Source organism: Chroococcus sp. FPU101 (assembly GCF_017312365.1).
GTDB lineage: Bacteria > Cyanobacteriota > Cyanobacteriia > Cyanobacteriales > Microcystaceae > Chroococcus.
On record NZ_BLJI01000003.1, the window covers coordinates 57,672 to 114,675 of the forward strand.

General features: G+C 39.7%; 58 protein-coding genes and 1 pseudogene (2 of these 59 only partly in view). 28 read left to right on the plus strand and 31 right to left on the minus strand.

The window, feature by feature from the left end; translation table 11 throughout:
- The 5 genes from CFPU101_RS04775 to CFPU101_RS04795 form a co-directional block, all read left to right on the plus strand.
- Positions 1–172: the 3' portion of an ACP S-malonyltransferase gene (locus CFPU101_RS04775; RefSeq protein ID WP_206814192.1), read on the plus strand. It extends 212 nt beyond the left edge of the window; only the last 172 of its 384 coding nucleotides appear in the window; its start codon lies off the left edge, out of view; its stop codon occupies positions 170–172.
- A 145-nt stretch (positions 173–317) separates the two neighbouring features.
- Positions 318–800 (plus strand): MSMEG_0572/Sll0783 family nitrogen starvation response protein, encoded by a 483-nt coding sequence (locus CFPU101_RS04780; protein WP_206814193.1) that lies wholly within the window; start codon positions 318–320, stop codon positions 798–800.
- Between the two features lies 1 nt (position 801).
- The gene (locus tag CFPU101_RS04785) at positions 802–1,785 is read left to right on the plus strand and encodes a Nit6803 family nitrilase (RefSeq protein WP_206814194.1); all 984 of its coding nucleotides are present in this window, start codon (positions 802–804) and stop codon (positions 1,783–1,785) included.
- Between the two features lie 2 nt (positions 1,786–1,787).
- On the plus strand, positions 1,788–2,864 hold the full coding sequence (locus tag CFPU101_RS04790) for an MSMEG_0568 family radical SAM protein (RefSeq protein WP_206814195.1): 1,077 nt from the start codon (positions 1,788–1,790) through the stop codon (positions 2,862–2,864).
- Positions 2,865–2,872: 8 nt separating this feature from the next.
- The gene (locus CFPU101_RS04795) at positions 2,873–3,391 is read left to right on the plus strand and encodes an MSMEG_0567/Sll0786 family nitrogen starvation N-acetyltransferase (RefSeq protein WP_206814196.1); all 519 of its coding nucleotides are present in this window, start codon (positions 2,873–2,875) and stop codon (positions 3,389–3,391) included.
- On the opposite strand, the gene CFPU101_RS04800 is transcribed toward CFPU101_RS04795, so the two are convergent.
- Both CFPU101_RS04800 and CFPU101_RS04805 read right to left on the minus strand, forming a co-directional pair.
- Positions 3,364–4,095, minus strand: coding sequence for a CHAT domain-containing protein (locus CFPU101_RS04800; protein ID WP_242577771.1), 732 nt, complete (start codon positions 4,093–4,095; stop codon positions 3,364–3,366). The genes CFPU101_RS04795 and CFPU101_RS04800 overlap by 28 nt on opposite strands.
- Positions 4,049–4,288, minus strand: coding sequence for a hypothetical protein (locus CFPU101_RS04805; RefSeq protein ID WP_206814198.1), 240 nt, complete (start codon positions 4,286–4,288; stop codon positions 4,049–4,051). Before CFPU101_RS04805 ends, CFPU101_RS04800 begins: the two co-directional genes overlap by 47 nt.
- A gap of 113 nt (positions 4,289–4,401) precedes the next feature.
- On the opposite strand from CFPU101_RS04805, the gene CFPU101_RS04810 reads away from it, so the two are divergent.
- From CFPU101_RS04810 to CFPU101_RS04835, 6 genes are all read left to right on the plus strand, one after another.
- Positions 4,402–5,340, plus strand: a complete 939-nt coding sequence (locus tag CFPU101_RS04810) for a sll0787 family AIR synthase-like protein (protein ID WP_206814199.1) — start codon at positions 4,402–4,404, stop codon at positions 5,338–5,340.
- 58 nt (positions 5,341–5,398) lie between these two features.
- The gene (locus CFPU101_RS04815; RefSeq protein WP_206814200.1) at positions 5,399–5,593 is read left to right on the plus strand and encodes a DUF2283 domain-containing protein; all 195 of its coding nucleotides are present in this window, start codon (positions 5,399–5,401) and stop codon (positions 5,591–5,593) included.
- 24 nt (positions 5,594–5,617) lie between these two features.
- Positions 5,618–6,769, plus strand: coding sequence for an MSMEG_0565 family glycosyltransferase (locus tag CFPU101_RS04820; RefSeq protein WP_206814201.1), 1,152 nt, complete (start codon positions 5,618–5,620; stop codon positions 6,767–6,769).
- Complete coding sequence (locus CFPU101_RS04825; RefSeq protein WP_206814202.1) at positions 6,762–7,049, plus strand: MSMEG_0570 family nitrogen starvation response protein; 288 nt, start codon at positions 6,762–6,764, stop codon at positions 7,047–7,049. The genes CFPU101_RS04820 and CFPU101_RS04825 overlap by 8 nt, the downstream gene beginning before the upstream one ends.
- Positions 7,050–7,167: 118 nt before the next feature.
- Entirely contained in the window at positions 7,168–7,761 is a 594-nt protein-coding gene (locus CFPU101_RS04830) for an all3515 family Zur-repressed PEP-CTERM protein (RefSeq protein WP_206814203.1), read from the plus strand.
- Between the two features lie 20 nt (positions 7,762–7,781).
- Entirely contained in the window at positions 7,782–8,051 is a 270-nt protein-coding gene (locus CFPU101_RS04835) for a PEP-CTERM sorting domain-containing protein (RefSeq protein ID WP_206814204.1), read from the plus strand.
- A gap of 91 nt (positions 8,052–8,142) precedes the next feature.
- Here the strand turns inward: CFPU101_RS04835 and CFPU101_RS04840 are convergent, their stop codons facing one another.
- The 6 genes from CFPU101_RS04840 to CFPU101_RS04865 form a co-directional block, all read right to left on the minus strand.
- Positions 8,143–10,761 (minus strand): S-layer family protein, encoded by a 2,619-nt coding sequence (locus tag CFPU101_RS04840; protein ID WP_206814205.1) that lies wholly within the window; start codon positions 10,759–10,761, stop codon positions 8,143–8,145.
- Between the two features lie 18 nt (positions 10,762–10,779).
- Positions 10,780–11,859, minus strand: a complete 1,080-nt coding sequence (locus tag CFPU101_RS04845) for a TIGR03032 family protein (protein ID WP_206814206.1) — start codon at positions 11,857–11,859, stop codon at positions 10,780–10,782.
- 560 nt (positions 11,860–12,419) lie between these two features.
- On the minus strand, positions 12,420–12,617 hold the full coding sequence (locus CFPU101_RS04850; protein ID WP_206814207.1) for a DNA-binding protein: 198 nt from the start codon (positions 12,615–12,617) through the stop codon (positions 12,420–12,422).
- Positions 12,618–12,738: 121 nt separating this feature from the next.
- Positions 12,739–13,470, minus strand: a complete 732-nt coding sequence (locus CFPU101_RS04855; protein ID WP_206814208.1) for a TIGR04283 family arsenosugar biosynthesis glycosyltransferase — start codon at positions 13,468–13,470, stop codon at positions 12,739–12,741.
- A 10-nt stretch (positions 13,471–13,480) separates the two neighbouring features.
- Positions 13,481–14,017, minus strand: coding sequence for a vitamin K epoxide reductase family protein (locus CFPU101_RS04860; RefSeq protein WP_206814209.1), 537 nt, complete (start codon positions 14,015–14,017; stop codon positions 13,481–13,483).
- A gap of 527 nt (positions 14,018–14,544) precedes the next feature.
- Positions 14,545–16,596 carry a DICT sensory domain-containing protein gene (locus tag CFPU101_RS04865; protein WP_206814210.1) on the minus strand — a complete coding sequence of 684 codons (2,052 nt, stop codon included), beginning with the start codon at positions 16,594–16,596 and terminating at the stop codon, positions 14,545–14,547.
- Between the two features lie 186 nt (positions 16,597–16,782).
- Between CFPU101_RS04865 and CFPU101_RS04870 the strand changes: the two genes are divergently transcribed.
- From CFPU101_RS04870 to CFPU101_RS04885, 4 genes are all read left to right on the plus strand, one after another.
- Positions 16,783–16,974: an NAD(P)H dehydrogenase subunit NdhS gene (locus CFPU101_RS04870; RefSeq protein ID WP_206814211.1), complete on the plus strand. Its 192-nt coding sequence runs from the start codon at positions 16,783–16,785 to the stop codon at positions 16,972–16,974.
- Positions 16,975–16,978: 4 nt separating this feature from the next.
- On the plus strand, positions 16,979–17,647 hold the full coding sequence (locus tag CFPU101_RS04875) for an HAS-barrel domain-containing protein (RefSeq protein ID WP_206814212.1): 669 nt from the start codon (positions 16,979–16,981) through the stop codon (positions 17,645–17,647).
- A gap of 76 nt (positions 17,648–17,723) precedes the next feature.
- Entirely contained in the window at positions 17,724–18,914 is a 1,191-nt protein-coding gene (locus CFPU101_RS04880; RefSeq protein ID WP_206814213.1) for a DUF4336 domain-containing protein, read from the plus strand.
- 180 nt (positions 18,915–19,094) lie between these two features.
- The gene (locus CFPU101_RS04885; protein WP_206814214.1) at positions 19,095–20,702 is read left to right on the plus strand and encodes a glycosyltransferase family 39 protein; all 1,608 of its coding nucleotides are present in this window, start codon (positions 19,095–19,097) and stop codon (positions 20,700–20,702) included.
- Between the two features lie 35 nt (positions 20,703–20,737).
- Here the strand turns inward: CFPU101_RS04885 and eno are convergent, their stop codons facing one another.
- The 6 genes from eno to CFPU101_RS04915 form a co-directional block, all read right to left on the minus strand.
- A complete protein-coding gene (gene eno, locus CFPU101_RS04890; protein WP_206814215.1) occupies positions 20,738–22,021 on the minus strand; it encodes a phosphopyruvate hydratase in 1,284 nt (427 codons plus the stop codon).
- A gap of 159 nt (positions 22,022–22,180) precedes the next feature.
- Positions 22,181–23,074, minus strand: coding sequence for an alpha/beta fold hydrolase (locus CFPU101_RS04895; protein ID WP_206814216.1), 894 nt, complete (start codon positions 23,072–23,074; stop codon positions 22,181–22,183).
- Between the two features lie 51 nt (positions 23,075–23,125).
- Complete coding sequence (locus CFPU101_RS04900) at positions 23,126–23,812, minus strand: hypothetical protein (RefSeq protein WP_242577773.1); 687 nt, start codon at positions 23,810–23,812, stop codon at positions 23,126–23,128.
- 61 nt (positions 23,813–23,873) lie between these two features.
- The gene (locus CFPU101_RS04905; protein ID WP_206814217.1) at positions 23,874–24,206 is read right to left on the minus strand and encodes a heavy metal-binding domain-containing protein; all 333 of its coding nucleotides are present in this window, start codon (positions 24,204–24,206) and stop codon (positions 23,874–23,876) included.
- Between the two features lie 23 nt (positions 24,207–24,229).
- Complete coding sequence (locus CFPU101_RS04910; protein WP_206814218.1) at positions 24,230–24,772, minus strand: DUF2808 domain-containing protein; 543 nt, start codon at positions 24,770–24,772, stop codon at positions 24,230–24,232.
- A gap of 128 nt (positions 24,773–24,900) precedes the next feature.
- Positions 24,901–27,057 carry a polyribonucleotide nucleotidyltransferase gene (locus tag CFPU101_RS04915; RefSeq protein ID WP_206814219.1) on the minus strand — a complete coding sequence of 719 codons (2,157 nt, stop codon included), beginning with the start codon at positions 27,055–27,057 and terminating at the stop codon, positions 24,901–24,903.
- Positions 27,058–27,271: 214 nt separating this feature from the next.
- Between CFPU101_RS04915 and CFPU101_RS04920 the strand changes: the two genes are divergently transcribed.
- Positions 27,272–28,054: an Rpn family recombination-promoting nuclease/putative transposase gene (locus CFPU101_RS04920; RefSeq protein ID WP_206814220.1), complete on the plus strand. Its 783-nt coding sequence runs from the start codon at positions 27,272–27,274 to the stop codon at positions 28,052–28,054.
- Between the two features lie 2 nt (positions 28,055–28,056).
- Here CFPU101_RS04920 and CFPU101_RS04925 read toward each other — a convergent pair whose 3' ends face one another.
- Positions 28,057–28,509: a nitrate reductase associated protein gene (locus CFPU101_RS04925; RefSeq protein ID WP_206814221.1), complete on the minus strand. Its 453-nt coding sequence runs from the start codon at positions 28,507–28,509 to the stop codon at positions 28,057–28,059.
- 14 nt (positions 28,510–28,523) lie between these two features.
- Positions 28,524–30,797, minus strand: coding sequence for a molybdopterin oxidoreductase family protein (locus CFPU101_RS04930; RefSeq protein WP_206814222.1), 2,274 nt, complete (start codon positions 30,795–30,797; stop codon positions 28,524–28,526).
- Between the two features lie 519 nt (positions 30,798–31,316).
- Here CFPU101_RS04930 and CFPU101_RS04935 point away from each other — a divergent pair.
- Together CFPU101_RS04935 and CFPU101_RS04940 are read left to right on the plus strand one after the other, a co-directional pair.
- Positions 31,317–33,089, plus strand: a complete 1,773-nt coding sequence (locus CFPU101_RS04935; RefSeq protein ID WP_206814223.1) for a S8 family peptidase — start codon at positions 31,317–31,319, stop codon at positions 33,087–33,089.
- The gene (locus CFPU101_RS04940) at positions 33,086–33,307 is read left to right on the plus strand and encodes a hypothetical protein (RefSeq protein WP_206814224.1); all 222 of its coding nucleotides are present in this window, start codon (positions 33,086–33,088) and stop codon (positions 33,305–33,307) included. Before CFPU101_RS04935 ends, CFPU101_RS04940 begins: the two co-directional genes overlap by 4 nt.
- A 55-nt stretch (positions 33,308–33,362) precedes the next feature.
- Here CFPU101_RS04940 and crcB read toward each other — a convergent pair whose 3' ends face one another.
- The gene (gene crcB, locus CFPU101_RS04945; protein ID WP_206814225.1) at positions 33,363–33,731 is read right to left on the minus strand and encodes a fluoride efflux transporter CrcB; all 369 of its coding nucleotides are present in this window, start codon (positions 33,729–33,731) and stop codon (positions 33,363–33,365) included.
- A gap of 60 nt (positions 33,732–33,791) precedes the next feature.
- On the opposite strand from crcB, the gene CFPU101_RS04950 reads away from it, so the two are divergent.
- Positions 33,792–34,253 (plus strand): hypothetical protein, encoded by a 462-nt coding sequence (locus tag CFPU101_RS04950; protein WP_206814226.1) that lies wholly within the window; start codon positions 33,792–33,794, stop codon positions 34,251–34,253.
- 34 nt (positions 34,254–34,287) lie between these two features.
- On the plus strand, positions 34,288–34,782 hold the full coding sequence (locus CFPU101_RS04955; RefSeq protein WP_206814227.1) for a hypothetical protein: 495 nt from the start codon (positions 34,288–34,290) through the stop codon (positions 34,780–34,782).
- Between the two features lie 32 nt (positions 34,783–34,814).
- On the opposite strand, the gene CFPU101_RS04960 is transcribed toward CFPU101_RS04955, so the two are convergent.
- From CFPU101_RS04960 to CFPU101_RS04970, 3 genes are all read right to left on the minus strand, one after another.
- The gene (locus CFPU101_RS04960) at positions 34,815–35,348 is read right to left on the minus strand and encodes a phycobiliprotein lyase (RefSeq protein WP_206814228.1); all 534 of its coding nucleotides are present in this window, start codon (positions 35,346–35,348) and stop codon (positions 34,815–34,817) included.
- Between the two features lie 171 nt (positions 35,349–35,519).
- Entirely contained in the window at positions 35,520–36,293 is a 774-nt protein-coding gene (fetB, locus tag CFPU101_RS04965; RefSeq protein WP_206814229.1) for an iron export ABC transporter permease subunit FetB, read from the minus strand.
- Entirely contained in the window at positions 36,290–37,240 is a 951-nt protein-coding gene (locus CFPU101_RS04970) for a sensor domain-containing diguanylate cyclase (RefSeq protein ID WP_206814230.1), read from the minus strand. The genes fetB and CFPU101_RS04970 overlap by 4 nt, the downstream gene beginning before the upstream one ends.
- Before the next feature lie 221 nt (positions 37,241–37,461).
- Between CFPU101_RS04970 and CFPU101_RS04975 the strand changes: the two genes are divergently transcribed.
- Positions 37,462–37,716 carry a hypothetical protein gene (locus CFPU101_RS04975; RefSeq protein WP_206814231.1) on the plus strand — a complete coding sequence of 85 codons (255 nt, stop codon included), beginning with the start codon at positions 37,462–37,464 and terminating at the stop codon, positions 37,714–37,716.
- A 101-nt stretch (positions 37,717–37,817) separates the two neighbouring features.
- Positions 37,818–38,924, plus strand: a complete 1,107-nt coding sequence (locus tag CFPU101_RS04980; protein WP_206814232.1) for a DegT/DnrJ/EryC1/StrS aminotransferase family protein — start codon at positions 37,818–37,820, stop codon at positions 38,922–38,924.
- Between the two features lies 1 nt (position 38,925).
- On the opposite strand, the gene CFPU101_RS04985 is transcribed toward CFPU101_RS04980, so the two are convergent.
- The gene (locus CFPU101_RS04985; protein ID WP_206814233.1) at positions 38,926–40,377 is read right to left on the minus strand and encodes a DASH family cryptochrome; all 1,452 of its coding nucleotides are present in this window, start codon (positions 40,375–40,377) and stop codon (positions 38,926–38,928) included.
- Between the two features lie 64 nt (positions 40,378–40,441).
- Between CFPU101_RS04985 and CFPU101_RS04990 the strand changes: the two are divergent.
- Positions 40,442–41,070: pseudogene (locus tag CFPU101_RS04990) on the plus strand (DUF938 domain-containing protein).
- Here CFPU101_RS04990 and CFPU101_RS04995 read toward each other — a convergent pair.
- The 3 genes from CFPU101_RS04995 to CFPU101_RS05005 all read right to left on the minus strand — a co-directional run bounded on the left by CFPU101_RS04995 (position 41,067) and on the right by CFPU101_RS05005 (position 44,118).
- The gene (locus CFPU101_RS04995; RefSeq protein WP_206814234.1) at positions 41,067–42,581 is read right to left on the minus strand and encodes a helicase C-terminal domain-containing protein; all 1,515 of its coding nucleotides are present in this window, start codon (positions 42,579–42,581) and stop codon (positions 41,067–41,069) included. The pseudogene CFPU101_RS04990 and the gene CFPU101_RS04995 overlap by 4 nt on opposite strands.
- A 73-nt stretch (positions 42,582–42,654) precedes the next feature.
- Positions 42,655–43,857 (minus strand): FAD-dependent hydroxylase, encoded by a 1,203-nt coding sequence (locus CFPU101_RS05000; protein WP_206814235.1) that lies wholly within the window; start codon positions 43,855–43,857, stop codon positions 42,655–42,657.
- Between the two features lie 75 nt (positions 43,858–43,932).
- The gene (locus CFPU101_RS05005) at positions 43,933–44,118 is read right to left on the minus strand and encodes a PCP reductase family protein (protein WP_206814236.1); all 186 of its coding nucleotides are present in this window, start codon (positions 44,116–44,118) and stop codon (positions 43,933–43,935) included.
- Between the two features lie 172 nt (positions 44,119–44,290).
- Between CFPU101_RS05005 and CFPU101_RS26125 the strand changes: the two genes are divergently transcribed.
- Together CFPU101_RS26125 and CFPU101_RS26130 are read left to right on the plus strand one after the other, a co-directional pair.
- On the plus strand, positions 44,291–44,485 hold the full coding sequence (locus tag CFPU101_RS26125) for a hypothetical protein (protein WP_307730431.1): 195 nt from the start codon (positions 44,291–44,293) through the stop codon (positions 44,483–44,485).
- Positions 44,485–44,688 carry a Uma2 family endonuclease gene (locus tag CFPU101_RS26130; protein WP_307730432.1) on the plus strand — a complete coding sequence of 68 codons (204 nt, stop codon included), beginning with the start codon at positions 44,485–44,487 and terminating at the stop codon, positions 44,686–44,688. The genes CFPU101_RS26125 and CFPU101_RS26130 overlap by 1 nt, the downstream gene beginning before the upstream one ends.
- Positions 44,689–44,963: 275 nt before the next feature.
- On the opposite strand, the gene CFPU101_RS05015 is transcribed toward CFPU101_RS26130, so the two are convergent.
- From CFPU101_RS05015 to CFPU101_RS05030, 5 genes are all read right to left on the minus strand, one after another.
- Positions 44,964–45,389, minus strand: a complete 426-nt coding sequence (locus tag CFPU101_RS05015; protein ID WP_206814237.1) for a hypothetical protein — start codon at positions 45,387–45,389, stop codon at positions 44,964–44,966.
- A 130-nt stretch (positions 45,390–45,519) separates the two neighbouring features.
- The gene (locus CFPU101_RS05020) at positions 45,520–48,075 is read right to left on the minus strand and encodes a M1 family metallopeptidase (RefSeq protein WP_206814238.1); all 2,556 of its coding nucleotides are present in this window, start codon (positions 48,073–48,075) and stop codon (positions 45,520–45,522) included.
- Positions 48,076–48,105: 30 nt separating this feature from the next.
- Positions 48,106–48,315: a type II toxin-antitoxin system RelE/ParE family toxin gene (locus CFPU101_RS25435; protein WP_307730433.1), complete on the minus strand. Its 210-nt coding sequence runs from the start codon at positions 48,313–48,315 to the stop codon at positions 48,106–48,108.
- Positions 48,279–48,527 (minus strand): hypothetical protein, encoded by a 249-nt coding sequence (locus CFPU101_RS25440; protein ID WP_242577774.1) that lies wholly within the window; start codon positions 48,525–48,527, stop codon positions 48,279–48,281. Before CFPU101_RS25440 ends, CFPU101_RS25435 begins: the two co-directional genes overlap by 37 nt.
- Positions 48,508–49,911, minus strand: coding sequence for a hypothetical protein (locus CFPU101_RS05030; RefSeq protein WP_206814239.1), 1,404 nt, complete (start codon positions 49,909–49,911; stop codon positions 48,508–48,510). Before CFPU101_RS05030 ends, CFPU101_RS25440 begins: the two co-directional genes overlap by 20 nt.
- A gap of 110 nt (positions 49,912–50,021) precedes the next feature.
- On the opposite strand from CFPU101_RS05030, the gene CFPU101_RS05035 reads away from it, so the two are divergent.
- Positions 50,022–50,645, plus strand: a complete 624-nt coding sequence (locus CFPU101_RS05035; protein WP_206814240.1) for a hypothetical protein — start codon at positions 50,022–50,024, stop codon at positions 50,643–50,645.
- A 238-nt stretch (positions 50,646–50,883) separates the two neighbouring features.
- On the opposite strand, the gene CFPU101_RS05040 is transcribed toward CFPU101_RS05035, so the two are convergent.
- Both CFPU101_RS05040 and CFPU101_RS05045 read right to left on the minus strand, forming a co-directional pair.
- Complete coding sequence (locus tag CFPU101_RS05040) at positions 50,884–51,525, minus strand: integrin alpha (RefSeq protein ID WP_206814241.1); 642 nt, start codon at positions 51,523–51,525, stop codon at positions 50,884–50,886.
- A 97-nt stretch (positions 51,526–51,622) separates the two neighbouring features.
- Positions 51,623–53,182 (minus strand): hypothetical protein, encoded by a 1,560-nt coding sequence (locus CFPU101_RS05045; protein WP_206814242.1) that lies wholly within the window; start codon positions 53,180–53,182, stop codon positions 51,623–51,625.
- A 652-nt stretch (positions 53,183–53,834) separates the two neighbouring features.
- Here CFPU101_RS05045 and CFPU101_RS05050 point away from each other — a divergent pair.
- Together CFPU101_RS05050 and CFPU101_RS05055 are read left to right on the plus strand one after the other, a co-directional pair.
- Positions 53,835–56,138 (plus strand): ATP-dependent helicase, encoded by a 2,304-nt coding sequence (locus CFPU101_RS05050; RefSeq protein WP_206814243.1) that lies wholly within the window; start codon positions 53,835–53,837, stop codon positions 56,136–56,138.
- 99 nt (positions 56,139–56,237) lie between these two features.
- Positions 56,238–57,004 carry the beginning of an FAD-dependent oxidoreductase gene (locus CFPU101_RS05055; protein ID WP_206814244.1) on the plus strand. The gene runs 1,279 nt beyond the window's last position, so only the first 767 of its 2,046 coding nucleotides appear in the window; it begins with the start codon at positions 56,238–56,240; the stop codon falls past the right edge of the window.

The window sequence follows — 57,004 nt, forward strand, 5'->3', positions numbered from 1 at the left end:
ACAAGTCATGCGTGAAGAAAATACACCGAATTCATTACCTGTGATTACAATTGGCAATGCAGACCGAGTGTTGACCGACTCAATTTATCGAGAACGTTGTGTTGATCGTCTTGTTGAGATTGCCATTTATATCGGTAATTATAGGGGCGCAAGAAGGGTTTTTATTCCATGATGGCTGTTAACCTATTGATTTAGATAAACACTTGAGCTAACCTGATAAAGCGTTCTAAGAATTGCGTAGGATTTTGTAGTTAAATATACAAAATAACCCTTGCTCAAAGATTAATCTGGCAACACAACACAAAAAGGAAAAAATCATGCCTGAAGTAACTACCCCCGCGCATCAAGTCGGTGATTTTTTTGTTGATTACGAAGAAAAAGTATTTCCCGATGTCAAAGCAGAACCAGGTGAGAAAGCCCTAGTAACCTTTCATACTGTCGCTTTTGAAGGTTCAATTGGTTTTGTCAATCTCTTACAAGCCACACGTTTATTACGCAAAGGCTTTGAAACCTCAGTACTCTTGTATGGGCCAGGCGTGACTCTCGGTGTACAACGTGGTTTTCCAAAAATCGGTGATAATGCCTTTCCAGGCCACCAAAACTTTAATGACCAACTGAGTAAATTTATGGCAGAAGGTGGAAAAGTTTACGCCTGTCGCTTTGCCCTACAAGCTCTCTACGGACATGGTGAACCCTCTCTCATTCCAGGTATTCGTCCGATTAATCCCCTTGATGTACTAGATTTGGTACTATTGCATCGTAAGGATGGGGCATTTATTTTAGATACTTGGACGCTGTAGGATGACTTACTCACGCACAGTTCGAGCAGCAGCCGTACAAATTAGCCCAGTATTGTTTAGTCGGGATGGGACAACGGAAAAGGTCTTAAATGCGATCGCCAAAGCAGCAACGGAAGGCGTTCAATTGATCGTTTTTTCAGAAACCCTAATCCCCTACTATCCCTATTTTTCTTTCATTCAACCCCCTGTGTTGATGGGAAAAGAACACATGAGGCTTTATGAAGAAGCGGTTACCGTACCCAGTTCTGTAACTGATGCTGTGAGTAGTGCAGCCCGCACCTCTGGAATGGTGGTGGTTTTGGGGGTTAATGAGCGAGATCAAGGCTCACTGTATAATACTCAATTGATTTTTGATGCCGATGGAACACTTTTACTCAAACGTCGCAAAATCACCCCGACTTATCATGAACGGATGATTTGGGGACAGGGAGACGGTTCGGGTTTAAAAGTCTTAGATACAGCCGTTGGTAAGCTTGGCTGTCTTGCTTGTTGGGAACACTATAACCCCTTAGCTCGTTTTGCACTGATGGCACAACACGAACAAATTCACTGCGCCCAGTTTCCTGGTTCTCTGGTGGGTCAGATTTTTACCGATCAAATTGAAGTTACCATTCGACATCATGCGCTAGAGGCGGGCTGTTTTGTGGTTAATGCAACCAGTTGGCTATCTCCAGAGCAAGTGAGCCAAATTACTCCCGATGAAACGTTACAGCGTGTTTTAAAAGGGGGTTGTAATACGGCAATTATTGGCCCAGAGGGGAATCATTTGTGTCCACCGATCACCGACGGGGAAGGAATGGCGATCGCTGATCTGGATTTTTCCTTGATTACCAAACGTAAAAGGATGATGGACTCAGTTGGACACTATGCTCGTCCTGATTTGTTGCAATTGCAAATTGATCTGAGTGAAAAGCATCTTACAGACTCTAACGGGTTAAAAGCTTCTGTTCTCCCACAGCCACTTCAATTTGAAGTAACAGACTAGATATGGACAAACAACAGTTAATTACTGAACTGCAATCCTACGGGCTAAAATTACTCGATCCTGAACAACAAACATCAGGTCGTAAAGGGGGAGCCGGGCCATCGGATCATAAAGCGGTTACTATTGATGGTACAACTGTCATGGTTCCAATTTATAATCAGCCTGCCGCCCAATCACCCTATACAGTATCTGCTGATCAAACCATTTTAGAACGTGATGGGGAATTGATTTCATTGATCGCTTTTCCTGAAACTCCAAAATTTTATAATTTAACGACATCTGATGGTATTCCCTACTGGAAAATTGCTTTACTGCATAGTCAAGATGTATTAGCCACTACTGTTTTACAAACCTGTATGCGTTATGGCGATCAAGTGAATGCTTGTCAGTTTTGCGCCATTGGACAATCCCTAGAAGCAGGAAGAACGATCGCTAAAAAATCCCCTGATCAACTCGCAGAAGTCGCAGAAGCTGCCGTTAGACTTGATAGGGTGACACAGATGGTGATGACGACGGGAACCCCAAATACAACCGACAGAGGTGCTGCATATTTGACTGAATGTGCAAAAGCGATTTCTACTCTAGTTAATCTTCCCATTCAAGGACAATGTGAGCCACCTGACGATTTTATTTGGTTTGAGCGCATGAAAGCCGCAGGAATCGACAGTTTAGGAATGCACCTAGAAACGATTGAACCCCATGTGCGCGCTAAAATCATGCCAGGTAAAGCAACAGTACCGCTTGACTATTACTTTAAAGCCTTTGCTGAAGCCGTTAAAGTCTTTGGCTGGGGACAAATTAGTACATATATATTGGTAGGCTTGGGAGATAGTTTAGACGCAATTTTAGAGACGTGCGATCGCTTAATTGCAATGGGTGTTTATCCGTTTGTCGTGCCGTTTGTACCCATCACTGGAACCCCACTGGCTAATCATCATGCCCCAAATAGCGAATTGATGTTTACTCTCTATCAACAAGTCGGAGGGATGTTAAAACGCTCAAGAATGTCATCAGCAGAAATTAAAGCAGGTTGTGCGAAATGTGGGGCTTGTTCGGCTCTCTCTAACTTTGAAAAATAGGTTTGAATATGTCATATCACTTCAAATTAGCTCAAAATACTCATGAAATTGCCGCTTATTTTGCCCTACGTCATTCTATTTTTGTGGAAGAACAAGAACTCTTTCAAAATAATGATCTAGATGAAATCGATCAGTATGCTTATCCGATCGTGGCACTTAATAGCGATACCGATCAAGTTGTTGGAGTGGTCAGAATTTATGAAGTTGAACCGCTTGTCTGGTATGGTGGCAGACTGGGAACTCATCAAGACTATCGCAAAGGTTGGCAAATTGGCAAAGGATTAATTGAAAAAGCAGTCACTACAGCGAATACATGGGGTTGTACACAGTTCCTCGCAAATGTCCAGTTACAGAATGTGCGGTTCTTTCAACGATTGCACTGGAAATCATTAGATGAGATGATGATCTGCGATCGGCTTCATCACCTAATGGAAGCTGATCTAAATTTCTATCCTCCCAGTCATGAACCGTTTAACCGAATCACATATACGAATATTAATTACAACCAATTGCCCACCAAAACATAAGCGGCCCAAAAATGCGGACGTTTGTAGGTAGGTTCGTTTAAAAGTTTGAGTTGAGCGATTCGCACAGCTTCGGCTTTAGTAACATTTGAATCTTTCAACGCCGCATAAAATTGATTCATAAAAATAGCAGTTGTTTGATCATTTACTTGCCAAAGTGTCGCAAGTGTGCTTCTTGCTCCTGCTCTGACTGCAACACCTGCTAGTCCTAAAGAAGCTCGTTTATCTCCTGTTAAGGTTTCGCAAGCACTGAGGACAAGTAGTTCAATTGAACGGGTTTGCCGAGTTTCTCTAGAACGGAGTAAGTTATTTAACTGATTAACATCAATGCGATCGTCCCAAGTTAAAATAAAAGTCTCATCGGCTTGAGAACTAAACTGTCCATGCGTTGCCAGATGAACCACCGAAAAAGGAGCCGAATTAACTAGATCTTTAAAACTTTCATTGGTAAATTGTTGATTCAGCAGTTCAACATTACTAGCCACTTGAGCTTGAATTTCTTTGAGTTCTTGAGGTACAAAAGGAAGAGGGGGGAACCTGCCACGTGCTTCGCTTAGTCCCGCAATTAATGCTTTAGGTTTATTTTGTCTAAAAGGTTGAGGGTCTAGCAGTTGTAAACTTGGAACGAGAGCAATATTATATTTTTCGACTAGATAGTGTTCACCATCCCTGCGGGATCGCAGTCGAGTCAAACCCCCCACGCTCATAAGCTCCATCCATCAACTCGAATGCTAAAGCCGAAATCAGTACACCTGAACCAAACGCCATAATCGCGGCGATTAATCTTTGAGGAATACGGAGAAAATAGCCAATAGCTGCACCCACCAAAAGTGCGGAACCCCCAACCAATCCCCAAAATCCTGCTTGTAAACACATTGGAAACATATAAGAATTAGCCATAAGCTTCTGTTACTAGAAATCTAGCATTAGCTTTTTGATTGAGCATCGAACCTTAGAAATAGTAGGTTTTATCCTGCTACGCTTATGTTAAAGAACGTTTTCACGTGATCAAAATGCTCTCAATTCTCGCCACACAACTTCGACAATCTTTAAGTCTTTTACAAAAACAAGATATTCAAACCGCAGCGCAAGTATTAAAAGGTAGTAATATTCCTATCGGTGATGATTGTGCAGCAATTCCTGATGGTGATGGTTATTTATTATTGGCAGCCGAGGGAATGTTACCCCAACTGATTGAAACTGATCCTTGGTTTGCAGGTTGGTCAGCAATCATGGTAAATGTGAGTGACATCTATGCAATGGGGGGTCGTCCTCTGGCTATTGTTGATACAATTTGGAGTCAATCAACAAGCGATACAACACCCATCTGGGACGGTATGAAGGCTGCTGCACAAGCGTACAATGTCCCTATTGTGGGCGGTCATACGAACTGTCATAGCCCTTATAATGCCCTATCTGTCGCTATTTTAGGACGTGCTAAACGACTAATTACCAGTTTTAACGCAAAAAGTGGCGATTTACTGCTTGTTGTTACCGATTTTCGCGGGAAATCTCATCCAAAATATCCTTTTTGGAATGCTGCTACTGAAGCTGATCCGATTCAATTACGGCAAAATTTGGAACTTTTACCCTATTTATCAGAAACGGGTTTATGTGATGTGGGTAAAGATATTAGTATGGGAGGAATCATTGGTACTCTACTGATGTTACTCGAAACCTCTCACTGTGGAGCTATTTTAAATCTAGATCTTGTTCCCTGTCCAGAAGAATTATCCCTAGAACGTTGGTTGATTAGTTTTCCGAGTTTTGGGTTTCTCCTGAGTGTGCGTCCAAGAAAAGTCGAAGAAATACGATCGCTGTTCCATGCTTCTAATTTAATCTGTGAAGTCGTCGGAGAAATACAACCCACTCAGCAACTTATTTTACGCTCACAGCAAGAATCTATAGTGTTTTGGGATCTATCTATGCAGAAATTAACAGGTTTTACTTAAATTGAATGCGATCGTACTTGTTTGCCATATAATTTTTACCCTGGTAGGAGAACTTGATATGAAAAAAATGAATTACAGTAAAGATGTGGACGTTTTATTAATTGAGCTAAATGATCAGCCTATTGCCTACGCAGAGGAAGAAGGAAATACAATATTACATTATTTTGAAGATTATCAATTGGTTTTAATTGAAATTCTAGATTTTAAACACTCCCTATCAGAACAAGCAAAGCAAGAACTTTTCACTGTTTAAGCGATATACTGGTTCCTTAGTTGAATGCCAATCTTAAAAATAGCTCTATTCACATACTCGACAAAACCGAGAGGCAGTGTGATTCATACTCTCGAACTCGCTCAAGCATTACATGAACTCGGTCATGATGTTTGTGTGTATGCTTTGGATAAAGATGGTACAGGGTTTGATTATCCTCTGTCTTGTCCCTATCAAGCCATACCCGCGCAAACTGCACCTGATGCTATCGATGCACTGATTGAACAACGGATTCAAGAATTTATTGATTATTTATCGCAATCTCACTTGACATACAACTGCTATCATGCTCAAGACTGTATTAGTGCAAATGCTCTAGCCAAGTTAGTCAAAGATGAAAAAATTCCTCACTTTATCCGAACCGTACACCACATCGAAGATTACAGCAATCTTTATCTACAGCACTGTCAAGATCGATCGATTCGTGATGCTGCTTTGTGTTTATGTGTAAGTGAACATTGGCAAACGCAACTAGAGCAACAATATCAGATCAAGGCACCACGAGTCATCAATGCAGTGAATACACGTCGCTTTTCACCTGTATTCGATGGCTCAGAATCGTTTTTGAAGCAACAATTAGGATTACGAGGTTCACCTATTTATTTAACAGTGGGTGGAATTGAACCCCGAAAAAACTCAATTTGTTTACTCAAAGCCTTTTCCCTAATTTTACAAGAATATCCCAATGCTCAGTTAATCATCGCGGGAGGTGCCACACTCTTTGATTATCAGTCTTATCGGGATCAATTTTTTGCCCTTGCTGATCAGTTAAAAATAGAGATTGGACATTCTCTTATTTTACCTGGGGTGATTCAAGATGCTGATTTACCGACTCTTTATCGCATAGCTGATGCTTTTGTGTTTCCATCAGTAAAAGAGGGATGGGGTTTAGTTATACTAGAAGCGATCGCATCTGGTATTCCAGTGATTACTTCTAATCATGCGCCTTTTACTGAATTTCTTTTTCTACAAGAAGCTCTTTTAGTTGATCCCACTTCATCTGATGCGATCTTTCAAGCTATGCAATCTATTTTAAACCCGACTTTAGCCAAATCTCTAATCACCCACAGTCAAGCGGTCTTAGCTCAATACACTTGGGAAACTTCGGCTAAAATGCACATTAATCATTATCAACAATTGCTTCAATCTTATGCCTGAAATCCGTTTTAAAATTCAATGGCCTGACGGTTCCCAAAATGTTTGTTATTCGCCATCTCTAGTGGTTAAAGATTATTTTACTCCTAACTGTGAATATGATTTAGAAGATTTTGTGGAGCGCTCGCGTACTGCTCTCCAAATTGCCAGCGATCGGGTTCAACTCAAATATGGTCGCCCCTGTGGACTCGCATTAGGACAACTCGAAGAAATTGTCATGAAATCTTTTGAATATAAAAACTTCACAGAACCTAAAGTACAAGTCATTCAGTTTATTGAATGAGTTAGATTGTAAAAAGCATATACTAAGACAAATTGAGAATCATAATCATTTTTTCAGGTTTCTTCTTGAGTTTACAAGCAATAATGATAATCGTTATCATTATTAAAGAAAACCAAAAATGACTAAAACGATCGCACTTGCTAGTCTAATAATCAGTACCCCTATTACTGTCGCCGTAGTTTTTGCGCCATACCAAACCACAAAAGCTCAAACCTTACCAGGGCATGATCATCATCACCTGATGTTGGGTATTGATGGAAGATCCGAAATTAGTTCTGGCACCTATGCAGGTTTAGCAAATCCCAACTACAATCGTTTAACTTTATTGTTTCCCCATCTTGAGAGTAATATCGCTGATAATCATTTTCATGCGATTGGTGCTTACAGTTATACAGGAGATGTTAGCAATCCCACAGTCATTTCGACCAATACTAATAATCAAATTCCTGAATATTGGACAAATTTACCGCCTATTTCTCTAATCCCTGGAACAGGAATATTTGAAGGAAAGCTGGTTAATGAAATTGTTGAGGGAAATACGGAAACTAACTACACCAATTTAAAAATTGCCCTAGTTAGAGATTTAGTTGATGAGTTAAATGATCCTGCCATTGAGGCCCTTTTTAATAGTTCTAACGGTGCTTGGCCAAGTTCGATTGGAGATGCCACGATCGCTTTAGAGTTAGTCGATATTACTCAGGTTTTAGTGTAGCGACTGCGGATGGGCAAGATATGTTTACTGGGGTAGGCGATCTTTTTACGATCGGTTCAGGGGATGATTTTAGATTTACTCCAACATTTTACGCTACAACTGGTGGGAAACATTCAGCTACTTTTAGGTTAGTCGATGTCAATTCCAGTAGTAGTTACACTCCTTTATCTTCTTCGGGTACATTTAGGATTAACTTTCAATCAACCTCCGAACCTTCCACTTATTTAAGTCTGCTGGCTTTAGGTTTAGTTGGTTTTTTGAGCAAATTTAATACAGCATCAAAAAATTAAGACTAAATCCTTATCGAGAAGATCGTTTAAATTTCTAATCTTTAAACGATCTTATAAGTATTTGAATTAGAATGGAACGTTTAATACCTTGTTAACTGACGAAAATATCTTCATAAGTCAAAGCTAAACCCACACTTAAAGTAGCAAACTGTATCGCTGCTGTTGTACCTGTTCCATCTCTGTCAAACAACAAGGCGCCCGTTCCAGAATTATAGATGAAACGGTGAGTAGAAGCAGTTGCCGATGTACCAATAATAAATTGATTTGACCTCAACACATCAGTTGCAGTGAGTCCACCAGCAAAACCACTAGCCGAAACAACAATTAGATCATCATCTGGCGTAAAATCAGTAATGCGATCGATTCCTTGATTGGGATTAGAGAAAGTGAATAGATCCGCATTTGCGCCACCTGTGAGAAGATCATTACCCAAACCACTGATAATCACATCGTTTTTACTTCTGCCAAGGATGACATCATTACCATTAGTAGCAATTTGACGACGGGTACCATCATCATTAATAATGGTGGCTGTCACGGCTGATGCGGTTCCGACTGCATAACCTGTTCCCGTTGTCAAGGTTAAAGCTAAAGTTTCATTGGGTTCTATTGTGGTATCTCCAGTAGGGTTAATCACAAGATTCGCAGTAGCAGAACCCGCAGCAAAAGTTACTCTTCCAGTGGTAGAACTAAAACTCGTGGCACCTGTTTGTACATAGTCTGTCGTCAGTGTCGCGCTTTCAGACACATTAAAATTAACGACTAAAGAATTAGTTAAAGAACCTGTACGAGTGAACGTATAAGTAAAATTGGTGGGACTATTTTCACTAATGCCGCTATAGTCAAGAGCAAGAGTGACATTACTAGCAGTATCATCATTAGTAATCGTTTCAGTGACTGCACCTGCTGTACCAATGGTGTAAGCTGCATTACTGGCTAGAGTTAAAGCTACAGTTTCATTCGGTTCTACGGTTGTATCAGGTGTCGGGTCAACTGTTACCGTTGCAGTAGCCGAATTAGTTGCAAATGTTACATTTGTATCAATAGTACCGTAATCGATTCCGTTGGTTGCTGTTCCTGTAATTCCATAATTAACAGTTAAAGGATTGGTTAGAACACCTGTACGAGTGAAAGTGTAAACAAGATTGGCTGTACCATCTTCAGTAACACTAGATGGAGAGACTGCAAGAGTAATACTCGGTAAAGTTGAACCCGTTGCCTGTCCAAAAATCACATAGCTCTGTCCTGCAGAATTTAGGCCATTGGGGTCAGCACGATTTGCACCAATAATAAGATCATCAAAACCATCATTGTTGATATCTCCCGCACTACTCACAGAAGAGCCTGAAATGTCGCCAGCATTAATCCCATTAATCGCAAAGCCGTTACTACCATTGAGGATGGAAAGGTTAAGACTAGCACCAAAGCCGCTACTTTTACCAAACACCACGTAGCTCTGTCCTACAAGGCTTATACTATTGAAGTCGGCATTTGATGCACCGATAATGAGGTCATCAAACCCATCGTTGTTGACATCTCCCGCACTGCTTACAGAAACGCCTGAATGGTCATTAGTATCAATCCCATTAATCGCAAAGCCGTTTGTTCCGTTAAGGGTAGAGAGGTTAAGACTAGCACCAAAGCCGCTACTCTTACCAAACACCACATAACTTTGTCCTGACTCTCTGCCATTGCGGTCAGCACCTGATGCACCGATAATGAGGTCATCAAACCCATCGTTGTTGACATCTCCCGCACTGCTCACAGATGTGCCTGAAAGGTCGTAAGCATTAATCCCATTAATAGTAAAGCCGTTAGTGCCATTGAGGGTTGAGAGGTTGAGACTAGAAATAAAACCGCCACTCTTACCAAACACCACATAGCTTTGTCCTGATCTCGTACCATTAGGAGAGGCAAAAATTGCGCCGATAATAATGTCATCAAACCCATCGCCATTAATATCCCCCGCATTGCTCACAGAAGTGCTTGAACGGTCATCAGCATTAATTCCATTAATCGCAAAGCCGTTAGTGCCGTTGAGCGTAGAAAGATTTATACTGGCACTAAACCCCCTACTTTTGCCAAACACCACATAGCTTTGTCCTGAATTTATGCCATTTGGGTCGGCAAGAAATGCGCCGATAATAATGTCATCAAACCCATCACCGTTGACATCTCCTACACTGCTCACAGAAGCACCTGAACGACTCCCATAAAGCCCATTAATCATAAAGCCGTTAGTACCGTTAAGAGTAGAAAGATTAAGACTAGAATTAAAGCCACCACTTTTACCAAATACCACATAGCTTTGTCCTGAAGTACTCAGATTGGGGTCAGCCCATGATGCACCGATAATAATGTCATCAAACCCATCACCATTGATATCGCCCGCACTGCTCACAGAATAGCCTGAAAAATCACCAGCATTAATTCCATTGAGAGCAAAGCCGTTAGTGCCGTTAAGGGACGAAAGGTTGAGACTAGAACTAAAGCCACCACTTTTACCAAACACCACATAGCTTTGTCCTGTACTAATATTATTAGGTTTGGCTGATCGTGCGCCGATAATAATGTCATCAAATCCATCACCATTGACATCTCCTGCATTGCTTACAGAAGTGCCTGAATAGTCATTAGCATTAATACCATTAATCGCAAAACCATTCGTTCCATTAAGAGTAGAAAGGTTAAATACTGCTGGAAATGTCATAATTTAATTCTCCTGCGTTTAAATTAATTGATTAGTAGTAAAATTCTCACCAATCGTTATTACCCGTCGTATTTCGTCACTTTTAAAGCCAATTGCCATCGGGCGACGCATTTTGGGCAAAACCACCACATCATAAAGTTCTTCGACTATTCCATCGATAGTCAAAGAATGAACAATATCGCCTCTGTTTAAATCAATGACCAATAACCCACAACGAGCGCTCGCCTTCTGTTGCTCTAACTTTTCATTTAACAACAACCCTGAAAAGGTTTTATTTCCTCTCGGTTTCGACAAACCAACAATGGCAAAATCACCACTAAACGCCAGTCCCCGTAAATAACCAGGGCAAAACGCAACTGGAATAAATTCCCCTGAGTCTATCTCTAAATATCCAAATTCTCCAGTTCCCGAATTGTGTAACCAGAGTTTTTCTTGATAATATCTTGGTGAATGTGGCATCGATAACCCAGTAGCGATAATCTCGTTACTAATTACATCAATGACACAACCGCCCTGTTGTCTCTGTTCTCGCCACCCCTCAGCGAGATCACTTTGACTAACTGCTGTCACATAGCGGGGTGTTCCATCTCGAATAGCAAGTCCATTGAGATGACATCTATCTTCGGCGGCTATCTTAGAAATAAAAGGAGGTTGCCACAGAGGGATAAAACTATGAGTAGGGGAAACGGTGGCTAAACAGCTAAACAGAGTATTGACAAAAATCAGTTCATCATTAACCAGTGTAATGTCGTGAATATCTAAATCCCCAGTCACATAACTTATTTGTGGGACATAAAAAACATCATAATCTTGATATACTTGCCCAGTTTCCAATGTATTTTCAAACCGCCAAAGCTGATAAAAGGTACTGATATATAAGGAGTTATTTTGAGCATACAACCCCATACATCGATCTAAAGTTCGTTCAAATACAGAGAGTTGCCCACTCGGTTGTAAGCCAATAAAAAATACTTTCCCTGCTTGATAGGTAGTAAAAGCAAGACTGAAATTTTGTTGGGCTAACCAGGGGACAAACTGCCGTGATGTATTGATTTCAAGCTTTTTATCATGTTCTAAATTTGTTGTAAAATTCGACATTTTGACCTTTAATTTTTTACACAAGCCTTGATAGCTCTAATAAAACCATCGGCAAGCTAAGTATTTTCAACTATAAATTTGTGATGTAGAAACAAAAAGCGCAATAAAATAAAAACTCATAAAAAGCGATGCTATCTATCATAAAATAGCATTTCGTTTTGAAAAAGGCTAATTTTTTATAAAATTTTAATTTAACGTATCGTTATTAAGAGTTGATTTGTTTTACTTAAGAAAAATTAGTGACGATTTTCTTCAAAAAACATTATAAAATTTTATTGACTTTTTGATAAAAATGTGTTAAGGCTCTCTCCCTGCCTCTTTCCACCTCCCCTAGCCCCTCCTGAAGGAGGGGGATAAATGGAATTAATTTTATTAGTTGAGGGGTGCCAAAGGCGGGGTGAGGTCATTAAAGAAAATGCTTTTAATGATCAGATGCGGCTCTCAATACTCGTGCCGAAAATGAGGTGAGGTCATGAATAATTAACGTATTTCAGCATAAAAATGTTTTAGGTACGTTAGCTCATGAAGCTGGATGACTTCTACTTGAGTTAGATAACGAGTCATGCTAAACGTTGATAAAGCTCTGTATTTTTAGTTAAGACATAGTTAGCCGCCCGATTAAAGTCAGGTTGATTTTCCGTTAACCAATCATTGATTTTATCCTGTAAAAGATGCTCTAGGGTTACACCTTGCCGTTGCGCCAGTTCTTCTAACTGGTACAGTTTTTCGTCTGATAATTGAATGGTTAAGTTAGACATATTTATTTTATTTTTGTGTCATAAGCTGTTGAATCTATTTTACAGTTCTCCATTAATTGCTAAACTCTCTTATTCTGAACTGACAATTTATTAAATGGCTTTTTTATAAGGTCATGAATAATTAACGTATTTCAGCATAGAAGCGTTTGAGGTAAACGGGTGGAACGCCTAAACCCCAGAGAATGCCGATAAAAAGATAAATAAAAATTGCCTTAAATGGCCCCCAGTGAGCCACTCGACGATCGGACGATCGCACTGTACGATTAACCTGAGCGATCCTACCGTAGCGTATCAGTTTTTCGCATAGATCGGCTTCTTCCATAATGGGCCATGTTGAATCGAAGCCGCCGCAAGCTTGGAAGTCACAACGACGACAGAAAATCACCTGATCCCCGAATAACAGCCGTAAACCTTGGGAAAAGGCAATAGGACGAAATACGAAAGGGATCAAGTAAGTTTTAATCGTATTAAGAATTGTAAATTCCCAACGAGTGCGGGTTGTCCCCGTCATTAGTGAGATCAAACCACCCGCCGTAATAGTCGGATCGGCTAAAGTACGATCAATGATAGTGACCAGATCAGCAGGTACAAATGTATCGGCATGGATAAAACACAAAACATCACCTGTCGCTGCTTGTGCGCCTAAATTCATCTGTACCGAACGACCTTTCTGCGGAGAAATCATGACCGATATCGCTTCATTTTGAGCAAATGCAACTGTACCATCTTGACTACCTCCATCGATGACAAAGATTTCCCAAGCAGGGGGATCTAAGATACTTAAGTTACGGAGAGTCTGTCTAATGGTAGTTGCTTCGTTCAAGGTTGGGATAATGATGGAAACACGAGTCATGTATTCCTCATTACTGCGGATTGCTCTTAGCGGCTGTATCCTTTTCTGGGTATCCGAGTAGAGTACGACTAGCTGCCATGACTTCAGGTGCAGCGAGGACAATTGAAACCAAAGAGCAGAACGTTGCTACCTGACAATATTCACACAAGGCTTTGTTTTCGCTCCATTCCTCACCCGCTAATTGTACCGAAAGTATGCCATCAAACACCAGTTTTACACCCATCGCAATTGGGATCAATGGATTACGTCGCGCACGATCTAAACCACCCATTGAAGCTAACCAAGCAGTCAGAGCATAATTAACCACCATCAAGGGCCCATCTGGAGCGTTAAAACGTTTGTAAGCATAGTTAGAGGCATCAACGCGATCGGCATCAAAAATAGGGACAGGTGGATCGGGTAAATGACTGATGACCCCCGTTTGGTACAGAGTAACCAGTTGTCCCATTGAGCCACCCAGCATAGATAGACCGATGATCCATCGCCGACGGGTCATGTGTGGGTCTTTTCCTTGACGTAGTTCTTGACTTAATTGTTTTGGTTCCATGTCGCCTCGATCCTAAAAGTCTATCTGGTTTGCCATCGCTCTTATGTTGCTGACTTTCAAGCTATCAGACGATCCTTTTTCTTTCTTCTGACTAAAGAATGAATTACTCAATTCGTTTAACAATTCTTAATATTTTGAAAAACTTATGATATGCAAAAGCAATTTAAACGTCTAAACTGGTTCAAAAATTTATTTTAGCTGCATAATGATAGAGACAAGTTTTTGATAAACGGTGGATCATTTATGGAACTCAATGGAATGGAATTAGTTTTATTAACCTTCTTTAACGGAGCAGTTTGCGTTCTTTTACCCCGTGTCATTAACTTAAATTGGTCAAGAAAAAGTTAGTTAATTTTTGTAACTAAACTCTTGCGTAATTTGTTAATTTTATCTAATTAAAATGGAATCGGTTCGTTAGACATTCACAAGCTTTGCGATCAACTTCTATGGGATTGTTTCCCCAAAAAACTTGGCCAACAAAAATAGATCAGTTCATCCGTTGTATAAATTTGTACCGACCGATGTGCTTAATTAACCTTCCGTCGCGTGGTTTTGCGTCGTTTTTGGATTGGTGGTTCAGTGGTTTGAGGATAGCCATTATTTGAGCCATTTGTTATGATCGCTTCATTAACAATCGGTATCGTAAAATGAAACTGACTACCTTGATTTTTTCCTTCTGATACTGCCCAAATTTCGCCGCCCCAATTTTGAACGATTTGCCGACAAATCGCTAAACCTAGACCCGTTCCTCCGATACTTCTGCGTAATGCGCCTTCTTCTTGGTAAAAACGCTCAAATACTTTCTCAAGTCGGTTTGGTTCAATTCCTCGCCCAGTATCAGATACCGTCACTTCTAACACTTGTAAATTTGGGTGATTAACATTGATCGTGATGAGGCCATCTGGACTGGTAAACTTACAAGCATTATCCAACAGTTTTGATAAAACTTCTACCACCCATTCCCCATCAGCTAACACAAGGGGTAAATCATAGGAAACATGATTTTCGATCTTGGGTAGAGTACTCTCTAAATTACGAGCGCGAATATGACTCAAGGATAATTCAACACATTCTGAAAGTGATAGAGGCTCTGGATGCCATTGAATTCGACCGCTTTCAAGCTGTGAGAGGGTTAAAAAATCTTGAATCAATTTTCGCATCCGTTCGGCATCATGTAAAGCCGTATCAAGCATCACTTGACGCAATTCTGGAGACATATCAGGTTCAGTAGCCAAGCTTTCTAAACAAACCTGAATCGTTGAAAGGGGAGTGCGTAATTCATGACCTGTAATTGCAACTAGATTAGAACGAGTTCGATCTAATGCTGCTAACTGCTCATTCAAATCTTGTAAACTAGCATAAGCTTCTGCTTGAATCAAAGCCACGCCGACTTGAGTCGCAACCGCATCGACTAGGGAAATATCTTCGCTTTTCCAATAAGTCGGAACAGGGCCGCAATGATGGAGTTCAACCATTCCTAGTAAACGCCCCTGATAGAGAATTGGCATCAGTAGCCAAGAATAAATTGAACAACTTTGGACTAAATTTTGCAGAGATTGGGGAGAATTCGGCTCAGAACGGTCAATAATTCGAGGATCATGGAACGCATCATCAATACTAACTGATTCGCGCAATTCTAAAATTTCTTCAAATAGAGGATTATTTTTTAAAGGCCAGTTTCTCCCTTTAATTGAACCAATGCCATCATTTAAAAATTCATGTTTAATGGTTGCTGCTACATCATTTTCATTACAGCGATAGACCAGACAGCGACAAACGCCTAACCCTTCGCCTAATTTTTGTACCGCAACTTGTAAGATTTCTTCTGTGTCCAGAGAACGACGAATTGCACTGGTAATTGAATTAATTAACCGTTCTTTTTGTTCTTTAGAAGCTAGAGAACGATTCGCTTTTAAGATTTTATATTGTCCTGCTTGGAGATAAGTAACTAATCTTTGAACGAATGGATCAGGATGATTAGAAGATAGTTGAAGTGAAATTGCTGTTTTTAAGGGATCACCATCTAAATAAAGACGATTAGCTTCTGCGATTTTGTTGGCTAATTCAGGTCGATAGACTAAAATTCGATTTAAAACAAGTTTAGCAGCGATTTGGGTTACAGTCCGATCGCTTGTCCAAATACCCTCAAAACGGCGACTATTATCCATCGCGGTTTCGATTTTTTCTTGTTCAAAAATTTGTGTGCGTTCACGACAAATCAGACAACTAGCATAATGTTGTCCAATAACGATCAGATGCCATTCCTCAGCGAGTCCGTCATCGTCTGTAAAAGCGATCGTTTCATAAATATCAGAACGATTACTAAATTCGGTTTCAGGAGCCGCTAAGACATATACTTGTGATGTTTGACCCGCAATTCGTTGATAGCGATGAGCCTCCTGACGATAAAAACGTTCACGTTGAAAACTGGCGATCACCAGAGGTTGATCCGCCTCGGCGAGTACTTGATCTTCCATCGCGTGCGAAAGTGCCGTTAAAGAAGCTTTGAAGTACATTTGGGGTCGCCAATTCGGGATGAATTGCAACAGTTCTGCTAAGACAGACGTTGAGATGCTCATCTAAAATGTTTTTCCCTATGCCATAAAGGCGAAATGGCTTTAAGAAATTATCCTGTTTAATAGAGTAGTGTTTAGAGCGTCAAAAGGCCAAGACAATCTCCAAAAAACTTATTCTTGTTCTATTGAGACGGGGCTTCGGTGTTACAATCGTTTCAAGTTCATGATCAAAAAGTACTTAAGACAATTATGATTTTACCCGGCACAACTGTACGAGTCATTAACCCCGATGATACTTACTATCGTTTTGAAGGATTAGTACAACGGCTCAGTGATGGTAAGGTTGCTGTCCTTTTTGAAGGGGGGAACTGGGATAAACTGATCACTTTCAAACTATCAGAATTAGAAGAAGTCGTTCTTACCCCCGCCAAGAAAAAATAAAGAAATGCGCTTAACGTTACCGCAATTCACTAGTGATCGCCGTCACCCGAATCATATTGCTGAAGTCATCGAAACGGCAAGTACAGGTTTTTTAGCCCAATGTTTAGAACCTGAAGAATTAAGTTTTCCTGTGATGCCTCCGTTTGGCAGTTGGGTTAAAGCTTATGATGAAGAATCAGGTAATAAAGTGGTTGGTGTCGTGACTTTTGCGACGACTACACCCATTGACTCGGTACATCGTGCGCGGGCTTTAGGTTTATCGCTTACTGAATTGCGGGAACAACAGCCCCAAATTTTCGCCATGTTAAAAACCGAGTTTCGGGCGGCTATTGTTGGGTTTGAAACGTCTTCGGGTTATCAAAACGGCAATTCTGGGCGTTTGGGAGAAGTTTATCAATATTTACCTCCACGTCCGCCCCAAATTCACCAAGCCGTCTATCAATGTGAACCAACAGAAGTAGTACACTTTAGTGAGCAGTTAGAGTTTTTAAGAATTTTGCTGCAAGTTCGAGAAAGTCCCCCAGAAGCGTTGGCAGCCGCATCCATTCGAGATATCTATCAACTCCGAAGTGCCGATCGTCAATGGTTAGTGAAAGTGGGTAGACAGTTAAGTATACTCCTCAAGGATGATTATGATCGCTTACGATATATCCTGAGTCAAATTCATCTTTAAGCAGAAGACTTTAAACTGATTTAATAGTAGTTGGGACTGCTTCAACCCAGATTATTTAGAGATGAAAAAGATGTGGATGCAACAACAAAATAAAACTTTTAAAGACTGGTTATGGCCATTTTGGCCAGTTGTTCCCATCTATCCCTATAGTCAACGGCGGACACTTCGTCAAGAAATTATTAGTAATACGATTTGGACGTTTGAGCAGTTACAGGGAATTTTTTATGTTGTTGTTCCGATTCGCATGACGGTTATTAAACTAGCACAAGGTGGCTTATTAGTCTATGCACCCGTAGCACCAACTGATGAATGTATCAGATTAGTTAATGAATTAGTTGAACAACACGGCGATATTAAATATATTATCCTACCGACAATTTCGGCTGTAGAGCATAAGGTTTTTGTTGGGCCATTTGCGTATAGGTTTCCCAAAGCTCAAGTTTATGCTTCACCTTATCACTGGAGTTTTCCTCTTAATCTTCCCTTAAGTTGGTTAGGGTTTCCGCCAGATAGAACATATATATTACCAAAAGATAGTAGTCAAGTTCCCTTTGCCGATGAGTTTGATTATCGAATTTTGGGGCCAATTGATTTAGGGCCTGGACGTTTTGCGGAAGTAGCATTATTTCATAAACAATCGCAGACTCTACTCTTAACTGATACGATCGTTTCTGTCCCTACTGAACCTCCCGCTATTATTCGACTCGATCCTTATCCGTTGCTGTTCCATGCTAAAGATAGTGCATTTGACCTCATGCCCGATAATCTAGAAACTTACCGCAAAGGATGGCAACGTATTTGTTTATTCGCCCTCTATTTTCGTTCCAGTGTCTTAGAAGTTCCACCTTGGGGACAAGTTTTTCGTAATGCCTTAAAAGCCGCAGAAAAGTCTAAAAAAGCATATTTTGGTCTATTTCCCTTCCAATGGCGAGACAATTGGCCACAGTCTTTTGCAGCATTGCGTCGAAACGGTGAACCATTCGTTGCACCCATTCTACAGAATTTAATTTTAAACCGTGCGCCTCAAGAAACCTTAGCTTGGGCGGATCAAGTGGCACAATGGAACTTTAGGCAAATCATTCCTTGTCATTTTGATGTACCTATCCCCGCAACTCCTAAACAATTCCGCCAAGCTTTTAATTTTTTAGAAAAAGATTCGGCGAGCAATAATAATTTTATAGTGATCAAAGATCAAGAATTTATCAATGATCTTGAGATGAAATTAGAAAAAGCGTGGCTACTTCCACCCGCACAACCTAAGATATAATGGTCAAAATCAAGAATTTTTTTGCTAAACTCAGCAGCAATAGAGGAGATAAACAAACTCTAACTTAGTGAAGCCAAAATTAACGATTCTTGCTTTTTCATTATTGAATTTTTCTTTTGTTCCCTCATCCCAAACTCAGGTTACAGCTTAACTTGCGTTGAGTAGCGTAACCCTTTTATCATGTTCAAATTTACAAAAAACTGGCCAAAAGATTTTGATTTTTCTGTTATTTTTATCCTTATTACTGGGTTGATTTTTCGAGGAGCGATCGCTTATTGGATTGCCCCTGGTTATGATGAATCTTATTACTATATTTATAGTCATCAACTCGATTGGAGCTATTTTGATCATCCCCCTATGATCGCTCTATCAACGGGTTTGGGGACTTGGTTGACGGGAATTGCTAATCAATTTACGATTCGTTGGGGAGCTTTGCTTTTATATACTGGCAGTTTATGGCTACTGTATTTAACAGGAAAACGTCTTTTTAATCCTTATGTTGCTAAATTGACGCTAATTATTGCTTCAATTATTCCCGCGTTTGGCATTGTCTTCGGTATCTTTACTTTACCTGATGTACCACTAATTTTCTTTTGGTCAGCCAGCTTTTATTGTGCCGTCAGCGAATTTTTTACGGATGCTGATACACCTCCTCAACCCTATCGTCCGACTTATCGTCTAGCGATTTTAGGGATTTTGGTCGGACTCACTTGCTTGAGTAAATATCATGGCTTTTTCATCGGATTAGGATTTGTGATTTTTTGCTTGACAATTGCTCAATATCGTGCGGTATTTCGTTCGGGCTGGCTCTGGTTAGGCTTGGGATTGTTCATCATGACGCTATTTCCTCTATGGTACTGGAATTTACAACATGATTGGGTTTCTTTTGGGTTTCATCTTTCCAAACGTTTTCAAACGCCTAAACCGTTTAATATTTTAGGCGTATTGGGTGTTTTATTAGGAAATAGTCTAATTATGTTTCCGACTTTGGGGCTACCAATGGTGTGGCTGATGGCAAAGAATTTAGGGCAACAAATCCCTACTTTTTTTTCAAGTAAAGCGCGTCTGAAACGGAGTGATCTAGCAAATCGACAATGGCTAATTCTTTGTGTATCAGTGCCGCTTATTGTCGGATTTAGTTTAGTTGGAGGTTATTACTTTGTGACTCCAACTTGGGCAGTACCAGGCTTTTGGACACCGACTTTACTACTCGGATACTGGATGGGACAAAGGTCAAAACGATGGACATACAAATGGTTAAAATATTCTGGAATAACGATCGTTACTTTATTGTTATTGACGTTACTGCATCTCAATTTAGGCATTTTTCAGAAACCGAGTCAATATGCAATATTTGGGGGAATTGTCTCACCTAGATATGATCCTTCAACAGAGGTTTTAGATATTACACAATTACAGCAAGCTTTTGTCGATTCGCCTGTTTTTTCGGATGCTTTAGCCAATTCGCAGTTTATTTTTACTAATCTTTACTTTCTAGGTGGGTTAATTGATCTCGCAATTCATCCCCTCAAACCGATTCCAGTAGACTGCTTTTGTCGAGATCCGCGAGGCTTTGCTTTTTGGAATGATCCTCAAGAATGGTTAGGAAAAAACGGATTATTGATTACTAACAAACGATTTGTAGAAAAGCCTGAAGTAATTGACCGATATCGCCCTTATTTCCAAGAATTTCAGAAAATAGGAGAGATTCCCATCAAACGCGGGGGAGTTGTGACTAATATCTTTTATGTTTATCAGGGGAAAAATTTTTTAAAGGTCTATCCGTAGTAGAGACGCAACCCGCGTCTCCACCATGGTTCTATTTAAGGCTTTTTGAATTTACTCCAACCTGCATATTTAGCTTTACTACCTAATTCCTCTTCAATACGGAGGAGTTGGTTATATTTAGAAAGACGTTCACCACGACAAGGTGCGCCAGTTTTGATTTGTCCAACATTGGTCGCAACGGCTAAATCTGCGATAAAATCATCGGGGGTTTCTCCAGAACGATGACTCATCATACAGGTATAACCCGAATCGACAGACAGTTTAATCGCTTCTAGCGTTTCGGTGATTGAACCAATTTGGTTAACCTTGATTAGAGAACTATTTCCGACTTGCTCAGCGATCGCCTTTTTAATAATGCTAGGATTAGTGACAAAGGCATCATCACCGACTAATTGTATTCGACTTCCTAAACGCTCTGTCAGCAGTTGCCAACCTTTCCAGTCTTGTTCACCTAAACCATCTTCAATGGAAATAATCGGATATTGATTGATCCAACTTTCCCAGAGATCGATCATTTCTTCTGAAGATTTTTTGCTTTTATCGGATTTAAAAAACTCATAGCTACCATCTTTGCGGTAAAGTTCGCTCACTGCTGGATCTAAAGCTAGACAAATATCTTCACCTGCTTTAAAACCTGCTTTGGCAATACCTTCTAGAATAACTTCGATCGCTTCGATATTGGTCACATTTGGTGCAAACCCACCTTCATCACCTACCCCTGTGCTGTATCCTTTGGATTTAAGGATCGATTTAAGAGCATGATATACCTCGGCACCCATCCGTAACGACTCAGAAAAAGTCGGTGCGCCAACTGGTACAATCATATATTCTTGAAAATCAATCACATTATCGGCGTGTGCGCCACCATTGATGATATTAAAGCAAGGAGCAGGTAAAAGTATCGCTCCATCTCCGCCTAGATACTTGTACAATGGTAAATCAACTGATTCTGCTGCCGCACGAGCTACCGCCATCGAAACGCCTAAAATTGCGTTTGCTCCAAGATTTCCTTTATTTTCAGTGCCGTCTAGTTCTAGCATCTTATGATCAATAGATGCTTGAGCGGTTGCATCCATGCCTTTAAGAGTATCTGCGATCGCACCATTGACATTACTAACTGCTTTTAGAACGCCTTTTCCGCCATAACGTTTCGGATCTCCATCTTTTAATTCTAAGGCTTCGCGGATGCCTGTAGATGCCCCTGAAGGAACGGCGGCTCTACCTTTGCTACCGTCTTCTAGCACAACATCTACCTCAACAGTGGGGTTACCGCGAGAATCTAAAATCTCTCTTCCGTGAATCTTAGTGATAGCCGTCATAATATTTAGTCTTGGTGTACATAAATAACTACACTATCAAATAGTTGTGTTAAAAGGGTATTAGGATTTGCTTAAGTTTTTTGGCGATTGTTACTATCTACAATTGCTCTAACTCTCTTAAAGTAAACGAGGTAAACTAACACTACAAAATCTGATTTTTTAATTGGTCTGATTAAACTCTAAAATCTGTTCTGCTGTTACTTGTGGTTTTTCTAAATGGGGAACATGACCACATTCAGTAATCCACACTAGCTTACTATTAGGAATTAATTTTTTAAATTTTGTTGCATCCTTAATCCCTAAGATTTTATCGTTTTCTCCCCATAAAATTAAGGTGGCTTGTTTAATTGCTGAAATTTTCTCTAAAAATGAACCATAGCCCCCACTTTTAGTAAAAGCAATCAGGGCTTTATTCCAGTTATCACATTGTAAGTGTAGGGCGGCGCAAAGTTGAGCATCTAAACTGGCAAAAGTTTTATCATAGTAGGCAGCTTTACTAATTGAGCGTCTGACTGATGAATTTTTGAGGAAAGCAGTAGCGAAAAAGTCAAGGGGATAAAACATATATTTACCTAAAATCGGTGGTTTGGCTAATCCAGCACTATCGATTAAAACCAATTTCTCGACGACTTCGGGATAGGTTAAGCTAAAATCTAAGGCTGTTGCTCCTCCCATTGAAGCACCGACTAAAATAACAGGACGTTGGATAAAGGTTTTCCAAAAGTAATATAAATGGGTTTTAATCGTTTCGGGTGTGATGGGTACATCTAAACGTCTTTCACTAAAACCAAATCCTAATAAATCAACAGCCCATATTTCGTTATTTTGGGCAAGAATCGGCAATAAACGGCGATATTCAAATAAAGAACTATCAAAGCCGTGTAATAACAGGATAGGTGTTCCTCCTGCTCCTTGTTGTACATAGGTTGTTGCGATAGTGTCGGGACTAACGGGAGTTTGAAGAGAGATCACCTGTACCTGTTTGGCTAGATTTATTGAGGTAGATTCGGTTAGATTATTGATCGTAGAAAGAAGAAATGGAGTACTTGTCACGCTGATGAGCTTATCCTAAAAACATACTACTATTTTGACAAATTTCGGTCTTTAAGGCATCCATTCTAGAACAATACCAAAACGATTATCTTTGGCTTCTCGCGAGTTCTGTGCGCTAATATCAGCCGCTAGACGAAGCTTAGAGGTTAAAGCATATCCTACCGTAAAACTGGTGATCCCAACTTCATCACTTGTCCCAGGAGACACAAAACTTTGAGTGACTGAAATATCGGCTGCACCTTTACGAGAAAGGGGTAACATTAACTTTAATCCCACATTCACCCCATCGGTAGAATAGTCATTTGTTTCGATATAACGATATCCGACAACAGGGGCAATATTTACAGGATAACCCAAGGGTAGAATATAATATTGCAAATCGGCTCCGACGCTTTCCCGTTTGCCATTAAAAGAAGTTTGATAATCTGCTCTTAGTGTTAATCCCGTTTTACCAATAAATACATCTTCTACCCCACCATTAATCCCTGCTGAGTCATCCGATGAGGGAAACTGAGAATAGCCTAATCTTAAACGTGTCCGAAAAGCAGGATCATGTTTAATATCTTCTAAAATATTGGGTATTTCTTTTAACCAACGTTGTAAAACTGGACTGTCTTGGATAATTTCGGGTTTGATATCAATCGTTTGGTCTTCTGTAGTTTGGCTTCTAACTTGATGAGGAATGAAAATATAGTATATTCCAAGAAAAATAAAAAACTTTTTTTTAAATTGTTTCATTGTTTTGAGCAGTATTTTGTTTTTGGGTTTGGCAACCAAACCCCTACAGATTTTAGACTGATTACATATCAACAAATTTAACAGCCGTTCCACAGGCAGCAACCATTAACATATTACCGCCATTACTAATCCCAATCGACTCATAATCAATATCAACGCTAATAATAGCATTAGCCCCTAACGATTTTGCTGAATCAATCATTTCACGAATTGCAGTTTCTCTCGCCTGACGCAAAGACTGTTCATAAGCTCCCGATCGTCCACCAACAATATCACGAATTCCAGCAAAAAAATCTTTAAAAATATTCGCGCCTAAAATCGCTTCACCATTGACTAAACCACAGTATTGTATAATTTTTTTTCCTTCAAGAGAAGCCGAAGTCGTTACAATCATTTTAATACTCCTAAATTGTTAGATTAGTGGAAAAAAGAGTCTCGATAAAAAGTTAACCGTCCGACACCAAGATACAAACCCATCGGTTTTTCACCCATTGGATAAGCAGTAATCCCAAATAGATATATTCCATCAAAATCAGGATTTCGTCTAGGAACTAAACCAATTGTAATTAATTTACCTGGTGACACCGGTTGATCGAAGATCACTGTAATTAAATTTTGCTGCTGATCTAGAGTTGCACTTTTAATTACTATTCTTTCGCCTTTATTTCTAGGTTGCCCTTCAAAAGCAAAAGTATCATTGAGCCAATAATTAATATCCTCAAAACCTTGCCTTTGTTGAATGGTAACTTGTTGTAGGGGTTCACCAATATCACTGGGTAAATCAATGGTCACATAATATTTAGCACTCCAAACACTAACACTATTTTGAGTGGTTACCATATTCACTAAACGAGGTGCTTTTTCAAAACTACTTCTACCATCGGGAAATTGTACGGCAATAGCAGGAATAGCTAGTAAACTTAAAAGGCTAATGAGTGTGACGATCGCTTGTTTAAACATCGCTTTAATTCAAGACATCTCTAGTTCTCAATCTAACTCATGGTTTGAGCAATTGCTATTTGAAAGCAATAAACTATAAAAAATGCGCCGCCCAACTGACGACGCAATAGCTCATTATTTAAACAAGATTAAGCATAAGAAGCCGCTTTACGGGCTGCTGCTGCTTCATCAGGATGTATTCCTAAACGAGTCAAGTTTAACCGTCCTTTATTATCAATTTCGCGGACTTTTACCACGACTTCATCACCAACGGCTAATTCATCTTCGACTTTACCGACTCGTCCCTCGGCTAATTGGGAAATGTGGATCATACCTTCTTTTCCAGACATAATCTCGACAAAAGCCCCAATTTGAATAATGCGAGTCACTCGACCTACATAAACTTCGCCTTCATTGATGCGTCGGGTCATATTGTAGATCAGTTTCTTGGCTTTGTCAGCTTGATCGGCATCAACTGAAGCAATGGTAACGGTTCCATCATCATTGATATCAATTTTGGTTCCTGTTTGTTCCGTAATTCCTTTGATCGTTTTACCACTGGGCCCAATGACTAAACCGATCATTTCTGGATCGATCTTAATCGTGATCAAACGCGGTGCATAGGGCGATAGTTCAGTACGAGGTTGTTCAATAGTACTGAGCATTTTGTCAAGAATATGAATACGGGCGGGTAAGGCTTGATTAATGGCTTTAGCCACCGTATCCATCGATAATCCTGTGATTTTCATATCCATTTGCAGGGCGGTGATTCCTTCATCGGTTCCTGCAACTTTGAAATCCATATCTCCCAGAAAATCTTCAATTCCTTGGATATCCGTTAGAATTCGGACTTCATCCCCTTCTTTAATCAATCCCATTGCTGCACCGCTAACGGGTTTGAGGAGGGGTACACCTGCATCCATCAACGCGAGAGTGGAACCACAGACCGAACCCATTGAGGTCGAACCATTAGAAGAAAGAACCTCAGAAACAACCCGCAACACATAGGGGAACTGTTCTTGAGAAGGTAATACTGGAAGAATCGCCCGTTCTGCTAAGGCACCATGTCCAATTTCACGCCGTCCTGGGGAACGCATGGGGCGGGTTTCACCGACGGAATAGGGAGGAAAATTATAATGATGGATGTAGCGTTTTTCGTCTTCGGGATGGAGATCATCGCCTAAATCTTGGGCATCTCCAGGTGTTCCCAAGGTTGCTAAGGATAGAACCTGCGTTAAACCACGATTAAACAAACCGCTTCCATGAACACGTTTTGGTAAGACCCCAACACGACAACTAATGGGACGCACTTGATCTAAGGCACGACCATCAACCCGTACACCCTCATTAATGATCTGACTCCGCATCAGTTTTTTTGTCAAATCTTTAAAGAGGTTAGATACAATTTTTGCGTTTTCCACCGTCGCAACTTTTAGGGGATCTTCTTCGGGGAGTTCTGAAATCGCACTATTGACCAGTGTTTCTTTAACTTCGTCTAAAGCTGCGTCACGAGTCGGTTTATCATAATCGTAATGGGAAAGAATCTTTCTAATCGATTCTGTGGCACGTTCACTAATAAATGCTTGTAAGTCTTCATGGGTCGCGGGTTCTTCAGCTTTGATTAATTCAAGTCCTAATTCTTGCATTGCCTCATGCTGGGCCGTGATCAGATCTCGAACTGCTTCATAACCAAAGTCGATCGCTTCAATAATATCCTGTTCTGGTAGTTGATTGGCTCCCGCTTCAACCATCACCACGCCATCTGGACTTCCTGCGACGATTAGATCGAGATCCCCTTTCTCGATTTCGCTATAGGTCGGATTAATAATAAAATCATCTCCAATTAATCCCACACGGACGGCCGCCATTGGCCCAAAAAAGGGAATTTTTGCTAAGATTGTGGCGATCGATGCACCTGTAACTGCTAAAACATCGGGTGGTACTTCTTCATCCATTGATAGCGTTGTAGCCACGATTTGAATATCATTTCGCAACCAATTGGGAAACAAGGGACGTAAAGGACGATCAATCAATCGACTCACCAAAATTGCCTTTTCTGGTGGGCGACCTTCCCGACGCAGAAAACCACCTGGAATACGACCTGCTGCGTACTGTCTTTCTTCGTAATCTACGGTCAATGGTAAAAAATCAATCCCTTCACGACTTGGGGCTGATGTTGCGGTTACTAAAACTGCCGTATCTCCAGACTGAATTAGTACACTTCCTCCCGCTTGGGGGGCCAAGAGTCCTATCTTTAGCCGAATATCCCTTCCGTCAAAAGATATTGACTTATCAAATTCTTCCATTCGGATTATTATCCCTTTCTATCACTTTTCTCGTTCTGTGGCAATCCTAACATTTTTGGGGTTAAATACGTCTATAATTTTTTTTCCTTTTAATTAAATGAAGAAATATACTTAGTTTGAAACCATAAAATAGTCTCAATTATCAATCTTTAACTAATCAAATTCGATTTATGTTAAATTACATGACGTTAAAATACATTAATTTTTGTCTGGGATGAAAACGGATAAAATTTTTTATACTCTTTTTAAAGCTTTTCCTCAACTTCTGTTTGAATTGACTGGACAAAATACGGATTTAGCACAAGTTTATGAATTCACTTCTGTCGAGGTTAAAGAACTGGCTTTTCGTATTGATGGTTTATTTTTACCTAAAACAGTCTCCTCTGATAAGCCGATTTATTTCGTTGAAGTTCAATTTCAAAAAGATCCTGATTTTTACTGGCGATTTATTACAGAAATCTTTTTGTATTTAGGAACATATCAGATCAATCGACCTTGGCGGGCTATTGTTATTTGGGCTAAAGCAAGTCTGAATTATGAATTGCCAATTCCTTATCAAGATTTTGTCCTCAATCAACGTTTAGATCGAATTTATTTGAATGAATTGGCTAAGAGCGATCGACAGTCGGTAGGTATTTCTATCTTAAAGTTTATTGCTAGTTCACAGTCTAAAGCACCAGAGCAATTCCCCCTGTTACTTGAGCAAGTCGAACAAGAAATCATCGAAGTTCCTCAGAAAAAAGAAGTGATAGAATTAATAGAGAAAATCATTATTTATAAGTTTCCCAAAAAAAGTCGTAAGGAGTTAGAAAGAATGTTTAACTTAACAGACTGGAAAAAAACACAATTTTATCGAGAAGTCAAGCAAGAGGGTAAATTAGAAACGATTCCGCTTTTGCTGAGATTAGGGCTAACGGCTGAACAAATCTCAACTGAACTCGGATTAGAACTAGAATTGGTTCGCCAAGCCATCAAAAATTACAGAGAAAATAACTAACCTTAAATTAAATGAAATTCTTTTAAGGCTGGATAAAAATTTTGATTTTCATGGCTAGGACGACTTAATTTAATTAAGGCAAAACGTTCTAATGGTGTTAATTTTTCCCATTGCTGAGGTGTAATTTTTACATCCATTTCCGCCGCTTTTTCTAAAAGCATATCGGGAATGACTGTCGTATTTAGCCAAGGAGGGTTAGTCTCAGTTGGCAACTCTCCCGCAGGTTGTCCCGTTTTGGTTGTAACTAATTGTTGTAAAAACGATTGATATGTTTCTATTTCTTCAGCCGTCAAACAAGGCATTGTGATTAACGCCTCTTTTTCTAATGAACTCAACTGATTCCAATGGGTTAATTTTAACTTGATACCACAAGTATCTAATTTCATGCGTACCACCATCGGGATACAGTGCAGAGTATCCATGAAATCTGCTTCAAAATTGAAAAAATGAGTCATAATTTAGGCATTTTTTAAGACGATACAGAAGCTAATTCATTTTTGATTAAAAAGGAACTAGGGTAACTATGTTCTGTTTCAGAAGAATTTGTCACTGCATTAAGTTGCACCGCACAAGCTTTTAACTCAGGTTCAAGAGAAATTGGACAAGCTGAAGGATGAGTTAAATTATTAGCTTCTGCATCCAATGCCCAAAGTGCGCCCCAGTGCATCGGCACAAAGACACATCCTGGTGTAATCCCTTTAGTAATCATAACGGGAAAACGAGCTTTTCCGCGACGTGATTTTATTTCGATGATTTGTCCTTCTTGGAATCCTAATCGATTTGCATCTTTGGGGTGAATTTCGATAAACGGTTCGGGGTGCATTTTAGTAATTTTTTCAATTCGTCCCGTACGAGTCATCGTGTGCCAGTGTCCGTAGAGTCTACCCACAGTCAGCACAAAGGGATATTGTTCATCGGGAATTTCGACTAATCCTTTGGCATGGAAAGCGACAAATTTAGCACGTCCATCAGGAGTATTGAAGTGCCAATCTGTATAGAGGCGTTTTGCTTTGGGTTTTCCTTCTTTTGCTTTGAATAAACCCGAAAATAAGCCCGCAGTTGGTTCACTCGACGGGTTAGTGGGATTAACTTCAGGACAAGGCCACTGAGTCGGCCCATCTTGCTTTAAGCGTTCATAACTTAAACCTGTCATATCACAGGGACGATGACGAGTCAGTTCGACAAATTCCCGATATACATCAGCCGAATTCTTGAAGTTAAACTGTTCTGTAAAACCTAATCGACGACCCACTTCGGCGAAAATTTCCCAGTCAGGTCTCGCTTCGCCTACTGGTTCACGAAAACGGGGGCAAAGTGTCACAACTCGCTCAGAATTAGTCATTGTACCTGTTTTTTCTCCCCATTGGGCCGCTGGTAATAACACATGGGCGTAAGCGGCGGTTTCTGTGGGGTAATAGGCATCTTGATAGACGGTAAAGGGAGATTTGAGTAAGGCGGCTTTGGTTCGTTCTAAGTCGGGCATACTAACGGCGGGATTGGTTGCAGCAATCCATAAAACGCTGACATCTCCTGTTTCTAAACCTGTAATCATCCGCCAAGCATCTCGCCCTGGAAATGAAGATATATGATTTTCTGGGAGATTCCAGATTTTTTCGACTTCGGCGCGATGTTGAGCATTTTTGATAGAACGATATCCTGGTAACAGATGGCTGAGTCCACCAGCTTCTCGTCCACCCATTGCGTTCGGTTGTCCTGTTAAAGAAAATGGCCCCGCCCCGGGCTTACCAATATTTCCTGTCATCAGATGTAGATTATTAATAGAGCAGACTTTGGCAGTTCCCTCAGAAGATTGATTGACCCCCATTGACCAGAGTGAAAGAACGCTTTCTGATTCTGCCCAGTATCTAGCGGCTTCTTCTAAATGATCGATACGAATACCGCATTTACGCGCTACAACTTCGGGAGGATAATGACTGATGACTTCTGCGTATTGACTAAAACCTGTTGTACATTCATCAATGAAAAAGGTATCAAATTTACCCCAACGCATTATTAGATAAGCAATTCCGTTGAGTAAATCGATGTCGGTACCCGGTTTAATGGCAAGGTGAAGGGTTGCTGCTTCGGCTGTTTTTGTGGTTCGCGGATCAACGACAATGAGTTTAGCTTTTGGGTTCTTTTTGAGATATTTGTGGAGACGGTTAAAAACGATCGGATGACATTCAGCGGTGTTGGTTCCGATGAGAAATGCACAATCGGTCATTTCTAGGTCATCATAACAACAGGGCGGCCCATCTGAGCCAAAATTTTGTATATAACCCGCGACAGCAGATGCCATACATAAACGGGAGTTAGCATCAAAATTATTGGTTCCTAAACAGCCTTTAATGAGCTTTTGAGCAATGTAGTAATCTTCAGTCTGAAATTGACCTGAACCATACATACATACAGCATCAGCCCCTTGTGTTGCTGCTACAGACTGAATTTGTTGAGTGATGCGGTCTAGGGCTTGATCCCAACTGACTCGGCGAAAGGGTTCTGAGAGTGAATCCCGCATCATAGGATATTTTAAGCGGTCTTTATCGAGGGATTCAGTGATTGTTGCTCCTTTAACACAGACCATTCCTTGACTTGACGGATGAGAGCGATCGCCGACTACTTTCCAAATTGGGTTTCCTTGGCTATCACGATTGGTGGCACGACCAGAACCTGCTGGGGGGGTCACTTCTAGTCCACAACCCACACCACAATAAGGACATAGGGTTTTTACTGAGTCAGTCATAGGATTTTGCTTTTTTACCTTTTCTACCTTTAAGTCTGTCTTCTTTGATCGTCTTTAAAGTTCTGTTAATAAAGTGTAATTTTTAATACACTTTATCAGCAATTTTCCCTGTTTAGGATATCTATCATGCAAATTGTGCATTTTTGACGAGAATTTGCTTTAATTTAAAAAGATTATCTCATCTTTTCTTAAACTTAACTGCTCTGAGATTTTAGGAATGTATAAAATGATATAATCACTCCCATTAAAGTCATTAAAGTTTGACAAAAGTCTGTATACAATAAACGCTCAACAACTAACAGTTTTGTTGATTCGTGTAGAAGCGCTCTCCTCATTAACTTTATTCAATTCTTTTTTTGATTCCTCAATAAAAAAAAGGAAAAGCTTGTATTTTTTCTATTCCCCGACTTTCTCCTTTGTTTGGTTCCAAAACTTTACAACTAGAAATAGACCAGCCAAAATGTTGTTAGATCAGCTATGCTGGTTTGGATACAAGTACTTCGGTAGTGGGCAGACGCGATGAAAAAACTGTTACTGATATGCCTATTTATCATCGGGTTAGGAGTAGCCCTTGTCAATTTCAAAGGATTGGCAGCAAAAGGAAACTATAACTCGATTATTGTTAATTTTAGAGAAGATATTCCCTCAACCGTTTTGAGCCAGCAACTTGAAACGATCAGCCAACAATACAAGCAAACTCCTAATCTAAATAGTATATTTTCCATCAATGAACATCTCTACACCCTTAATGGCGACGAAAAACTATTAAAAGCACTGCAACGATCGCCCCTTACGCCGTATGTAGAATCCATTGAACCCAACTATATCTATCAAGCCTTTGAAGTTCCCAATGATCCAGAATACAGCAAACAGTGGAACTTCCGTAGTATCAATATCGAACGCGCTTGGGAAGAAACCCAAGGAGAAGGGGTTACTGTCGCCGTCATTGATACAGGTGTATCGAAAGTTCCCGACTTAGAACAAACTGCCTTTGTCGAAGGATATGATTTTGTCAACGATCGCATTGAGGCGATTGATGATAATGGTCATGGAACCCACGTCGCAGGGACGATCGCCCAATCGACTAATAATAACTATGGTGTCGCGGGGATCGCCTACAAAGCCAAAATTATGCCCCTGAAAGTGCTATCTGTTGGGGGTGGCGGAACCATCACAGATATTGCCGAAGCGATTCGTTTTGCGGCGGATCATGGTGCGAATGTGATTAATATGAGCTTAGGTGGCGGTGGCGATACTCAGGTTTTAAAAGAAGCGATCGACTATGCTCATGATAAAGGTGTCATTATCGTTGCGGCGGCGGGAAACTCAAACCAAAATTCTGCTGCTTATCCTGCGCGTTATCCCCATGTAATAAGTGTTTCCGCACTTGACCCTACTGGTAAAAAAGCCCCTTATTCTAATTATGGTGCAGGGGTTGATATTTCGGCTCCTGGGGGATCTGAAGAAGGTAAAATCTTACAAGAAACCATTGATCCCGATACAGGTAATCCCGTTTTCACAGAGTTTCAAGGAACCAGTATGGCAGCACCTCATGTTGCAGGTGTCGCCGCTTTGATTAAAGCTTCTAATGAAAAACTCGAACCCGAAGAAGTCCTAAAAGTCTTAAAAGAGTCTTCCCGTCAGGTGAAAGAAGATCCGTTTAATCATTATGGCGCGGGACAACTTGACGCAGCATCAGCCGTTCAACTCGCCCTCAAAGGTCAAATCACCTTTAAAGATTTCTTTCGTTGGTTAAGAGATAGTGGTTATCTCAATCCGCGCTTTTGGATTGATGGAGGAGTCGCTGCATTATTACCTAAAGTAGCAATGGTTTTAGGTTCTTATATCTTTGCTTGGTTTTTACGGAATTATTTCCCCTTCAATTGGACTTGGCCCCTCAGTACTGGCTTAATTTTTGGCAGTACAGGGTTATTTTTCCTTAGAGGATTTTATATCTTTGATTTACCGCAATGGCCATTTAGAGTTATGGGAAGTTCACTACCAGAATTAGGAAATATTATTCAAGGAAATCCTTGGTTTAATCCGTTCTTTGCCAGTGTAATTATTCCATTTTGCCTGATTGCGCTCCTGTTAGGTCATCGGCAATGGCGATGGTTTGCTATTGGCACAACTTTAGGGGTTGCCGTTTGTTTAGGTGTTGCTGCGGTGATGTCTCCCGGTGTGATGTGGTTAGGACAAGATACCTTAGCTAGATGTTTTCTCGCTGTCAATGCTTTCTTATGTATAGGATTAGCTTGTTTAGCGATGAAGGGAGATGAAAGTGCCATATGAGTAGCATTACTGTTACGGGAAAAGTTGAAAAATCAGGTTTTGGTGTAGGAGTTTGGGCGTTAGTCTCTGAAAGTGGAGAAACTTACGAGTTATATAATCCTCCAGCAGACTTGAAAAAACCTCTTTCTAAAGTCACTGTTACAGGGAAAATTCGGAATGATGTGATGACAGTGGCGATGATTGGCCCTGTTTTAGAAGTGACGGATTATAAAACCTGATCCTTTCGTAGAGACGCGATAAATCGCGTCTTTACCATATATCCAAGGTACGTCTCTATCTTTTTGCTAACCACATACCTAAAAAAGTCAGCCAAAATCCGCCAACTAAACTGACAAAAACATAAGAGAATAAGGCTTTATAGTTTAAAAGTTGCATCAGTTGTAAATTCTCATAAGAAAAAGCGGAAAAAGTTGTAAACCCGCCACAAAACCCAGTAACAAAGAAAAACCGCCAATTTTGATGGATACTATATTTTTCGATCATGCCAACCATTAAGCCAATTAAAAAACAGCCCACCAAATTAACGGTTAGAGTGCCATAAGGGTAATAGCCTTCAAAAGACTGACTGATAAACTTACTTACCCAATAACGGCAAATACTCCCCAAACCCCCACCGATAAAAATAACTAAAAATTGCTCCATTGATTTCTCGTTACAATAAATAAAAATCGTTTCTTACTTACCTTTATTTTTAAAAGTTCGATGAAACTTCAAAAACAACTGCACATTTTAGCGGATGAAGCCCCTCAATATGGTATTCCGACTGAAATTATGCAAAAAGCGGTGATTCCAGTAGTTGGTGCATTTGCTCAAAAACTACGACACGAAACTTATTATATTCTGCAAAATCAAACGGGAGACTGGTTAATCAATACTTTAAGTCATCGCCAGCACCCCGAATTAGAAAAAAAAGTAGTTTATGCTTTTAGTCGATCGCAAGATGCCGCAAAATATCAAAATACGACGAATTCGGTGGCTATTCCCGTCGCTCATTTACTATTTCAACTATTCGCACTCGGACAAATTGATAGTATTATTTTTATGGATAAACAAGGCAATTTGAATGATGGCGTTGAAATTTCTCGCACTGCACTACAGAGTAGCCTACAGCATCAACTTAAACAAGTGAAAAACGAGTTTTCTGCTCCGTCTAACTTCGCTTGAGATAAGCTTAAAGAAACAGCAGAACTTGAGTGTAATGTTGGAATCGACAAAATCAGAAAAAATCTTAAATTATTATGGGACATATCCATGTCCTGTCTGTCGTCATGGAGAAATCACACCTTTACCTTTAATGGAAGCCTTTGGCTGTAATTTTTGTCGCCACATCTTTACCGCTAATGAAGAACAGCAAACCCTGAGTATGGCGGATAGTCAGCTATCTTTAACTTGGTATTGGACGGGACAATCCTGGAAGGGTGTTCCACGTGAAGGCACTGAGGGAAAATTAGTTTATGGGATAGCTGCAACGATTTTTGTTTTTTTACCGACTTTAATCGTCAGTCTAGCGGCTTATTTTTTTCCACCGATACCTGATAGTCCTTTGTCTTGGCTACCGATGGTGTGGAGTATCATCACATTTTTTGCCCATTTGGCTTGTATCATTTGGCTTATAATTGAATATTATCAGTTTCCAGTGGCGATGTATTTTCGGGCGATTTTTCGACGATTTAGCATGATTTGGCGTTTATGAGCAAAAGGTGGGGATGACCCACCTTTAAATGATTAAACTCGTTTTTCTAAATATTGACCAATCATAATTTCTTCACCTAGACGAGAAATAATGGTTTGTCGAGTGCGATACTGCTGCCCAATCATTTTAATTTCTTCTTCAAAAACTGAGCCACTATATTCGGTTCTTAGACAAAGTGTATTCGGATTGGGCATCGAACAAATAGCGGTGACGGGTTTTTCTGTAGCAAAACCTCGATCACGATACAGTATATTACCAATTACACCGAATACGGTTGAACCTTGTGAGGGTTTACGACTTTCTTTAATATAATTACTTTCCCAAGTGACCAATGAACCGCCCAAGATTGCATTCTCGTCTTCTAATTGATGGGATTTGGCCAGTGTAACTAATTCTGGACTACCTTGCTTGAGATGTCGAATCGTAATTGAAGATACGACTTCTTGAGGTTCGGTTTCTTGTTTGAGAGTATAGTAACGTCGTTGTGATTTCCATGATCCTTCAGATGAGTGAAGAAAGTCGAGAAGTAGGCCTTCGATGGATAGTTGAGCGATGGAAATAGTCATATGTCAAGGTTTAAGCTACAGAATATATACACTTTGTCAAGCTTATGTATCTTAATTTTACATATCTTTACCTCAATCTTACTGAACATTTTATAAATGTGCCAACATTCAGGAGGAATAATCTTGTTATACCCAAAGTTTTATCTTAAAGGTCTAAAAAAACGATTAAATTCAAATTAATTGAACATTGGGGTTAAAAAAGCGACGATACACCCCTTCTGTCACAAAAATGGCAGTGAGTAAGTTGGTAAAAGCGATCATGAATAAAACTAAAATCTGATAAGACGCAGCGTTTAAAGGATCTCCACCTGCTAAGACTTGTCCTGTAAACATTCCAGGTAAACTGACTAAACCGACGACCATCATTTGATTGAGGGTGGGAATTAAGCTAGCGCGGATGGCATCTTTTTGATAGGAGGAAATCGCTTGTTTTGGAGTTGCACCGAGACAGAGATGGGTTTCAACACTTAAACGGTTCTGTTCAATCATGCTGCTGAGTCTTTCACCCGCTAGAGACGCACTATTCATCGCATTCCCTAAGATCATTCCCGTTAAAGGAATTAAGTATTGGGGATCGTACCAGCGATCGGGTTGAATAATTAATGCTAAAACATAACTCAGGGTTAAAAAGGTGCTAATGAGGAGTGAACTACTAACAATGGGAAATAAACCTTTAATTTTTTGATTGATGCGATTTTTTGCGACAATACTAGCGATCGTAATCATCATCCCTAATAATCCTAAAACCGCTAGAGGATTATTGAGAGCAAAAATCAGAGCCAGAACGTAACCAACTACCAGTAATTGTAGGATAGCGCGACCTGCTGCGATTAATAATTGTCCTTCTAATTCGATCTTTGAAAAGCGTGAAAGTGCGATCGCCGCTCCAATCAAACCTAATGCCAAGCCTAAATCACTTGGATTTAGCTGTATAATGTCATTCACACCCGAATTTTTCCTTTATTGGCTCTTTTACAGACATACATCGCTTGATCTGCTTCATGCCAAGCTTCACGTAAATCAAGAGTAGGATAGCGCGGTGCAAAACCTAATGACACATGAATATCGGCCGCCGATAATTGAGTTCTGAGGCGAACTAATAAACTAGATGTAGTCTGACTATTGCCTTCAACAACCAGTATCACAAATTCATCACCACCCACTCTAGCTACAATATCTTGTTTGCGTACCGTAGAGCGAATAATCCGAGCCGCTTTTTTAATTAATTGATCTCCACTGGCATGACCTTGAGTATCATTAACTTGTTTAAGGTCATCAAGATCAATTGAGACAATACAAGCAGAATAGCCATAGTGACGACAGCGACCTTCTTCTGCGCTTAATAATTGTTCCCAACCCCTACGGTTATATAATCCTGTTAAAGCATCCGTCATCGCTTCGACCATTGCTCTTTCGGTACGGCGAATTTGTTCACTCAGCTTTAAATCATTATCTAATACGGTACAGAGTAAACGGGTCATTAATTCAATTAAAGGTAATTCAGTTGTAATCGTTTCTAATTGTGGTTCTGGATCGATAGCACAGAGTGTACCAAATAAAGAACCATCACTGAGAACTAAAGGCATTCCAACATAGGCCCCTATTTTAACTTTTTGGGCGATCGGAGCTTCAGCATAAGCGGGAATCTCATTTACACAGGGAGCAATTCTCGGGCCTCGTCCTAAGACCATTTGGCTACAAAAAGAGTCGGCCCAAGAAAAAACAGTGCCTTCTTTTACGCCATAACCTTGATCTTTGGCTTGTAGTACGATCCACTCATTGCCTTCAGTGCGCGTTACCATCCACAAATCAAAATCGAGACGCTGCTGAAGAAAGTTTAAAACTTCCGTTGATGCTGTATTAAAGTTGGGGAATGGATAAAAATCCATCATAATGATTTATACTCTGCGATCTTTAAGTATATGTTGGGGTCAAAAATTTCTGTCTTAAGATATACTTTTCTTATTTTACTATGATTAATTTGGTTACGCTTCAGCAATTTTTCGGTAGTCTACTATACTTAAGACATAGTGCTTTTCTAACTTGTAATAGAAGATTAAAATCTTTGCTTTACATTAAGATATTTTCTAAATAATTACAAGAGATTAACTCCATGATGACACCCTCACCACTTAAAGGTATAGAACTCATTGATTGTGCTAGAGCAAATGGTAATGATGGTATAGAAGTTGCAGCAAAACAATGTGGCTATGGGAATAACCTAGAAGCATTTGAAGCGGCTTTAAGAGAAGCCTGTCAATCGATTGGTGTAGAGTTTAATCAATTCAGTGATTTATTAAAATCGACGACTAACTATCAAAAGGATGCAGGAGAGATTGTTGCACCCGATACCCCTAGTGAGCTTTAACTAATTCATTTGTACTTATCAGTTGAGAGCAATTTTTTGTGTACTATTCCCTTTTTGCAAAAAATTTGGTTTCATAAGGATAAGTTTTAGGTATCAAATGAGTGAAGAAAATTCCCCCTGTTGATTTAGCCCGTCAATATAGCCTCATTAGTGAAGAAACGGAAAATGCCGTTTTAAAGGTTCTCAACTCTGGTTATTATGTCGGTGGTGCTGCTGTTATAGATTTTGAACAAGATTTTGCTAAATATACTCAAGTTAAACATTGTATCGCTTGCAATTCTGGAACTGACGCGCTGTATCTAGCTCTGCGGGCTTTGAATATTGGTGCGGGTGATGAAGTGATTACCTCGACCTTTACTTTTATTGCCACAGCAGAAGCGGTATCGATGACGGGGGCAAAACCTGTTTTTATTGATATTGATTGCAATACCTTTAATCTTGATCCCACTCAAATCGAAAAAGCGATTACACCTCGAACGAAAGCAATTATTCCAGTACACCTATTTGGACAACCTGTCAATATGTCCCAGGTCATGGAAATTGCAACAGCGAACGGTCTCTATGTGATTGAAGATTGCGCCCAAGCGACGGGGGCCGAATGGAACGGTCAAAAAGTGGGGAGTATTGGTCATATTGGCTGTTTTAGCTTCTTTCCAACAAAAAATTTAGGGGCTTGCGGTGATGGTGGCGCGGTGACTACGAATGATAGTGCGATCGCACTCTCTGTTAAAATGTTAAGAGAGCATGGCAGTTCGGTTCGCTATCGTCATGATGTGATGGGGATTAATAGCCGTCTTGATGCCCTACAAGCTGCTATTTTACAGGTTAAATTGCGTTATTTAGATCAATGGAATCAACAAAGGGGTAAAATTGCCAAGCGATATCAGGAATTACTTTCACCGTTGTCGAATTTAAAATTACCTCAAGCTTTAGCAGGAGGTCAACACGTTTGGAATCAATATACTATTATGATTTCTAATCGTGATCAGGTTAGGGAAAAGTTACAAGAAATGGGGGTTATTTCGATGGTGTATTACCCCCTACCCTTACATCTGCAACCTGTGTATCAAGATTTAGGATATACAGTGGGACAATTACCGTATTCTGAACAAGCATCCCATGAGGTTTTATCCTTACCCATGTTTCCAGATTTAACCATTGAAGAACAGCAACAGGTGGTTTATTATTTAAAAGATTGTTTATCTTAGTTTATTTGCGACTCAATGCAGCATTGTAGATAGCTTCATTGTTCTGAATCGATTTGAAAAAATCAACCACAGGACGCGGATAATCTACCCCTAAAATGACACCATATCGCTTTTGTTCTTCTTGCGTTAATTTCAAAGGCTCATGGATTTTATCACCTGGAATGGAGGCTAATTCAGGCAACCAATATCTAAGATAATCGCCATTGGGGTCATAATATCTAGACTGTTTAGGAATATTAAAATAGCGAAATCCTCTTGCATCATTGCCGATACCTGCGGTGTAGTTCCAGTTTCCCCAATTGCTACAGACATCGTAATCGACTAACATCGATTCAAACCATTCTGTACCGAGAAGCCAGTTAATGCCTAGATTTTTGGTCAGAAAACTAGCGACATTTTGCCGTCCACGATTGGACATAAAACCCGTACCTAACAATTCTCTCATATTGGCATCGACTAACGGATAACCTGTTTTTCCCTCTTGCCAAATTTGAAAGCGTGTCCAGTCTTCTTGCCAAGGGATATCGATTCCTTGTATTCCAGAACGATAAAAAACCTTATTACCATGCTTAGCACAAATAAATCTAAAATAGTCGCGCCACAATAGTTCAAAGATTAACCAGTAGGTTGAATCATTTTTGATGCGTTCTGATTCATATTTCTGGACTTGTTCATAAATATAGCGCGGTGATAAACATCCTGCTGATAACCAAGCCGAAAATTTAGACGAATCATCAACCTCTAGCATTCCGTTTCGTGTTTCTTTATAAACTTTTAATTGATCTTTTGAAAAGAAGTAATCATTTAATCTGGTTAATCCTGCTGCTTCTCCTCCTTGACGGATAATTGTTGCTTTTGGGTCAAATATGGGAGATGCTACGCCTAATTCTTCAAAAGTAGGCATTTTTCCAACATCGATCTCAGGTAATGCGGGTAATTGTTTGGGAAACGGAAAAGTTTGACGGATATAACCATCTTTTTCGACTTTTTTACGGAAATTGGTAAACAGTTCGGGTAATTGAGCGATTTCAAAAGGTAAGTCATCGGGGTGATAAAGTGTCGTTCCCCAGAATCCCTTCATGCTAATATTTTTAGCGATTACTTTTTCGACGGCTAATTCTTCGGATGTAACTTCTTGATGATAGTAAACCGTACTGATATTTAAAAGCTGTGCTAATTCAAAGATAATTTTTTCGGGTTCACCGTGACGGATAATTAAATCACTGCCGAGTTGTTGTAGAGATGATTTTAAATTAGCAACACTTTCTAGAATAAACTGGGTGCGGAAACTACCTGTTTTCGGAAAACCATAGGATGTTTGACCAAATTGACGCGGATTAAAACAATATAATGGGATTACTTGAGCTTTTTCTTGTAACGCTTGATATAAAGGCTCATGATCATGAATTCGTAAATCATTACGATACCAAATTAATATTCTCTGCTGCGTCATCGTTTTGGAAAAATAATTATCTTTACATATCTTAACGCTATCTTACTAATTGCCTGTATGCCTTATGTCTGATACTGATGCGAAACAATATGCCCCTGCTACCCAACGCAACCGAGAACCAATTTTACAGTTCTCCAAAAAATTTTACCTCCAACAGGCAATATTTTAGAGATTTCTAGCGGCACAGGTGAACACGCGATTTTTTTTGCCCCTCGTCTCAAACCCCGCATTTGGATACCATCAGAACCCCAACTCTATCTTAGAGAAAGTATTGCAGCTTGGCGTGAAGAATTCCCTTCTAACTATCTTGCACCACCCATTGAGATTGATGCAATGGATGATTCTTGGGTTGTCGAAACTCAAAAGATTGAAATTGCAGCTATTGTCAACATTAACATGATTCATATTGCGCCTTGGTCAGCTTGTTTAGGTTTGATGGCAGGTGCAGGGCGTATTCTACCTAATGGTGGTATTCTTTATCTGTATGGGCCATATAAACAGAGTGGAAAACATACAGCATCTAGTAATGAAGCGTTTGATGAATCGTTACAGTCTCATCATCCTGCATGGGGTGTTCGTAATTTAGAAGATGTGATTAATGTAGCACTGGAGAATGGTTTAGAATTAGTCGAAGTGAGCCAAATGCCAGCTAATAATCTTTCTGTTGTTTTTCAAAAAGTAAAATCATACTAATTTTCTTTTTCAAACCAACTTAAATCTATATAGTTAATTCTTGCATAGGGTTCTAAGGCAGATAGTATCTTAGTACCATAACTACGAGAACTAACACGGTTATCGAATAAAGCAACGAACCCCTGTGACTCACGTATCGGCATAACAGCGCGTTGAATTTCTCTTAATGCAGTGGGTAATAAGTACAACCTAAACCAATCTTGACGATGATTTTTATAATAAGCAATTCTACCCGCAACGAGAGGATTTTCTGGGGACGGAATGGGTAATGTAGCAATAATTAATAGCTGAGGGATGGGAAAATTGGCTTGATAGTTATGCCAAAACTGCCAACCACAGACTAAAATTCCATTAGAGGCAATTTCTGTTTTTTCGACTTGTACTCTAGAACCAAATTCAGCCGCGAGAATCGATGCAAGTTGGCCTTTTAGCGGTACATCTTCAATAATAATGATGATTGGCTCATTGCGGATCTGGCTTAGACTAACGAGAGTTTGAATTTGTTGGAATAAAACCCCTTGAAATTGCGGTGTATTGGGTAAAGGGAAACCATCAGGGATATACAGGTTTATGTATTCGCTTTTTTGATTTGCAGAAAATTTTAGAGATAATACATCTGGTAAACCGAGTTGTTGACGATAGATGGTTGCTGTTTTCTCACTATCTAAAAAACCTCCCATCAGTACTACAGGTTGTTTCTCCCAAATAGGTTGTAAGATATTGGCTATTTCGACGGGACTAATATTTAGGGTAAACTCTTTTGCTTCTCGGTTCACAGATACCCACATGATTTGATTTTCATCGGGTATGCGTTCTAGATATTTTTTAAAGGGTGAATTAGAATCTAGATCACTCAGTATGGGTTTAAGCTTCTCTAAAATTTCTTTTTCGGTTTCATCGATTAAAAAACATTCATAGGGATTTTTTGGATGAGACAGAATGAGTTGATGTAACTGAGTGTAGATCGATTGTACTGCTTCGGGTAAGGTTTGCCAGTCAGAGGGAGAAATAGTTACTGTTAATTGTTGGGTTGTCCATTCGGCTAAACGATCGCTTTGATCGATTAATGTAGGTATATTATAGGGAAAATGCCCCAGATGATTGATTCGATCATTTAACCAATCTTCGGGAGTCGTTAACAATAATCCTTGAAATGATTTAGACTCAGGCCAGCGATGTCCTCTTACAATATCTTTATGAGTTTGTAACCATTCTTGAAGCTGTGGAATTTCGACACTGAGTAATCGTTCTTGTTCCTTAAGGGGTACAACTAATATAATCGGTGAATCGGCTAAAAGTGCGGGTGTTAGATAACTAAGACTATAACGTGCGATGCCCTTGGCACTTGGCAAAGCTGAGAACGTATGTCCTGTTTGGATCACCGCAGAACGTTGTAAACGCAGGGTACGGGCAATGATACGCGCCATCGTTAGATGATGTTGCCAATTTGAGGGATTTTGTTCCCGCAAATAAGCAAGTAACGAAGAATGTACCGTAGCTTCTAGAATCATTGCACCGTAATTAAAAACAAACAGGCTTCTATGATAGTGTTTATCTGTAATTCATGCATTGGCTCAATTGTTTCTATGGTGCGAGTTGGGGCGTTTTTCCTAATAATCCCGTCATTAACTGCAATGAAAACCGTTTTAGGGGTGGAATATTTCGCATCATCCACAATCCTAACCGACGCACTACCACAACAGGCAACCAATTATTAGAAAAGAGTCGATCTAGAAGATCCGTAAATCCTAGAATAGCGAGATTTTCTTTTTTACGCCAAGTCTCATATTTTTGTAAAACTTCTAGTGTTCCAATATCTTTTCCTTGTTGATGTGCTTCAGTTAAGACTTGTGCTAATGCTGCTGCATCTCGAATACCGAGGTTTAAACCTTGCCCACCGACAGGATGACAACAATGTGCTGCATCTCCAACTAAAGCGAGTCTCGATTTAACATAATGATCACTCTGCATTAATTGTACAGGGAATAAATAGCGATCGCTCACTAATTCGATGTCACCCAATACCCCGCGAGTATATTCACTCAGTTTATCTAAAAACCCTTGGCGATCCATTTCCTGTAGTGCTTTTGCTTCTGCATGGGGGTTTGTCCAAACAATCTGACATCGGTTGTCTCTTAAGGGTAAAATTCCCATAGGGCCACTTGGCCAAAATCGTTCAAACGCGGTATTATTTTGAGGAAGTTGATGGGATATAGTAAATGTTACACAAGATTGCCAATATTTCCAGCCACGTGTTGTAATCTTAGCCCATTGACGGATTTTAGATTTAGCCCCATCTGCACCAATAACTAATTTAGTCTTGAGTTGTTGTTCTTGTCCATTGATATTTAGTGATATTACTGCTGAGAAGTCTTGATAGCTAACTTGATTCACTTCAGCAGGACAAATCCAGCTAATATTATCGCAGTGTTCAATAAAATCTTGTAACGCTTTTAGAATAATTTGATGTTCGCCAACATATCCTAGATAATCTGTTCCTAAATCTTCTGTCGCAAAGGGAACAACTCCAGAGTGATGAGCATCGGATAAACGAATCTTATTAAATTTGCCAATAAAAGGTGCGATTTGTTGCCAAACGCCAATGAGTGTCAAAATTCTTCCCGAAAGGATGGAAAGAGCATAAGCTTGCCGTCTAGCGGCTGCTTTTTCGAGGGATTGCGCTTCGATAATTGCAATTTTTAAACCCGAATTTTTTAAAGCTGATGCTAAGGTTGCCCCGACGATACCACCGCCAACAATTACTAAATCGTAGTCGTATGCAAACATTATGTTTTTTGTCAAGAGAAGATTTTAAAACTTTATTTTTCTTTATTCTGACATTTCTAGTCTGAAGAATCAAGGCTATTGACCGAATTCTAGACGTGTTTGGTCTACGAGTTCCCCTGTAATGAGATCAGTTCCTGCGGCTCTAGCTTTAGCTTCGATGCGTTGACGAGCTTGCGATCGGACAAAAAATGGAATATTCTTAAGTTTAGCTTGGGCTTCAGGTGTCCAGATGGGAATATCAGTAATTTTGGGTTCTTTCATCGTCTATCAGAATGTAATCTCTATTTCCATCCTAGCGTTTTTGGTTATTCTGTAGGCATAGGGATTCCAAATTCTATGAATATTATATTTGTCATGTTATTCAGGTTTAAATTGGGTTTGAATACCCTACCCCTACTTGTCATAATCAATGACACAGCAAACATAAGTTTATATGCACACACTTGCTCAGTGGACAGTTAAAGATTATCACAAAATGATTGACGCAGGAATTTTGAGTGAGCGTCATGTAGAGTTAATCGCTGGAGATATTATAGAAATGAGTCCAGAAGGGTCTACTCATAGATTTATAAATTATCGAGGTGTGATTTATCTGCGTTCACACTACTTTAAGAACAAGCTATCGTGATGGAAGCTTATTCTATTACTCTTGCTGACTCTGAACCTGAACCTGAAATTGCTATTGTTCGTTCTCCTGATACTTTATATCTCAACCGTCATCCCTATCCCGAAAATATTTACTGGTTAATTGAGATTTCTGATAGAACCTTAAAGAAAGATTTAGAAGTTAAAAAGATTATCTATGCTAATGCAGGAATTAAGGAATATTAGGTGATTGAGCTTCAGTCTAGAATTCTATATGTCTTCCAAAATCCCATAGAACAAGTTTATCAAAAAGGTATTATTTTTTCCTCAGCGTTTCCTACATTGCCAATTTCTGTAGAACAATTGTTAGGGTAAGGGGTTTATTAAATTTCTTAGTTTAAGTTTGAATTGGAAAAGAAGAACGGCTGTCAGTTAATGTTATATACTAATAACAAAACGATCAATGTACATTTAATACAACAATGAACATTGACCGTTTAGTTTAAAAAAGAAGCTATTTGTTATTTGCTAAAAGCATCTTTGATGTTGTCTACAGTACGCTCAATAGCATTCTGTGTCTTATCAACTGCTTTCTCAGTTCTGGCTGCATCTTTTTCGGATTTTTCTAGAATTCTACTTTTATCTTTTTTAGCTTTGCGTTCAATAAAATTACCGCTACCATCTGTGGCATCTTCAACTTTAGACGCATTGCTCTTAGCTGCATCTTGAACTTTTTCCTTGGTATCTTGGATAAAATTCTTAGCACGTCCAGCATCTTTGCCAACTTTATTTTCTACCTTATCTGCTGCGTCAGTCGATGCCATTGCTACATTATTAGAGAAAAATGCACCTTGCCAGATAAAGGTCATCGCTAATAGACAAAGCATTGATGTAATGATCGAACGTTTGATAGTGGATAACCGTTTTGTCAAATTTTTCAGTGTCATAGAAAACAATATTAGTAAGTTTCAGTATCCTATTTGTACTTGATTTTACGGATCGCTTGAATACACCCCCAGACAGAATCCTTTTCACCATAAGGAGTAGCAGAGTTGATTTTATTGGGTTTTAGCCTGATTAACTTCCTTTTGCTTCTAATTTTGTCAAACGACTTTTTAGATCTTGGTTTTCTTGTTTGAGTTGTTCGACTTCTTCCCGTAACCCTTTTAGTGCTTTGTCTGAACCTAGATTTTTTTGTACTCGTTGGATAGCTTCTTCGGTCATGCGTTTAACCCTGCCATCTGGGGTACTATAAGACAATGATTGCAAAAATGCGATCGCTTTAGGGGTTTCCATTTGTCCTAATGCGACACTGACGGATACTTGCGTTAGGAAAAAGCTTTCTTGAGCGATACTTTCTAACGCTTCTAAAATTGTTTCTAGCTTATCGGGTGTTTGTCCAACGGATACCGCCCCTAATGCACGAATTGCCGCTAAACGCAAGGGCTGAGGCACTCCTAATTTTGTATATTCGAGAATGACATCAACCGCAACAGGTGAGGTTTTTAATTGACTCAATCCTCCAATTGCCCCCGATCTTACCACTTCATTCCATCCTGTACGGGTTTCTAAAATATTTTTCAGCAATTCAATAACTTCGGGTTCTTTTGCTTTGAGGTTGCCGTACACCATTCCCCCTAAACCTCTTGCTGCTGCTGCTTCGGTGTAATAACTTGGATCTCCTTGTTCTAGAAAGCTTTTTAAGGTGTTGTAACTGAGTAGGGTTTTGCTTTGACTTAAACCATCAACAACAGCGCGTCTGACACTTGGATGTTTATCTTGTAACCCCTGAATGACTGCTGTTACTGCTTGATCTAAATTGATACTAGATAACTGTTTTGCTACTTCTAGACGCACTCCCCAGAACGGATCTTGAGTTAATGCGGTGGATAATGCTTCTATTGCTTCTAAACCGCCTTTTTTAGCGATCGTTTTTGCTGCATAGATGCGAGAAACGGGATCACGATCGTGTTTGAGTTGTGCTTTGAGTTCAGGTAATGGATATTCTAAGGTTACGGTTTTGAGGTAGTTATTGCCGACATCAAAGCTAATAAAATCGGGTTTTGTCTCCAAAGGAAAATAAAAGCTTTGTTCTTTTTCATGAATGCGTAAAGTGTATTGCTTGACATTTACATCATTTACTGAATATCCGAAGCCGATGGGAATTTTGAGATCAAATAATTCTTTTTCACTTTGAGTTTGAGTAACTGTCAGTTTCGCTAAATTACTGTCGCCATCCCATGAGTAAGCAATTTTATAATCAGGATGACCACCGCGAAAGACATATTGATCGAACAGAAACATTAAATTATAACCTGTTGCTTGATCAATTGCTCTCAATAGATCAATGGTTTCTACAGTTTTATGTGCGTTATTTTTAACAAAAGTATGAATCGCTTTAGTAAATAATTCGTCCCCTAAGATGGTACGAATCATATGATACACACAAGCCCCTTTTTCATACAAATGACGATCATATAATTCTATTGCTTCTCGATAGACATGGGTGACAATGGGACGACGATAGCGGTTTGCATCCTCATCTAGATAGCTTCTCGCTTCCCCTAATAAATAATATGTCCCGTGATCTAAACCATATTCTTCTTCTACCCATAATACTTCAGAATAAGAAGCCATTCCCTCTTTAATCCAAGCGTGTGACCAATGTTTAATCACCACTAAGTCACCAAACCATTGATGTGCGAGTTCATGTGCAACTAAACTTTCAGTCCGCAGAGGATCTAAACTGGCTCTTTCGTCGAGTAAACAGCGATCGGTTAAAATCGTGGTAGATGTATTTTCCATCCCACCAAAAATAAAATCATCGACGCAGACTTGAGCATATTTAGGAAAGGGATAGAGATAACCAAATTTATTCGAGAAAAATTCAACCATACGGGGGGTTTTCCCCATACTAAGAACCGCTTCTGTTTCTTTTCCTTTTTCTACATAGTAGGTTACTGGAATATTATTCCAACTATCTTTTATTTCGGCAAAGTCCCCAACTGCTAATGTCATCAGATAGGTTGGATGAATTTGCTTTTGTGACCAATGATAAATGATTTCTTCGCCTACTTCTTGTTTTTCGATTAATTCTCCGTTAGATATGGCTAAAAAAGGTTGAGGAACTTTAACTCGTATTTCTGATGTAGCCAGTTGTCCTGGATAATCAAAACAGGGAAACCAAAACCGCGAGTCTTCATCTTCTCCCTGTGTCCAAACTTGTACGGGTTTATGGGGATAATGTTCTTCTGGTGCGATAAAATAAAGTCCTCTTTGGGGTTGTTCGACTTGATACGCTATAACGATATTGATGGGTTGTTCGGTAGTCGGTGAAAGTAGGTGAATTGTGAGTAAGGAGCGATCGTAATCAAAGGGTTGACTGATATTATCGATTAAAACGGACTGAATCTGTAAATCGACTGCATCTAAAACCAGTTGGGTGACACCAATACGAATGGGAGTGAGGGTAATTGTACAAGTTCCCTTAAAGCTTTTATTGGGGATATCGAGGGATAAATCTAGAAATATGTGGTTTACTTGTCCTGGTCTATCTGGATTGTAGTGTGGTTTGGCCCCAGGAAGTTCAAAGGATTTACGATTATCTTCCGTGTCGAAGGTTTTGTATGACATGAGGGATGATCAATAGGATATTTATTTATACTATTGTGCCTCATCAAATAATGCTTCTATATCTTGGCGACCATTAACTACTCGTAAAATTTCAATAACCCCATTGTTGACTCGGTAAAAGATGATATATCCGTTCATTAAAGACAAACCTCTTAATGATGGTTTAAAATGGTTGTAACTTCGTCCTAAGAAGGAAAATTGAGTCAGTGTTTGACATTTCTGATTAAACTCTGAAACAATTTTTCACCAGTTTCTACATTTATAGTCAAAAAATAATCTGCAATTGTGTTTAAATCACGAGTAGCTGATGGCGAAATAATGTAACGATTCATTTTGTCTCTAGACTGGCTTGTAAAACATCGTTCTAAGATTTCTTGAACGACTGTCTCACCGTTGTTTCCTTTGCCTCTCTCTAATTCTGCGATCGCTAAATCAATCTTGCATTCCAGCATATAATAGCCTGACAAATAAACGCACTCCATCGTCGGCTTTTAAAGTTGAATAAGAAGGAGCTTCTCTAGTACCGATCGCACGTAAGTCTGATAATAACTCTGGATGGAACTGGCAAGTAAAAGAACGACGAATTTTTTTTGTTTCAAAGTCTTTGTAATTAATACAAGTAGCTGAACATTCTGTAACTATCTCTTGGTCAACTGCTGTGGAACATAAAATTTCTATAGAGTCAGGTAATTGGATCAGCCATGATAGAGGGCTACCAGCAATAATGTGTCGATAGGGAACAATCGCATCATGAATGCTACGATAAGCCCAGTTAGCAAACAGGATCGCTTCTTCATTAACTTCGTCTGAGTGAAACATTGAAATTGAGACTTCGCGCTCATATTGAAGACTTGTATCAATTACACCTTCATGACTATCTGAGGTTACATCATGAGCGTGAATTAATTCCCAGGGAATTCCCAGAACTTGACCATCAGGCGACTGATAAGGCAATAATACACGATCGCCAACTTCTTTTGACTCATTTAGGGTCACGGCAAAATGCTCATCATTCCAGCCATTAGCAACCGTTCGTCCATCGCGCTTGCGGACTTGAAGTGTATTACCCATTGATGCAATACGTCCTGCAACTTCTTGGAGTGAATTCAGTGCTTTCGCTTGGTGGTCACCTTCTAGAGATGTTGTACTCAAGATTTCTTTAACTGCTCTTTGAATTAGCCCTATATGACCTTGTGCCGCAAGCTGATGTCCAACACAAATGAAGATAGCAGGTGCGCTACCAGGGGATCGCGAGAGCAGTAATTTTTCGATTAAGGCAAACATATCTTCACGGGAACAAACGGGACTTGTCCAAGTCGAGGCATCATAAACCGATGGATCACCTCCTTCTACTACTACTGCATAACTAGCACTAAATGCCCCTATCACTAATTCTGGATCGATAATACCCGTTGACCAAACAGGAAATAGTATTGAGTCTATATCAGCCACTTTTTGAGCAATGTAAGCGACATTTTTAGAAGCGCGAACTTCTTCATTAAGCACATTAGCACCAACATGATGCCAAGGCTCAATAATAACGATCGATTTGCGTAATAAATTAGGATGTAACAGCAAAAATTCAAAATCGGCTCTCGAGTTAATCACTTTTTCTAAGGGCTTTTCATGTCCCCATTCAAATACGCCGTCAGGCGCGAAAAGTTCTCTTTCAGAAAGCGGAGCAACCGAGGTTCTATCTGCTAAGAAGCGTCCTAAAAGAATATGTGCTGATTCAAAATCTGTATAACCTTGATGTAAGTAACCAGAAGTCAACCGCCATTGGGTTCTTAGATTTGGGTTTTGATGAGCTTGCCCAGATTTTGTAGATTCAACCATGATTTGAATAAAATTTTTTAATTATCTTTAATGTTACCCGACCTCAATAGTAGTTAACCCATCCTTAAAAGTCTAGATACAATATAACTAATCAGCAAGTGGTGTCGGTTATGCAAAAGGTTTTTCGCGCACTTCAAACAATTTTAATCATTTTCTTGATGGTATTGAGTTTTTTTAGTACACCAGCTTCGGCACTAGGAAAAAAAAACGATACTTATTACTGGATACACGTTCCGACGGGTGGCGCACCGATTTTTATTGGTGAAACGCAAGGTGCTTTTGTTCAGGATGAATATCCGCTATCTCACGAAGCGATGGCGAAAGTTTTAAAAGTTGGTGGTGCAAATTTAACCGATTTACAAAATCAACTCGAACAGTATAAGCTTTCATCAGATGTTATTGAACAATTCATGGGTAAATCACAAACTTTTCAATCACTCGGTATTAGTGGTGGTTTTACTCTAGTCTTTCGTGCGGTTCCTGAAGATAAAGCAGTTAAAGCAGTTGAAACAGAATATATGTGTTTACTTGGAGGAAAACAGCCTCAAGTCGTTTTTGCTGCGAATGTATTAGGTCATTTAGGGGCTGAAGAATATAATGAGGGAGCCTCAGGGTATACTAAAGATCCTTTAATCGTTTTAGGACAAGAATACTTTCCCGCACCTCCTGACGGAATGGTAACCGAGTTTTGGGTCTATGCGAATACGACTTGTTTTAATGTCGATTTGAAGTAGTTTTTTAAAGGTTAGGGGTTAGGGCAGATCTTAATTTTAACCCTCAAACCCCTAGAAAGAAATTAAGCGATGATTGAAAAGTCAGCATTGATTAGCAGAAGATTAGGATTGAGTGTTGCAAACTGAGTCGCGGTACTTCCTCCAATTCCATCCGCATCGAAGAATAAAGCCCCATTCGTTGAATTATAAATTAAATGAGGGTCGGCGGTTGGCTAACTCGTTGATTACTTCATCTGGACTATCGACATAGTAAGATGTCATTTCCAGCAAAGCCATTAAGAATGTCGTTGCCAGAGCTTCCATTTAAGATATTATCACCACTGTCACCATCATCATTCAAAATGGTTCCAGTTAGAGGAATGGCTGTACCAATAGTGTATCCTGTACCAGATGCGATCGCAATTTCTACGGTTTTATCAGTTTCGGGACTAAAATATATATCATTAATTGGGTCAATTGTCAAGACTGCGGTACTGGAATTAGCAGCAAAGAAGCTCGTTCCAGTGGTACCATTAAAGCTACTGGCTCCTCTTTGTCTGTAGTCGGTGATATTAAGTGCGGTTCCAGAAACACTAAAGTTAACGGCTAGTGCGTTGGTTGTATCACCAGTACGAGTCAAGGTATAGAGAAGATTGAGAGAGCCATTTTCCGTAACGGTGGTAGAGTTTAGGGCAAGAGTGATATTTGGTAAAGTAGTTGCCGCTCCAAAGATTACATAGCTTTGTCCTGAATAATTGCCATTGAAGTCTGCATATGATGCGCTAATAATTAGATCATTAAAACCATCACCATTGACATCTCCCGCACTGCTCACAGGAGTGCCAGACTCATCGCCACCATTAGGATTTACAAAAATTTCTTTAAGGGTGTAGAAAGGCAAACGATCGCCTCTCTACAGAAATTATAAATCTTAGCTCCTTGTTTCCTCTACCCTTTAAATGGGATTAACTGACACAATAGCCTTAGAGGATAGATTTTTAGGTTTGAATCGTTAATCCCCAGCCACTAGCGATCGAGCCGAAATCTCCACCAAGATCGTCAGTAACAAACAATCGCCAAGTTCCATTAGGATTAGTGTTATTAAAGACACCTAAATTCGCTGAATAGGAACCCCCAGGTGCAGGACTCGCAAATAAGTCACTACCACCAATATTAGTCGGTCGATAGGTTCCAGAGAAAATTTGTCCCGAATCTGGTAGAACTGCCCCTACTGTTGAGTCAAAGGTAAGATTGACTCCATTAAGATCGTTAGTACCTCCGACATCGGACATTAACAGGGTTCGTTGTCCACTAGGCCCAACCAACAATACATCAATATCATCGGGGAAAGTATGACGTACATTTCTGAGACTCACAGTTAATTTACTAATTGTGCCTGTCACACCTGAAACATTAATTGTTGAGGGATACGGACTAGCCGAACCAGCATTAGGAATGTTGATCAAGTTAGAGTTATTCAAGGTGAAAGTACGATTAGTATCATCATTAAGAATGGTTCCCGTGACAGATGATGGGGTACCAATGGTATAGCCGGCACCATTAGCAATAGTAAAGATTACAGTTTCGTTAGATTCTACTGTTGTATCGGGTCTGGGGTCAACGATAATTCTAGTCGTACTCGAACCTGCTGCAAAGGTTACCGTGTTTCCATTATTACCAAAGTCAGAATAGTCACTACCGTCAATCGCTGTTCCTGCACGGGTAAAGTTAACCGTTAGAGGACTACTCAGAGAACCAGTACGGGTAAAGGTATAGACTAAATTAGCCGTTCCATTTTCGAGGACGCTAGAAGGAGATACAGCTAACCTGACACTTGGTAGGGCGGTTTGAGTCTGAATATTTAATCGCCAGCCATCGTCGATAAATCCTGAATCTCCACCAAGATCGTCAGTAACAAACAATCGCCAAGTTCCATTAGGATTAGTGTTATTAAAGACACCTAAATTCGCTGAGTAGGAACCCCCAGGTGCAGGACTCGCAAATAAGTCACTACCACCAATATTAGTCGGTCGATAGGTTCCAGAGAAAATTTGTCCCGAATCTGGTAGAACTGCCCCTACTGTTGAGTCAAAGGTAAGATTGACTCCATTGAGATCGTTAGTACCTCCGACATCGGACATTAACAGGGTTCGTTGTCCACTAGGCCCAACCAACAATACATCAATATCATCGGGGAAAGTATGATTAATTCCAAACAGCGTAACAGTTACTTTAGTAATCCCACCCGTCATACCTGACACAAAAATTGTCGAAGGATACGGACTAGCGGAACCAGAAGTAGGAATGCTGATAAAATCAAAACTATCAAAAACTGATGACGTACTACTGGCGACAACTTGTGATTCACTTCTCAAACTATTATCAACATCATTATTATTGGCTCCGTCAAGACTGGTTAGTTCAAAAGTATTAGTATCATCAACGCTTTCTGATGTAAAACTACTGTTGAGGTCAGTCTTAAATTCACTAAATAAAATGCCATCAACTTCATTTGTTCCGTTCAAACTAAGAATTTCAATTTCTTTTAGCAAACTCATTACTTTACTTTAGCTCCTTTTTGAAGTCATTAATTTTTTAGATGATCTTGTCTTTTATTTCATGAAACAACGAGCGTAAATTAAGCTTTTTGTACAGTTTTAAACACAAAAAATTAAATTGATCAAACATTTTGATGCCTTTAAATCAAAAAAATGTAACCAATACAAATTTGATTTGAATGAAAATAAGATCTTTAATCTTCACTCAACAATCATTGAATTTTTTAAGCCTGAAACAAAAAGATTTAGGTTAGGAAAACAATTATTTTTTTAAGACAATTTTTCTAAAATGCTACTACAGCATACCATTTAAAAAAAACAAATACGGCTCTTTTATATTTTCTTAACAACTTCGTTTCAATATTAATTATTTTTTTTAGCCTAACTTAGTAAAATTATATATTTAGTAATGATTTTTCTTGTAAAAAGTATGAAAATTATGATAGTAGTTAAGTTATTTTACGTTTTTTGAGTTTGTCTTTTATATAAAGTCGGGAAAAATATGGTTTTTAGGAGTTTAACTTAAGGCGGGGGTCACAACGCGGGAACAATCGTAATAATATGTTTTGATTAAATTTTGTAAATTAGTACGTTTGTATGAAAGTGAAGAAGTCGCTTAGAATAGTTGTCTAGTGACCCTAGTATCTCACCTATGACTATCAGTAGCGAAACCCTCTCACCAGACCAAATCTTACAACAATGGCGACAAAGTTTACGCCCAGGCCAACAAAGTTTAGTAGATTGGCAAGGGGGAAGGATGGCGATTTCAGCAGTACCAGGTGCAGGAAAATCCCATAGTTTAGCAGTGGCAGCAGCAATAACGATTGCACGTCATCAACTCCATGGTAAAAAACAATTAGTTATTGTTACCTATACTCGTTCAGCAGCAGCAAGTATTAAAGAAAAAATCAAAAAACGCCTCAAAGAATTACAACTCCCGCAAAGTGGTTTTATGGTTCAAACCCTACACGGTTTAGCCTTACATCTTGCCACTCGTCATCCCGACTTATCCCAATTAAATTTAGAGACAGCGACTATTGTCGTTCCTACACCCAGTCATCGTATCATTCGCGCCGCAGTCGAACAATGGATGAGCCAGTCACCTTATAGCTATCAAACCTTATTAGAAGGTTCACAATTTGATGGTGAAGAAGCCGAAAAATTACGCCGTCAGTCTGTCCTCAGAACCGAAGTTCTACCGAATTTAGCCCATATTGTTGTTAGAGAGGCCAAAAGTTCTGGACTCACCCCGCAACAAGTCTGGGACTTAAGCGAATATGCAACAGATAATTATAAGATTTTAACCATTGCCGCAGGATTATATGAACAGTATGAACGATTAATGCGTGCGCGTGATTTTATTGATTACGATGACATGATTTTAGCCGCTTTACGTGTTCTAGAAAATGATAAAATCCGTCAACGCTGGCAAAACTCAGTATTTGGGGTATTTGAAGATGAAGCCCAAGATTCTAGCCCATTACAAGAAAAATTGATTTCAATCTTAGCTCATGATGCTAATGATCCTAACTTACCACCTAATTTAATTCGGGTCGGCGATCCCAATCAAGCGATTAACTCTACCTTTACACCTGCTGACCCTGTTTATTTTAATTGGTTTTGCGATCGTTGCAAACAACACAACAAACTCGCCACAATGGATCAAGCGGGACGTAGTAGTAAAATCATTATAGAATCGGCTAATTATGTTTTATCGTGGGTGAATCGCACTTGGAACACCAAAAATAATCAGACTGAAACCCCATTCCGCTTACAAAATATCCAGACTGTTAGTATTAATGATCCACAAGCTGATGCAAACCCCGAACCGACAGGACAAGGTTTAGAAATTTATATCCCCGAAGACATCTATGAAACTGTTAACCTCATTGAAAAACGAGTTATAGACTTACTCACTACTAACCCCGAACACAATGCAGCTATCCTCGTGCGAGAAAACCGCCAAGGAAAATTTCTAGCTGAGAAATTCGCCCACTTTTATCGAGAATATGGAATTAGAGTCTATGAAGTCAGTGAAAGCGATCGTTTTTCCCAAATTCCTGAAGAAATTTGTAAACTATTGCAATTTCTAGACCGTCCCCATTCTCCTGATTATCTTAAATCTACCCTAGAAGTCCTTGAAAAACGAGGATTAATCGCCGCCCAAGACTTAAACGCTTTAGCCACCTATCCCGAACAATTCTTATATCCTACCCCACTGGAAAACCAACCGAAAAAAGAAATAGAAATTGCAAAAAATTTATGTTGTGAACTCCTCAAAGCCCGTTTAGAATTACCGCAATATCAACTGATTCCGTTTTTGGGCATGAAACTAAAATATTCAGGTTCAGAACTCGCCACCGCCCAAAAGTTAGCCAGTCGCATCTATCAACAAACCATCGGCAATAGTTCTCTTAAATCAACTCTAACCGTCTTAAATGAAATTATCACATCAGAACGATTTGAAGCGGTTGAAGATGATAACGACGAACTCTATACCCGAAAAAAACAACTTACTATTATCACCATGCACAAAGCAAAAGGACTCGACTGGGACTATGTATTTATTCCTTTTCTTCACGAGGATATTCTACCTGGTAGCTTAAGAGTTCCCGTCGCGGCGAAATTTTTAGGAGATTTTGGTATTGCAGAAGTTGCCCGCGCTCAATTGCGTTCTGCGGTTCACACTCAATATCAAAATTTATCACCGCGCATTCCCGAACCGATGCAAGCATGGACAGAAGCGGGACTACTGAAAAAAGCTGAGGAATATCGTTTATTGTATGTTGCAATGACAAGAGCCAAACGATTATTATGGATGTCATCAGCTAAGATGGGGCCATTTCGTTGGAATACCTTTCGCTCTGATCAAAGCACTCAGCTACAAAATAAAAAACCCTGTCCCGTGATTCCCGTTCTGATTAATCATTTTCCCGAATCTTTCATGACTTTTTAGCACAAAATCTAGACCATCAAACTTTTCAATTGAAACTAGGGAACAGAGATACCCAAAAAATACTCGAATGAATCTGGACATCATAAAGTACTTGGTGCAATGCTGATTAAATCTTGGTTTCGCTTTTTTTCGTCTGTACCCCTCAGTTTAGCTATTTTACAATTTTTTTCACCCCTGAGCCTTGCAACACCGCCCAGAAGCCCAGATCAGACCGTTGAGTGCGATATTTTAGTAGTGGGTGGAGGGTTATCAGGTTCCGCGGCCGCCTATGAAGCATTACTGAGAGGGAAAACGGTTTGTTTAACCGAGATCACTGACTGGGTGGGGGGACAAATCTCATCACAAGGCACCTCAGCATTAGACGAACGCCAAACCCAACGACAAAAACTGTTTTACCCTCAAGGTTATTTAGAATTTAGAGAACGCATCGAAAAACACTATCGAAAACTTAATCCAGGTGATTGTTGGGTGAGTGAATCCTGTTTTTTACCCGAAGATGGTCATCAGTTATTATTCGATCAATTAAAAGATGCCGCGAAAAAAGGCAAAGGTCAACTCAAATGGTTTCCCTCGACTGTCGTTAAAGAATTATCCATTGAAGCATTACCCAATAGAGGTACAGGAAAACAAATCACCAGCGTTACAGCTATTCAACATCAACCCGTAAAAGGAACACCACCCCTTAACACTGAACCTTTATCCCAAATTATTGAAGATGCGTATCGTTACGAAAATTCCCCCCGTTTCGACAAGAATATTATCCGTTTTGTCCCGAAATCTTCTAATAATCAACAATTAGCAGACTGGTATGTCATTGAAGCCACTGAAACAGGAGAATTGATCGGTTTAGCTGATGTCCCCTATCG

What these genes read in the sequence shown, in the direction of transcription:
- CFPU101_RS04870 (WP_206814211.1), top strand. Translation starts at nt 16,783, where the DNA reads ATGATTTTACCCGGCACAACTGTACGAGTCATTAACCCCGATGATACT.
- CFPU101_RS04835 (WP_206814204.1), top strand. Translation starts at nt 7,782, where the DNA reads ATGTTTACTGGGGTAGGCGATCTTTTTACGATCGGTTCAGGGGATGAT.
- CFPU101_RS04925 (WP_206814221.1), bottom strand. Translation starts at nt 28,509, where the DNA reads ATGACTCATTTTTTCAATTTTGAAGCAGATTTCATGGATACTCTGCAC.
- CFPU101_RS25440 (WP_242577774.1), bottom strand. Translation starts at nt 48,527, where the DNA reads ATGCTGGAATGCAAGATTGATTTAGCGATCGCAGAATTAGAGAGAGGC.
- CFPU101_RS04830 (WP_206814203.1), top strand. Translation starts at nt 7,168, where the DNA reads ATGACTAAAACGATCGCACTTGCTAGTCTAATAATCAGTACCCCTATT.
- CFPU101_RS04855 (WP_206814208.1), bottom strand. Translation starts at nt 13,470, where the DNA reads ATGACTCGTGTTTCCATCATTATCCCAACCTTGAACGAAGCAACTACC.
- CFPU101_RS04935 (WP_206814223.1), top strand. Translation starts at nt 31,317, where the DNA reads ATGAAAAAACTGTTACTGATATGCCTATTTATCATCGGGTTAGGAGTA.
- CFPU101_RS04825 (WP_206814202.1), top strand. Translation starts at nt 6,762, where the DNA reads ATGCCTGAAATCCGTTTTAAAATTCAATGGCCTGACGGTTCCCAAAAT.
- CFPU101_RS04805 (WP_206814198.1), bottom strand. Translation starts at nt 4,288, where the DNA reads ATGGCTAATTCTTATATGTTTCCAATGTGTTTACAAGCAGGATTTTGG.
- CFPU101_RS04845 (WP_206814206.1), bottom strand. Translation starts at nt 11,859, where the DNA reads ATGTCGAATTTTACAACAAATTTAGAACATGATAAAAAGCTTGAAATC.
- eno (WP_206814215.1), bottom strand. Translation starts at nt 22,021, where the DNA reads ATGACGGCTATCACTAAGATTCACGGAAGAGAGATTTTAGATTCTCGC.
- CFPU101_RS05015 (WP_206814237.1), bottom strand. Translation starts at nt 45,389, where the DNA reads ATGACACTGAAAAATTTGACAAAACGGTTATCCACTATCAAACGTTCG.
- CFPU101_RS04940 (WP_206814224.1), top strand. Translation starts at nt 33,086, where the DNA reads ATGAGTAGCATTACTGTTACGGGAAAAGTTGAAAAATCAGGTTTTGGT.
- CFPU101_RS04900 (WP_242577773.1), bottom strand. Translation starts at nt 23,812, where the DNA reads ATGAAACAATTTAAAAAAAAGTTTTTTATTTTTCTTGGAATATACTAT.
- CFPU101_RS26125 (WP_307730431.1), top strand. Translation starts at nt 44,291, where the DNA reads ATGCACACACTTGCTCAGTGGACAGTTAAAGATTATCACAAAATGATT.
- CFPU101_RS04800 (WP_242577771.1), bottom strand. Translation starts at nt 4,095, where the DNA reads ATGAGCGTGGGGGGTTTGACTCGACTGCGATCCCGCAGGGATGGTGAA.
- CFPU101_RS04780 (WP_206814193.1), top strand. Translation starts at nt 318, where the DNA reads ATGCCTGAAGTAACTACCCCCGCGCATCAAGTCGGTGATTTTTTTGTT.
- CFPU101_RS04905 (WP_206814217.1), bottom strand. Translation starts at nt 24,206, where the DNA reads ATGATTGTAACGACTTCGGCTTCTCTTGAAGGAAAAAAAATTATACAA.
- CFPU101_RS04985 (WP_206814233.1), bottom strand. Translation starts at nt 40,377, where the DNA reads ATGACGCAGCAGAGAATATTAATTTGGTATCGTAATGATTTACGAATT.
- CFPU101_RS04785 (WP_206814194.1), top strand. Translation starts at nt 802, where the DNA reads ATGACTTACTCACGCACAGTTCGAGCAGCAGCCGTACAAATTAGCCCA.
- crcB (WP_206814225.1), bottom strand. Translation starts at nt 33,731, where the DNA reads ATGGAGCAATTTTTAGTTATTTTTATCGGTGGGGGTTTGGGGAGTATT.
- CFPU101_RS04885 (WP_206814214.1), top strand. Translation starts at nt 19,095, where the DNA reads ATGTTCAAATTTACAAAAAACTGGCCAAAAGATTTTGATTTTTCTGTT.
- CFPU101_RS04815 (WP_206814200.1), top strand. Translation starts at nt 5,399, where the DNA reads ATGAAAAAAATGAATTACAGTAAAGATGTGGACGTTTTATTAATTGAG.
- CFPU101_RS04920 (WP_206814220.1), top strand. Translation starts at nt 27,272, where the DNA reads ATGAAAACGGATAAAATTTTTTATACTCTTTTTAAAGCTTTTCCTCAA.
- CFPU101_RS05000 (WP_206814235.1), bottom strand. Translation starts at nt 43,857, where the DNA reads ATGTTTGCATACGACTACGATTTAGTAATTGTTGGCGGTGGTATCGTC.
- CFPU101_RS04840 (WP_206814205.1), bottom strand. Translation starts at nt 10,761, where the DNA reads ATGACATTTCCAGCAGTATTTAACCTTTCTACTCTTAATGGAACGAAT.
- CFPU101_RS04930 (WP_206814222.1), bottom strand. Translation starts at nt 30,797, where the DNA reads ATGACTGACTCAGTAAAAACCCTATGTCCTTATTGTGGTGTGGGTTGT.
- CFPU101_RS04910 (WP_206814218.1), bottom strand. Translation starts at nt 24,772, where the DNA reads ATGTTTAAACAAGCGATCGTCACACTCATTAGCCTTTTAAGTTTACTA.
- CFPU101_RS04970 (WP_206814230.1), bottom strand. Translation starts at nt 37,240, where the DNA reads ATGATGGATTTTTATCCATTCCCCAACTTTAATACAGCATCAACGGAA.
- CFPU101_RS04975 (WP_206814231.1), top strand. Translation starts at nt 37,462, where the DNA reads ATGATGACACCCTCACCACTTAAAGGTATAGAACTCATTGATTGTGCT.
- CFPU101_RS26130 (WP_307730432.1), top strand. Translation starts at nt 44,485, where the DNA reads ATGGAAGCTTATTCTATTACTCTTGCTGACTCTGAACCTGAACCTGAA.
- CFPU101_RS04795 (WP_206814196.1), top strand. Translation starts at nt 2,873, where the DNA reads ATGTCATATCACTTCAAATTAGCTCAAAATACTCATGAAATTGCCGCT.
- CFPU101_RS04880 (WP_206814213.1), top strand. Translation starts at nt 17,724, where the DNA reads ATGCAACAACAAAATAAAACTTTTAAAGACTGGTTATGGCCATTTTGG.
- CFPU101_RS05005 (WP_206814236.1), bottom strand. Translation starts at nt 44,118, where the DNA reads ATGAAAGAACCCAAAATTACTGATATTCCCATCTGGACACCTGAAGCC.
- CFPU101_RS04955 (WP_206814227.1), top strand. Translation starts at nt 34,288, where the DNA reads ATGTTGGAATCGACAAAATCAGAAAAAATCTTAAATTATTATGGGACA.
- CFPU101_RS05045 (WP_206814242.1), bottom strand. Translation starts at nt 53,182, where the DNA reads ATGAGTTTGCTAAAAGAAATTGAAATTCTTAGTTTGAACGGAACAAAT.
- CFPU101_RS04860 (WP_206814209.1), bottom strand. Translation starts at nt 14,017, where the DNA reads ATGGAACCAAAACAATTAAGTCAAGAACTACGTCAAGGAAAAGACCCA.
- CFPU101_RS04950 (WP_206814226.1), top strand. Translation starts at nt 33,792, where the DNA reads ATGAAACTTCAAAAACAACTGCACATTTTAGCGGATGAAGCCCCTCAA.
- CFPU101_RS04995 (WP_206814234.1), bottom strand. Translation starts at nt 42,581, where the DNA reads ATGATTCTAGAAGCTACGGTACATTCTTCGTTACTTGCTTATTTGCGG.
- CFPU101_RS04915 (WP_206814219.1), bottom strand. Translation starts at nt 27,057, where the DNA reads ATGGAAGAATTTGATAAGTCAATATCTTTTGACGGAAGGGATATTCGG.
- CFPU101_RS05035 (WP_206814240.1), top strand. Translation starts at nt 50,022, where the DNA reads ATGCAAAAGGTTTTTCGCGCACTTCAAACAATTTTAATCATTTTCTTG.
- CFPU101_RS04850 (WP_206814207.1), bottom strand. Translation starts at nt 12,617, where the DNA reads ATGTCTAACTTAACCATTCAATTATCAGACGAAAAACTGTACCAGTTA.
- CFPU101_RS04865 (WP_206814210.1), bottom strand. Translation starts at nt 16,596, where the DNA reads ATGAGCATCTCAACGTCTGTCTTAGCAGAACTGTTGCAATTCATCCCG.
- CFPU101_RS05020 (WP_206814238.1), bottom strand. Translation starts at nt 48,075, where the DNA reads ATGTCATACAAAACCTTCGACACGGAAGATAATCGTAAATCCTTTGAA.
- CFPU101_RS04810 (WP_206814199.1), top strand. Translation starts at nt 4,402, where the DNA reads ATGCTCTCAATTCTCGCCACACAACTTCGACAATCTTTAAGTCTTTTA.
- CFPU101_RS04820 (WP_206814201.1), top strand. Translation starts at nt 5,618, where the DNA reads ATGCCAATCTTAAAAATAGCTCTATTCACATACTCGACAAAACCGAGA.
- CFPU101_RS05030 (WP_206814239.1), bottom strand. Translation starts at nt 49,911, where the DNA reads ATGGTTGAATCTACAAAATCTGGGCAAGCTCATCAAAACCCAAATCTA.
- CFPU101_RS05050 (WP_206814243.1), top strand. Translation starts at nt 53,835, where the DNA reads ATGACTATCAGTAGCGAAACCCTCTCACCAGACCAAATCTTACAACAA.
- CFPU101_RS04790 (WP_206814195.1), top strand. Translation starts at nt 1,788, where the DNA reads ATGGACAAACAACAGTTAATTACTGAACTGCAATCCTACGGGCTAAAA.
- CFPU101_RS04875 (WP_206814212.1), top strand. Translation starts at nt 16,979, where the DNA reads ATGCGCTTAACGTTACCGCAATTCACTAGTGATCGCCGTCACCCGAAT.
- CFPU101_RS04960 (WP_206814228.1), bottom strand. Translation starts at nt 35,348, where the DNA reads ATGACTATTTCCATCGCTCAACTATCCATCGAAGGCCTACTTCTCGAC.